The sequence below is a fragment of the Legionella cincinnatiensis genome, assembly GCF_900452415.1.
Classification (GTDB): Bacteria; Pseudomonadota; Gammaproteobacteria; order Legionellales; family Legionellaceae; genus Legionella; species Legionella cincinnatiensis.
Window position 1 is genome coordinate 1,267,603 of the sequence record NZ_UGNX01000001.1, and the last position, 57,671, is coordinate 1,325,273.

A 57,671-nucleotide genomic window follows, 5' to 3' on the forward strand; every position below is an offset into this window, starting at 1 on the left:
TTGCCCGTCAAATCAAAGAGTTAGTCTAGACTAACTTGATTAAAATGCCCCTTTATTTGGGGTAGAGCCATTTGATTGTAAGTCTACGTTTTTTTTCTTCGGTTGACCAAATAGCCCATTGATTATTAATGTAATTTTGAAAGAGAGTTTCTATAGTATCGCGATCTTCATATTCAGATAAAAGAATTATATTCTGTTGTTTTTGTGAATTCTCAGTGAGGTTCTGTTTCAGCTTTATTTGATATATCTAACCATACGATTAATCGATCATCTTCCGGTATTGGTGGTGATGTTTCGGTTAATCTTTCAATTCGTAACCATACTTCATCTTGATCGTCTTCACTCGTGTCAAGTTGCACTCCTGGTAAAGTAATTAGATCATGCTCAAAACGTTGAAATATTCCATGCTTGCTGACATCTTTGATTGGGTTAAGTTTTAAACGAGCAGATTGCTGGGCAAATTCAATAAGAGATAAAAAGCGTTCCTGTTCTATAGTTCTAGGAGTAGTTACTTGTTGAATAGACTCATCGACATCCGCATTGGAGTAATTTTGCATTAATGACCTCAAACCTTTAGCTCGTTTGTTTTATCTTGGATGTGGATTAAACAACATCAAACCCATAGAAATTTTTGTCTCACAATTCCATATTCGGTATTTTTAAGAGTTATGTGTATTTTGATCTAAATTTGATCGAATGCGCAATATTAAATCAATGATTCATTTAATACCATCTGTGCAAAAAGCATAAGTTGCTCTTTTGGATTGAAAATTATCCTATGTGTGAAAAAAATTATTCATTAATTCCATATTGGATGATTTTGCCAATTATTTGGTATCCCCATTGAGCTTGCACTCCATTTATATTTCGCCAATATTGGAAGAATCAGCTCCTCATAGGATTTTGCCCATTGTTGAGTTTTATCAGAATGATTTAATAAGTATTTAAGGATAAGTAGAATAAAAAAAGAACGATCACTTCTTGGAGTAATTGGCGGAAGCCATGCTTGATCAAGCCCATCTAGTTTTGGCCTAATTGCAAGCTCTTTATTCCAAAGTCTACTGTGATGTGCGCATATATTTCGGACGTAAGTTAGAAAATGCAGAAAATTAGCCAATGTTTTGGGATGCAAATTATAATGAGTTTCAGCAATTACTCGTTTATCTTCATTTTTTAAGCCTTTATATAAAAATGAAAGTGAGCCAAAAGACGTAACTTCAGTTGCCATCCAAACGGGAAGGGTAGGGAAGCCTTCATATTTATCCATAAAATGTTCTATAAAGGGCTCTTTGGAGCGAATGATTTCGCTTTGTATCTGTAAAAGCCAAGTTTTATGTTCAAACTTATTATGAAAATTTTCGCTCTTCTCAAGAGCAAATGCACCATAATGATGGGCCAGATGGTAGGTGATATGTGTTCTTATCGATATTTCGATGCGTTCTAAGGCATCCATAATAAGAAGTCTTAACTTTCTATCAAACTCGTATAGCTCGATAATGTTTTCAAAGAAAATATTATCTTGAAACTGATTAAGGAGTTTTCCTTGTTTATCTCTTTTCTTGAAAGGTATCCAATACGCACTCAAACGGTAGTAACTAATATTGGATAAAATTATTAAGGCTTCTTCTTCATTATTGACGATCAGTCCACGATCTTTTAATTGTATCAGTTGTTCCTGAAAACTAAGGGCGGGCTTGAGGTATTTTATTTTTGTTTTAGTGTTCATAGCGCACATATAAAAAAACCGCCAAGGTTACGCAAGAGCCGAAGCTCTCTAGGCGTGGCGGTTATGTTATCTAAATTATACATTCTTGATCGCAGTTTTGTAAAGCGACTGTGACTTCAGAATTATATCCAATACATTCTTGAATGCATATTGCCCATTTCTCAAGAGCTTCTTTTCTCTGAGGTAGCATCTCATTCTTATTATAAGTAGCCATAATGCGAGGCATTTTATGACCGAGACATTTTTCTATAACAACGGGGTCAATATTCAAACATTCTCCTAATTGAGTGGCGAAGGTACGCCTTAAATCATGTGCTGTCCACTCTGGGATGCCAACACGATCCTGGATACGTCTAATTGCTCGTGGTAAGGCACTTTCATCCAGTGGTTTTTCAGGATCTAGACCCATTAAAACAAAAGGGGAGTCACTGATGGATTTCAGTTCTGTAAGAATAGATTTTGTTAATTGATGTAAGTGAATTTTAACGGTGACAGCACCTTTATTATGTTCGGGAGGAACCGTCCAAATAGAATTGCTAAAATCAAAGTGATGCCACTGGGCAAGTCGGATTTCTGCAGTTCTAACACCAGTCAATATAATAATTTTGATGGCGCTTTTAGTTTGAATAGACATCTTATAGTCTTCACTATCTAAGAAATGCCAAATTTTTTGTATTTCATCGATGCTTAAGTAACGTTCTCGAGGTTTTTCAACGCCACCGATATCACGTGCACGGATATTGTTTGCAGGATTATGTTGTATTGCTCCACGGCTAACTGCGTAATTAAACGCTTGCTTTAATGTACTTAAAATACGATTGGCATGCACAGGCGCTCCACGCTGTACAATAGTGTCAAGTGCCATTGTAATATCCATGGTTTGAATTGGATTTACTTCCATTGTTCCAAGCAGGGGATGATGTTTGCAGAGAAGGAGTTTAAAGAAATTAAAGATAGTTATACTAAATTTCAAGTAAATTAAATAAAATTATCGAAGAAATACCATCACTACGTTAATAATTTTTCTATCGTTTTCATTGGTAAATAAAGCTTACTTCCATTTGATAACATAGGTAAAAAGCCATATTTTTTATAAAAGTTTATGGCACTATCATTAATAGCATCAACAGCTACTGCGATAGAAGCAACTTCATTAGTATTTTGATAGGCTTTTTTTAATGCATCAATAAGTAAAACTTCACCCAAAGTTTGTTTTTGATAATTTAAATCCACGGCTAAACGACCAATTAGTGTCGCTGGTAATAAAGGGTATTGAGGTAATTTAGATTTAAGTTTGTCAGGTAAATCTGCAAGTTCAATGGAGGTAGATGACAATGTGTAATAACCAGCAACCTGATTTGATTCTTTATCATTTAAGATATAAGTTACTGAGATATGCCTATGATAATCTTGTGTTGCTTGCTTATGTAAATAATTATCAAGCAAATCTATCCCACATGAAAATTTTTCCTTTTGATGTATTTTATCAAGCCTACTAATTGAATATTTTTTATTATTAAAAAATTTGAGCATTATTCCTCATCTACAATAAAGGAGTTATAACGTTTGACTGCTTTATTTAGCGCAACATTGGGCTCAGGTGGATTAAGTAGTGAATTAACAAAATTCTTTGACTCTCTCGCAGTTAATGTAATGATTTCATGTTCACGAATTATTTTTTTTGCTTCTTCTTGAAGTGAGTTTATAACAAAATCAGTTAATGAACGTCCAAGCAAATCAGCCGCATGTTGAATTAATTCTTTTTGTTCACGGCTAAGTCGAGCTTCAAGACGCTCTGCTTTTTCAGATGTATAAGTAGGCCGAGATGATAATTGCATAGCTAACTTTAGGTTAATATACTTAAAGTTATTATACGTCATGATGCCGTATAAATACAAGTATTAATAATGGCCTAATGGGTTATTTATTTATCAATCAATATTTGTTATTTAATTCTATTGTCCCTTAGTATAGATAATTTATTATAACTATCATGAAAAAATTATAATAAGTATATTTTAACATAAGATTATTTAGTTCCAAGTACGACAGTACCTTTATAATGGTTTCACAGGAATATTGCACCTTATATTATTTCAAGATGTCTATAATTAGCGAACTCCACGCCTTGATCGAAGGTTATAGACTTAAACATTTGTTGAGGTAAGTTGCAAACCTAGCCCTTATTTTCTCCATAACACCTTGAGCATTTTTTTTAGTTCACAGTCTAGGTGTGGTGTTTCGCTCTGCGTACTTTAGTGCCTGTTCGTAACATTGCCTTGCTTCCTTGCAGTGGGAGAGGATGAATTTTGAATCATGTTTTGGCAAGATTTGCTTTGCTTCAAGTAAAAGTAGAACGTATTGCTCTATGGAAAGACTGATCACAGGATGAGAATACATCTTGGCGACAACGGGATCCTTTGAAGATTTTCGGTCTGTATCAATCAGATCTTCAGGGCTAATATTTAAGCCCGATAAGGCAACAAAATTCTTGGCATCATCAAGATTATCAAAAAATACATGCACCTTTCGATTGGAGTCGTGACCATGAATGATAACGGATGGATTCTTATCCACATCCTTTGGTTTTACACTGGTTAGTTTGGTTGTCAAATCAGGAGATATGCTCTCATCTACACAAATAGCTTTTAACGAATCACAGATTTTGAATACAAGTTCCATGGTTTTGGGTAGTTTCAACAACTTAGAGTGACTCTGTGTTAAAAGATAATCATCAATCGCATCTAAAGCAGGTTGTATGACCGCCAAGTTTTGATCATTGATGTATGACGTCAAGACATCTTGTAATCCTTCCAACCTTAATGTATTAATTGTGAATTGATTTGCACTAAGTTGGATGAAATTAGACATGGGTAATGCTTTAAAATAATTCAATTTAAATTGAATTTCATTCAGCACTTGAGTTTTAATGGCATCCATTTCCTCATGAAGCTTTTGATAGATTTCAGGAGGTAGAGGCACGTTATGCACACGCAATACAAGATTCAATAAGTTAAACAGATGCGTTTTGTGGGGTAACTTATCCGAAGCGCTACTGTCAACAATTCCTTTAAGGCACACGACCACCTTGATATATTGCTCACATAGTAGGTTTCGAAATTGCGGTTTACTTAGAACATGGACAACTTTTTCTAATAAATCAGCAAATGAATCCTGAGCGCTATATTCTAAATCGGAGATAGGGAGGGACTCAATAAGGTCTAACAACGCTGCTTTGTCTTTATGTGGATAATCTACCATAGCTGCTAGCAAATTAAGCTTTGATTCACCTTCCATGCCAGCTGCAAATCGATCGTAGTAAAATTTAGGTTCAGTTGTGTTTGAGATCCTGGTACCTACGGTATGAGGAAATCCAAAACTGGCTCTATTTAAAAAAAAGTTATAAGCTGAGGATTTTGGTGATGGTTCGTCTGGTGCTGCAGAGCTTGGTGCAGGAAATCTACGGAAATAAAAAGGAGAATCTTTTAATTCATTCATGGCATATCTGTCCGGTTGAGACCGAAAAAAGTCGCGAAGGATTTGACCACCTTTAAAACTGATGAGCATGGCTTGCCTGAGTGGTTGATAAGCATGTTTTGCAATGTGAGAGACCAACTGCCTGTCAAAATAATGACTTTGATGAGAAGAACTTGAAATCATCTCATTGTATTTTGAAAAAACATGTGGATTATTGATGGCCCATACCATGCCTGCCTGGACCTTGTCTGCACCTAGCATGCCATACTTTTGCAGACTATGTGCGAAGACTAAATTGAGTAAGCCATCTTTAATTCTATTCTGATTTTTAACCAATATATCGGTCACTTTTTGACCGCCAATATCGACTAAGGTTGAATCAAGAATCAAGGTGACAGGCCTGTTATTTTTTCTTTTTGAAAAAAGTTCATCAATAAAACGATTCACATCAACAGAGTATATGTTTTCTTCACTTAGCGAAAGAGAAGCCCCTATGTTCATCACATACACATCTGCATCTGGATTATTAATACCTTGCATCCGATACGCACATTTTTCGGCTTTAAAAAATTCCAGTACTTTAGCAGCTTCATAATAGATGTTGTCCAAAAAAACCACTGCAGGGTTACTTAAGCCAGTAGAATTTTTTGCTGCTAATAAAGCCTCAAAGATGGCCCGCATGCCCGAATTATATAATCCAAATTGATAGTCCATATCTTTTTGCAAAAGTTCCGGAGAATGGCAGGTTTTCATGTTATCTCGCATAATCGATGCAAAATCATCCATACCATAAGGTTCCACAATGGCGAGGATAAAGATCATTTCTTCCATTAACCATTCAAACGTATTGACCCATCGGCGATGATCTTTGTAATACAACGTGGCAAACGTCATGTACTCGAAAATAAATGTATAACCGTGTTTCAATATTTCAAGCCTGTGGAGAGGCACAGGGTTATTTTTGATGTAATCCTTCAATGCCTCTAGCATGCTGGTGATGGCATTGACATGAACCGTTAAATATGGCAACTCGGGATTGTTTATCAAACCCAGCTGTTCGTATTTTTGATAAACTGCGGAATTTATCAGATCTTCCAATGAGTTGAACTCTGGTAGTTGCTCTTTCCTGTATAAACTATCTCCATGCCGATCGACAACCGGCTGTAGGCTGTAATAATCATCGGAGAGTTTATTGATCCGATGATACATTTTTTGCATAGTCGGTAGTAATCCAAGTGTTTGGATCGTTACAAGCATTTCTGAGGCTTCAACTTCAGTTTCAAAAACCAGGATAAAATGATCTCTGGCAGTAAACTCAGATCTCCCACCCTCTTCATGAATACTCACCCTTTTTACGTTGGAATTAAGTGCTAACTCAGGAAAGTCGATCAAATCAATATCAATGGGTACACATTTCTGAATAATTAATTCCTGACCATATCTGCTTTTATATTCCAGTTTAAATGTTTCTATATAATCTTCGAACAATCGACTTTTATTGGGCTCCAGATCGCTTCTAAAATATAAGTAACCTTCTTTATCAATATTAATACCATATTGATTTTCACGGTCCACATATAATTGAGCCATCATAGAGTGGTCCTTCCTCGCTATATTTTTACCCCAATTTCTATGATAGGTCATGAGAGATGCCATTAGATCCTGATCAGACATACACCCATCGATTTTGCAGATTTCATAAGACAACTCACTGAATCGTTGATCATGTAAGTTATACCTTTCTTCTATTGAACGCCACGCCTCCATCCCATCAGTATTATTTCTCCAGTATTTCTTAAGCCTCCTGTAGGAGGTGAGCTGTAATAGTTTATTTTGTATAAGTGCTGAAGATGAATTGTATGTCTTATAGAATTTATCTTGCTTACTCCAAAACTCCGGTTTATTTAGATCCTTTAAATTCATGTATTCAAGGGGCACTTCATTTTTTGTATCAGGGTCTTCTTTCGGATGTACTATGAGAGAAATACCTTTAATCATCGTTAGCCTGGGCGTATAAACGCGAATGTATTGATTCTTAATTTGATATTGAGGTAATTGTTCCAATTTTTCAGTGACAACTTGGTATAAATCAATGTTTTCACCCTCAACAGTGATGACCAAATCGCCTGCGCTGTTTCGATTCGCAGTGAAAGTCTCATATTCTTTTGGGTTTTGTGCAATATTTTCCCTCACAGGGTTTGTCTTCCCGGATAAGTCAACAACGATGATATGCATACTCTGATCTAATATTTAACTTTTAACTTTAATATTAGTATATGTGTATTTTTTGTGCTAATTGAGGGCGGTTTTTTGCCAGACCATCGGTCGGGGCCTGGCCTGAAATAGCTTCAGTTATTTTGATAGTAATAATTAATGCCATGTTCGATTTTTCGATCAGTAAAGATAAATAAAATTTAAGTAGTATGGGAAAGGAACTATGGTTTTTATTAATAAGTTCCTTCCTATCCCAAGAAACTGCTGATTAAAATAGCGGCCACAAGCAGGATGAATGAGACTACTCCTTTTTCTTTATGAGCCTGAAAATGAAGATTTATTCTCGTATTCACGAACTTCTTTTATATCTATTTTATTAGAATTATTTTTAAAAAAGTAATGATGAGTAAATAAAGAGGCTGTTTTGTTGTAGATATAATAACCACCAAACATTATTCCTGTTGTTGATACACTTCTAGTTGCGTCAATTAATGATCTTTTAGTTGCAATTTGAATTATATTACATCCGCTTTTTAAGAAAAATGATATCATAATATCCGTCCTGTTTAATAATTAATAAATCATACCAAATATAATGCATTAATTCTAAATGAAATTTTAGCGAATGCAACTATAACTCTGTTCATTAGAATATATTGATATTTAAATAGAAATTAAAGGGAATAATAGAATCATCAAATTTTCAAATAACATCCCTGTTTTTGTTGCGTTACATCCTTTTTGATGGATTGCTTTTTGATTGTTCAGTGTCAATTTCTTCAACTTTTGGCCAAACTTTTTTCAATGGTTCTGGGCCCATTAAATCATCCAAGCCGAAAATAATACCAAAGGTTAAAGCAGACATCGGGCTGCGGACTAAAACTTCTTTTAAAAAGTTAAATTTCACAAAGTGAGAAAATGCTTCTTTCATACCAACGGATTTGACATGAGATTTCACTTGGCCAAACATTGTGAAGGGTGATACAGTCAATAGACGACCATTTTCAACTTTGGATGCTAGAACTTTTCGATCAGCATAAGAGTTAGGAATCGTTGTGAATATTGTTGCGATTACACCTGCAGTAGAACCACCTGCCAACTTGTTATAAAAATCATTATTGAATTTATAAAAAGAGCTAATATAATCACCCACAAAGCCTAAGGCAGAAAAATTAACAAAGCCTGCAAAAGAACGAGATCCCCAGTTAACACCAGTTAATTTCCAGTAGTTTGCAAAAGACCATTTGAAATTTGCTTTAGTAATAATACCCGCATTTTCCAATTTTGATTTTCCACCTAAAGCATTGCTTATGAGTAGATCTGCTTGAGAAAAAAGGAATGTTCCCATCCAACGTTGACGACCAGGTATTTCCATTTCTTCTTCTTCAATTACTTCTTTATTTGCTTGTTTTGCTGTTACGGATACAGCCCCTCTTTTTTGACCCGCAATTGCGTAAGGTACGAAACCACGATACATACTGCGGAAAAGTCCTCCATTAAATCCACTTGGCGCATTTACCTGAAGTCGAGTAAGCATCGCTTGAAATGGTTGGGTGAGCGTTGAAACAGAAAAAGAAATTGCTGCTGTTTTAACGCCTAAGTTTGCCAAAACATAAGGGGTTAGAGAAAAAGATAATCCTTGATTACCTGAGTTATTTTCTGTTTTTGCTTGCATGGTAAATACCTCTACTAATTTTTTGTGGAATGGTAAATAAAATTTATTAAGGAAATATTAAGAAGGGGAAAAAAATAAATAGTGTTTCCCAAAAACAATACTTTTGGATTCTATTTAATTTTTTATTTCTTTATCCTAAATAGCTAGGGTCGTGTTTGATGATTCATTAGGTGCATCTTCAAGAGATAATCTGTGTTTTTCGGTGTATTCTTTTCTATTTTTTATGATCCGCTCTTCTCGTGTTTTACGTTGTCTTTGAAGTAGAGCATCCATGCGTTTTTGTTTTGCAGTTTCTAAAAATTCAAGCAAAGACAGTTCTTTTACGGTAAGTTTGATATCTGGATCCAGCGGTTCTATTTTTCGATATAAAGTATTACGAACTTTGGAAGTTTTATACCATATACCATAAAAAAGAGAATATTTTGTTTTATCTCTCCAGGGAGAGGTTAGAAAGCCTGCATAATAATCGATGGGTGAACTAAATAATATTAAATTATTATTGAATCGCTCGGCGATGAGTTTTTGATTTCCTTTATTGTTACAGAAATAAAGCTTAATATGTCCTATTTTATGATGTATATATGCAAAATCAGAATTAAAGCGATCAGCAATTTTTTCAATATCAAGCTTAGTTGTTTTGCTGGAAATACGAGAATGACTTGCTAAATGAAAGGGTTGGCTTAAACTGTCTATTCCGTGTGCAAGTATATAAAGAGTAATTGCTCCTACTTCATTTTTAATCGCATTATAATTAATTGGTTGACCATGTTGTATAATAAGTATATTTTCCTCACTAAGCCTTCTTTTCCAATGAACTGCAGCAATACATAAATCGTTTTCTTCATGGAACGGAATATATAAAATTTTCATGCAATCATTCTCTTTAAGGCTTTGAAATACGAACCATATTATACAGTTAGCGCGCCTGTTTTTCAAAAAATGGCTATTTTATATTCATTTGGTGTTTATCATTGCTATCGGAACTATTTAAGAAAAGGAAATTGAAGCATTTCAATAATAAATCGTTCACAACGGTATAATTGCTCAAGATTGACGAATTCATTTGCACGATGTGCTTGTTCTATGCTTCCTGGACCACAAACAATAGTAGGAATTTGAGCATGTTGAAATAGTCCTGCTTCGGTTGCGTAGGCTACTTTTGATTGCTTTTTATTGTGGCAAATAGATTGTGCTGCCTGAACAATTGCTTCGGAGGGTAGTGTCTCAAGACCCGGTGCGTTAGCGATGTTTTCTAAAATTATTTGGGCACTTGGTTGCTCTTGATGCATACTAGGAAGTAACTCTTTTTCGATGTAACTCACTATTTTTTTATGGATATTATCTGAATTATCTGTTGCTAAGTTTCTAATTTCAAAAATAAATTCACATAGGTTTGGGATGGTATTATAAGCATTTCCCCCGTGGATAAGATTAGTGGAAACTGTAGTATAAGGTACGTCATATGATTCGTCTTTATGTCCTTCAGATTGAAATTGGCTTGCCAGATCACGAAGAAAACGGATCAAAGATGCGGCATGTTCTATGGCATTACATCCTTGGGAAGTAAGTGAGGAATGAGCAGCAACCCCGTGAATTTTGCAGCGATAAGAGTGTATTCCTTTATGACCAATGACGGGTTGCATGGAAGTTGGTTCACCCACAATACATGCTTTGGGTTTATAATTAAGCACTTTTATTTTATCAATGAGGTGTGGTGCCCCACGACAACCAATTTCTTCATCATAAGAAAAAGCAAGATGTATAGGAAACTCAAGCTTTAATGCTTTTAATTGGGGAATGAGGCTCATAACTACAGCGATAAATCCTTTCATATCACACGCGCCTCTGCCATAAATACGTTCATCTTTAATGGTGGCTTGAAAGGGATCACTGTCCCAGATTTGTCCATCTACAGGAACAACATCCGTATGTCCTGATAAGATAATTCCGCCGTCAAAACGATCATTATGAGCAGGAATAGTCGCTAATAAATTTGCCTTCGGCTCTTTACTGTCCTGAATTATAATAGGTTTTATCTGATAATCATTCAAAGCATTAGCCAGAAACTCTATAAGCGATAAATTCGAGTTGCGAGAAGTAGTATCAAAAGCGATGAGTCTTGTCAGCCAATCTATTATATTCATATGTTTCTCATATTTTAGATGAATTATTTAACCTAAAAATAATTGTTCTATACTTGTCATAGGTTGCCAAATTATTTCAAGGAGTGAAGTTATTATGAAAAAAATACTATTCGCTATCTCATTTTTTATGACTCTTAGTACAGCCTCCTATGCGAATAAAATTGTTATTATAGGTAACCCAGTTATTCTGGAAAAACAAGGAAATTTTTATTATTTGCCAAATCGTTACACAATAACAACCTCTTATTACTATGTTATATTGGATGGAGTAAGGCAAGTTTGTTATATAGATAAGCAACCGGCTTTATCTGCTTTAAATACGAAACATATTGACGTAAATTACAAAGGTTCTACTATGACCTGGATTTGTTATCCTTATGATAACAACTATTTTGAAACTCCATAATGTCACCAATGAATAACTCTTTGAGTTTAAGTTAATTTTATTTGTTTTTTAGGTGAAAAAAATTCATTAACCACTGTTTGAAGTGCTTTTAAATGAATTGGCTTAGAGAGTACTTTATTGATACCTAAGCGGTAATATTCTTTTTCTGCTTCAGTTGATGTATTTGTGGTTAATCCAATAACCGGTATATGTTTTTTATGTAATTGATTTTCCAGTTCACGGATGCATAGAGCAAGATTCTTCCCTGAAAGATTTGATAAGTTCACGTCAGTAATGATTAGGTCGAAATCATTGGTTTCTATTAATTCCAGAGCATGTTCTCCATCAATTGCAGAATAAAACTCATAGCCTGCTTGTTCTACTACATTTTCTATCATATGCAAAGATAGAATACTATCCTCAACTAATAAAATAAGGGGTGAAGGAGAGATGTTGTCTTTCTGAGAGTCAGAGCTTGTAATGGCATTAGGTGCCGGCTTATCATTATAGCCAACTTTCAAAGTAAGCGTAAAATAAAAAGTTGAACCTTTGCCAAGTTCACTTTCCAGATTTATTTCCCCCCCTAACAGACTCAAGTATTTTTGGGCGATATGTAAACCTACACCATAACCACTATGAGTGCTCTTATAAGAAGGAACAGCACGAAAAAAACGATCAAAAATTTTACTTTGTAATTCAGGCGGTATGCCAATTCCTGTATCAATGACGCTAAATCGAAGCTGTGTGTAATTGTTTTCGAGTGAAAGTACTTCCACTTTTATGGTGACGATACCATGATCAGTAAATTTAATGGCATTGCCTACAAGATTTAATAATACTCTATGTATTTTTGTAGCATCAGTGATTACGGTGTTAGGCGTTGCTTTATCAATTTCAATATTTAATTTAATTTTTTTCATTTGCAAAGTTGGTTGTACAAGATGAGCTATATCTTGAATATTTTTGCGTAACTCGAATAAGTCTTCATGGATATCGTCTTCTCTTAGATTATCTGTAGCTACAATGTCCATGACGCCATTGAGTAACTCCAGTAATTGTTCACTACTTTCATGGATCCAACGCGCATATTGCTTTTTCTCTGGATTTTGTTCTTTTTCTTCTAAAAGCTTTGACATTCCTACAATCCCACTTAATGGGGTGTGAATATCATGGCTCATATTGGCGATAAATTCATTTTTTGCTTGGTTAGCAACTTCTGCATTTTCTTTGGCGCGACGCAGAGCGACCTCCATTTTTTTACGTTCAGTTATGTCCAGGGAAATCCCTAAAACACCAATGACCTCATTTTTTTGATTGCGTAAAGGGACTTTTTGTGAATAATAAATGCCCATTCCATTTGCCATTACTGCATATTCTTCGGCAGTATGAGGTATACCTGTTTCCATCACTAATTTATTAACTTTGTTTAATTCTTCCGCTTGATCTTTCCAAGGCATATCAAAGTTTGTTTTTCCCACAATGTCTTTTCTTGATTTTAATTGTGCATTTTTAGCTTGCAAATCATTACATCCTAAAAAAACATTATTTTTATCTAACCAATAAACATGTCCTGGCATTAAGGCAATGATATTATCGTAATAATCATGAATCGCTTGTAATTCATTTTTAAACTTTGAGCGTTCTTCCTCTAGACTTAGAGTGAGTTGATGAATTTCATTATTTTTTTCATCAATAATTTTTTGTAAGTCATTTATTTCTTTTGAATCCATTTTTCACCGTGCTCGATGTTAGGAGAGTGCATTTTAGAGTATTGCATTATAAGCAAATAGTGCATTATTAAGAATAAACAACATATTAATGAACACTCTACGTATTGAGTATAGTCAAAAGAAGTTAAAAATTCTTGGCCCCTAGAAATTTTGATATCAGTTATTATAAACTAATTTACGATAAAAGTGGTTATTTTTTTTGCAATTTGATTTATACTATGCAATAATCTTGGTAAAATTTTGTATCTGCTTCGAGTTTGGTGTTTAGTCAAACCGAGCAAATAGATAGTAAATTGATTCAATAATATAAATAATGAATTACGAGCGTAGCTAACCAAACGCGCAGAGGATTATATAATGCCAAAAGTTAGAGGCCCTAGAGACGGTAAATTGATTACTGCTAGTTTTGATGGAAAAGAGAAAAGTCTTTTTCCCTCCTTAAAGACTACAAAAGATTTAGTTTTGCTGAGTATTCAAGGAAATGAATATTGCACCGGTGAATATCTAGGAGCTATTGTACAACAAGCTGTTGCAACTCATCAAACGCCCATTGATCATTCTGGTGCGAAAGGAAAAACGACTTTCTTAATCGCTGATGAAATTTATTGGCATAATATCAAGCAGTTGGCCTCTACCGAATTAGAAGTCGAGAGGCTTAAGCAGGAAGCCATTAAGCTTGGCGATAATTATTTTCTAAGCAATCTAGAGTTTTTTTTAACTCCATTCAATATGACTATTGGGCAGTTCAATGAAAAATATCCCAATAAATCTGTTAATGAAATAATCACTATCATCAATCAATTAGCCGAGGAACAAGGAAAAAATTTCGAAATAGTTCGTTGGCAAACGTGGATTGCTCAAAATGAGAGTCAAGAAAAAATTAATAAAATGATGAGATTTTATGATTCAGTAGATGGGCTTAAAGTGTCTATTAATAAGGCTCAAGATGATTTTGTGAAGCGCCATGGTAAAGATGGTGGTGAGGAGTTATGGAGACTTCGTTCCCATGATTATCTTACTGAAGAAAGCCCGGCAGTGATGTGGCTGGCAGCTTCTTTAGGATACAATTTTATAGTTTATCCTGGTGAGATTTTACCTCCTTTTGAAGCAACAAAAGAATTCTTTGTTGTTTCAAAGCATGTGCCTCGAATTTCACAGGGAAAGAATATTATAGAAGAGTGCGAGCATAATGAATATAGCCTTCATACGGATGATCCTACTCGCTTAGTAAATTGGTTAGAAGTTAATTTTAAAAGAAGCCATCTCCCGAAACAACCTGTAACTTCTATAGAAAATCATACCCTTTCAGTAGAGAAGCCTTTAGTTTTTCCAGAAAAATCTTCGCCTTCTGTAGAGAAAAAAATGAACTTTTTCTCTCCTTCTCCAAGAAAAAAACCTAAAGTTAGTGTACTTGATAAACACAGGCAAGAAAATGTAAAAATGGATATGGTGGTTTCTAGTCAAAATGCAATCATGCTTGGCTCAGCACTTGAAGGAGTAAGTAAAGCGCTTATTAATACATATGGAAAAAATCCGGGGAAAAGTTCGTCCGTTTTGTCCGAGGCATTTGCTGGAATTACCCAAGGGGTATTAGCAAGCGAGCTTTCTTCGTCAGATAAGATTAATTTTTTAGTGAATGTTCTTAAGGGAGTTATGCAAGCAAATACAAATTCTTGTAATTCCTCTTCGGATGCTCTTTCTGATGGTATGCTTCTAGAGTATATGGAAAGGCCGATTTCTAGGTAAAAAGAATTCTAAGTTTAGCCCTAAAGAGTATGTTTTACTTGTGGATCGTCATTCGAGGACCTGAGAAAGCGCAATGTGGTGTTTCGAAGCTTAGAGTAGGGCATGGCGAAGAGGCTGCTGACTTACTACTATTGACTTAAGGATTATGTCATTTTCCCAAAAGCAGAAATCTAGTTGCTATAGGAGCATAGTATCTCCATCAACTGGCTTTTAGTGAAGGATCCCGCAGACATAAGTGCGGGATGCAGGAGGCAAATGAATTGTCAACAAACCCTTGGCTCTATAATAAATTCTGGATTGCAATGGCAGCAACACCCACAGCAACAGCCTGTACAGTATATCTGCTGGGTAAATTCTTTTTAAAAAAACCATAATAATCATTGTTGGATGAAGTTTCTAAATAAGGAGATGCTTCTCTCTCTTTAGGCAATGATTTAACGATATTTTTTTCTAATTCTTTATGAGGAAGTAATTCAAGCTTCGGTGCATGTTCTTTTTGGTGTTGTATTTCTTTCTTGAGGGCAATTTCACTTTTAAGTTTGGTTTGCTCATGCTCTAATTTTCGCAGCTGTTTTTGTAATTTGGCAAAGTATGATTTTGAGGTATTATTCTGTAGTTCCTGCTGCAAATCATTTTTGGTTTGCGTGAGGTGTTCATGTGCTGCTTTTAAATTTTTGATCGCTGATACTTCAATAAATAAAGAGGCGAACCAATAAAAAGCTTTAGTAAAAAACCACTTATTTTTCCATTCCTGGTTTAATTGAAAATAGTCTCGTTTTGCGTGTTTAAAAACAGATAATTTTTGATCAATTAAGTCCGCTTTAATTTTTAATTGATTCCATTTATGGTGTAACAATTCAAGTGATTTTTCGAGAGTAGTTATCTCATCTAGCGGTGGTAAATGGGCTTTTGTTTCAATCCTAGGCTGTTCAACCTCGCAATCAAAAGTTTTTATGAGTCTTGAAGTATACTCGTTTATTGATTCATCCTCTTTTTTTAAAAATAAGAGTTCATCAACAGTTAAATTTTGCTTCTGGCAATATTGGCGAATTTCTTGAAATAATGCTTGTGCTTGGATGGCGGTGGTAATTTTTTTTTGATTAATGCCATCAATTACTTTTTGTCGAAACCAATTGATAGTCCCTTGATAGCTTACATTCTGATAATTGAGCAAATGTTGATAATAAATAATGGCAAAAATAAAGCTTTGGGTATTGGCTATCTTGGGTAAATAAAATGTATGTTCGTGGTTATCAGTGGTATAGCAAACCTCATTTTGAAAAAGTTTTGCTTTTTCATGTAATCGTTCTGACACTTGTTGAATTTCCAAGAGCCCGAGCTTCTCTATGATTAAGCCAATTTCAATCAAATTTTTAGCGGTGACAATTTGTCTTGAGTATTCTATATCTTGAGTCGACATTTGAAGGCTATCAATACACTCTTTGAATTGTTGCCAATATGCTGTCATTGAAATCATGATAAATGATTCTCCAGAATGATGAATATATTTCTAATGTAAACTGCTCATTTAAAAAAAGCTATCGTTATTAGAAAAAATTATTTTTCGAAGAAAATGGCGGTAAATAATTTCAAGTGTATTTTTTATTTAGACTTTGTTGGATATTAGATTAATTGATCCCGTGTTTGCAAAAACTCTTGCAGCGATTTAGGTAATATTTTGCGTATTGCAACAGTCATCCTTTGTTCGTGTTTCTGCCAAAGAATGCCTAAGTAAATGATACCTAATCCAATAACAGTAAGAATTATGGGAAAAAAATAACTGTCTTTAAATATATCATAAGCCAGATGCCCTAAATAAAAGCAAACCCCAATTCCGCCAAAAACAGTAAATACTTTTCTACTAAGAATTATTCCGATTAAAATGAGTAAGAGATTAATACATAAGTATATAAATTTAGACAGTTCATGATCTGAATGTTGTGCGCTTAAGCCACCCCAAAATGTAAGTACACCAAATATATACAACCAAAAAGCATAATCTTCGGACTGTCTCGATTGAAAATCAACCCAAAATCCAATGACTAGCATTATTAATCCAAAATACATAGAAACTTTAGCACTGAGATCAACAGTGCTTTCTCCGCCAGTAAGCATGGCAGTAAGGTCCATCGACATATACCATAATGTAATTGCTATTGGCATGATCATGAAAGGATAGCGATAAATCCAAACCATAATAATGCCAACAGCGAGAGTACCTAGCTCCATAAATATCCAATGCCATTTTATATAGTAATTATATTCCCGGAAAACAGTATCATCAGGAGGCCACCATCCCATTCCCTTTTGTAATCCATAAATCGCTAAGGGAGTAAGGCATACAACAAATGTGGCACATATTTCAGCGGGAACAATAAATCCTTTTTTGTAAAAAATATCGGATAATGATAACCCTAATATGGCATAACAGACACAGAGAAATAAGATACCCCAACCCCCGAAAAGTTCCCAACCTAGAGTCATAAATAGGCTCATAGAACTAATTGCTATTAATCCTCCTAAATAATAGAGAACATTAGTTAATCCAAATCCTTTATTTTGACCTGGTTGCTTTCTGATGAATTCGATAAGTTCTTCTGATTGCTTTTGGGTAATGATCTTTGCTTCCACAGCTTTATTAATGATGTCTCGAGTAATATTCATTACTGCATCCTTGAAGCATACCTTTTATCAATTATAGCTTAGAAATTTAATTAAAAATTCTTAAAGCAGTTGCTCAAGAGACAAAGGAAATTTATCTCAACATATCTGGAGTAAATAATTTTCCATTCACAATAATTTTTTGGTTTTCTAATTTAAATTGAAGTATGTACTCTTTATCTTTAATTTTTAAAAAACCTTTCTCGACTAAATTTTGTAGTATTTGATTGGCTTGATTCTTGGCCTCTTCATCTAAATCGGTTGCAATTGATGTTGGATTCGTAGAAGATTGAGGCAATGTTGTTGGGTTTTGCGAAGTTTGTTCCGTTTGTTGGTTACCCTTTAGTTTACTTTTAATTGATGAAGTTATCAGCTCTTTTACTATCGTAATAGGGGCTTTAAAATAGCCTTGGCCTTGAACTTGTTGCATGGCTTTAGATAAGTCATTTATTTCTTCTGTTTGTGGAAGTGATATTTTAAAATGACCTACAATTTTTCCTTCAGGTAAATTGATAGTCATTTCAGAAAGTTCTAATACCGGACCTTTACTAAGAAGTTTCGGTAATTCAGTAGCTATGCTTGATGCCACAAGGTGAGGATCGCTGTTTTGCGTCATATTGAATATTTGTTTATTCAGCTTAGCCATAACTTCTGGGTCTAAATTTTTTAAACTCAATTTCACTATGGCCGGGCTATAATTTTGGTTGTTGGCCAATAATTTTTGTAATGAAAGTTTGTAATCAAAGTCTAGTGTTTCATTTGTGATATCAGAACTTAAAATGAAGTCAAATTCTTTTAAATCTAATATATTTTGGCTGTTTGAGGTTACGGAAATGGAGGAAATATTAAAATGGGACTGTCCAACCCATAACCACTCCTGGATACGTTTTGAATTAAATGTATGAGTTATTAGGCCTATTTTAAAGACAGTATTATTGGTGGAACCATCAATGCCATAGAATTTTAGAGAGCTATCTAAATTATCTATATTTGAAGAAAGACGAAGTAAAGCACTTAAGCCCATCCAATTAAATTGAAGCTCGTCATTATTGGGTACCGTCTTAGTATGCATGCCAAAAGATGGGAGGTTGTATTTTATAATGATCTGGTTTAAATAATTGATGAATGCTCTATAATGAGTTTCAGGTTGCGTTGTAATTGCACCCATTCCAAAATATATTCCATCATTTGTAAAAAAAACGGGACCATGTTTGATCGTAATCGGTAGCGTCATTTCCAAATCAAGAGGAGGTTCTGTTTGTGAGATACCCTTTTTATCCGTAATCGTTTGGGCGGGAATGTGCATTTTGAATACCCATAGGGCTTTAGATGAGAACCAACCATGTTGGAATTTATCAATTTGGACACTCATTATTGAATTCTGGGGCATTATATTGATGATGTTACTTAGCGTATTTTTCACCATCAGACCCATAAGGTCATAAGTAATAAGAATAAGTACTACTAGAGATACGAGAAATCCAAGCCATTTTTTCATTATGATTTAACTGTATTCCATTACCTTCGTCATTTAGTATTAGTCTAAAAAGCATATTTTGTAAAATGAGTTAGAGTTTATTTGCAGCAGACAATATCGTGCAACGAACATTCTTTAAATATACAAAATTTTAGAATACTATAGATAATGTCTTAGAGGCATGCCGTTATATTTTTTAATCAAAAACAAGGAGATAAGCTATTTTTCTGGAGGTGTGTAAGTATTAAGGACAAAAACGTTTTTTTCATTGGAATTATTCTGAAATATTGAAGCTAAATGAGTTAGAGCACAGGGTTGGTTTGGGAGAATGGAGTCAGAATAAAAAACAGCATCAGATATAGAAGAGTTTGATGCGGCATAGAAAATCTATTCTTTTAATCTTACATATCTTTATAAAAGGACATGGGTATGAAAAGACTATCAATAAATAAAATAATTACTGGGGTATTGTTATTCTTAATGATAACGATAGTACAGGCACAAAGCCCTTTATGGACATTTACACCCGACAATAATTTTCCACCCGTGGTGAAAGTAAGCAGTACGGGAAACGCAACTATTAAATACGTCATTCAAAATCGCTCCTCTAAACCACATAGTTTGGTTATTAAGCCTATTCCAGGAATAAGCCAAACCGCTCCTTGTGTCGTTAAAGGTAAGGGAGTGTGTAATTTAGAATTGACTGTGACCGGTAGTGCCTTACCAACAAATGGTGTTTTTGGTGGTCCCTCTCTGTGCCAGAAAAACGCTAATGGGACCCCCAACCCAAATCAATGCTACCAGCCTAGTCCTGGAAACCTGTTGCAAGTAACTACGGTCAGCGGTCCAACAGCAAGTATTACTGTTAATCCAAACCTGTTAAATCTTACTGCTGGCGGAAATTATGGCCAGGTTACCGTGCAAAATTTATCTGCTACAACTGCAGTTGAAGGTTTGAGGGCTGTAATACCGCAAGGCAGTCAGCTTACCGTAGATTCTACACATACTACATGCACCAATACACTACCAGCAAATCAATCGTGTATCTTTGCATTTCTTCCAGGTAATACAGTAGAAGACGTCAACATAGAAATAACAGGAAGCAATGTTACATCAGCAGTTCCAGTAGAAGTTAAAGTGTCGTCCGCAAGCCAAGTCACGATCACAGTTAATCCCAGTCAATTAACGCTTACTGTGAATGGTGCTTCTGGGCAGGTATCAGTACATAATACATCTGCTGCAACAGCGGTTGAAGGTTTAAATGCTGTAATCCCCTCAACAAGCCAAGTTACTATTGATCCTTCTCATACCACATGCACTAATACATTGGCAGCAAATCAAAATTGTATTTTTGGATTTTTACCAGGTAATGTAGCTGAAAATATCATTATAAATATTTCGGGAAGTAACACAACATCTAGTGTTCCTGTAAGTGTTAGTGTGACGAACAATACGATGAGTTCTCTTGCGTATGTAGGCGCCTTAGCACCTCCTTATGTAAATCTTTGTACTATTACTAATGGAAGTTTTAATACGGCATGCCAACAAACAGGAGATTATAATTTTACCCAGTCAATTATTCAAATAGTCATTAATTCTATTGGTAGTAAAGCTTATTTGGTTCAGTTTGATAGCCAGGGTAATCCACTTCCTGTTATTGTATGTAATATAACGCCACAAGGTAATTTGGCTGCATGCGTTAACGCAGATGATGCCACACATTCTTTATTGAGTTTAGCTCTGAGTACTAGTGGAAAGGCTTATTTTACAACAAACATTACGCCACCTGCTAATTCATCAAGTATTTATTCTTGTGATGTAGACAGCATGACTGGATTATTTACTAATTGTAATTCTATTTTTAGTTTTGATTCTAATGTTATTGCTCCTGGGATCACGCTCAGTACTGATAATCAAAAGGCTTATGTGAGCTATAATGGGTTCAATGCTGGCACTTTCCAAGATGGAGTTTATGAGTGTGATTTGACAAGTAATAGTTGCATACCCAGACCAATGACTCGGAATTTTACTAATTGGTTTTTCGGCAATATAGTCCTTAATCCTACTCATAATCTTCTTTATATGGTGGGTAATCAAGATAATGATCAAAGCAGAGGAGATATTTTTGTATGTGATCCAAGTACAGATCCTATGGAGTGCGGTCTTTCTTTCACTTCTCTTGGGAATGGAATAGTTTTCGGAAGCAATATTGCTTTTGGTGAGAAAATTGTTTTTGGTCACAGTCAACCTCAGTTGTATGTAACTACTCCAAATACGGTAACTAGTTGTGATCTGGATAATAATGGGGGACTTAACAACTGTACTCAGGGTAGTGCCACAATTACTGGGGCATCGGGTCTTGCTGTAAATCCAAATACCTAATTAGTTTATTGTGAGTATCGTTTATTCTTATAGGATTTATGATACTCACACTTAAGTAAGTGATACTTTCGTATCCCTTTAGTGAGTTTGTAAAGAGTCTAATGTTGTTCAAAATAATCGGGCGGCACACCATAAATAGAACAAGCCAAAGCTTTACTGGATTTATTTTCCCAATCAGGATTTTTAAGCACCTCCATTGCATTTTCATAACCTGTTTTCATCCGATAATTAATCGCTGAGCGAACAAAGTTATAATCTTTGAACGAATGAGCAAAAGGAGTACCGCGATAAATAATATGCACCACGCTGAAATGTTTGCTATGTCCCAATTCCAGTATTTTTTTAACTTCAGGATCTTTTTTTGCTTCTGGACTTAATTTTTCACCTAAAAACTGTATGGCTGCCTGTAAGTTTTGGCGGCTGGTGTAAACGTTTGTGAGCCGTCGAGAGTGGCTGGCGTAACGAATGTCTTTTTGTCTTTCCTCAAGTTCATCCATGGTTTGTGGTAATCGTCCGCGCAGACTGAAGCAATCAACTACAAAACATAATGTATCCAGTTCTGGTAAGGCATCCAGCACGGTTACAAGAGGCGTATTCGCATAAATACCCCCATCCCAATAATAATCATCACCAATTTTAATTGCTGGGAAGCCTGGGGGAAGAGCTCCGCTTGCCATAACATGCTCTGGTGTAATAGTCATCTTTTGATTATTAAAAAACTCCATTTCACCGGATGACAAATTGACTGCTCCTAGACATAGGGTAATTTTTTTATCATTAATGCGATCAAAATCAATTAAATTTTCTAACGTCTTTTTGAGGAGGGAGGTATCGTAATAACTGAGGTTATCAGGAGTATCATAAGTTAGGGGGGTTGGTGGAATAATACGGGGTTTAAAAAAACCATCCAAACCGTAGAGAACTGCATGCATAGCGCCCATTTGATTGTGCACATGATGTAAAAAATTTGGAATTTCCCTATCATAAAATATATCTGTCCATATTTTGGGCACAATAGTATCCCAAAACGAGGTTAATTTTTCTATTTGCTTATTTCTTGGGTTTCCAGCAATAATCGCACTATTAATGGAGCCTATCGAGACGCCTGCCAAAAAATCAGGATTGTATCCTTTTTTGTGAATAGCGCAAAATGCCCCGACTTGATAAGCCCCTAATGCACCACCTCCCTGAAATACACAGGCAATTCTTTCGTAGGTTTGTTTGGTATTTTTTAAAGCGGCTGTAGGCTTATTGATACGGCACAAAGGGCTTTTATGATGTTTTGAGGATGCTTCTTCTTTAATTTTTCTGCCCATGCTTATTATTCCCACTGTCCTTATTATTAACAATTATAATCGATAATTACAGAATTTTGGCAAGAAAAGAGTAAATTCCTTGGATAAATGATGTAACATCAAGAAAATGTTATTTAATGCCAGTTCAAAGAGTAAAATTTGGTCATTAAATATTTTCTTAAGATCGAAAAGCAGCTTTCAAAAATGTTCAACCAAAACTTTATCTTAAAACAGATCCATTCGTTTTTAAATACAATAGATTATAGCTGCTTATGATTACATAAAAACTGAATAAAAACCAAAGGTTGTTTTTTCCTTAGTTGAGAAGGTGCCTAGACTCATCGAGCGGTTATTTGCCGACGCTCTAATAAACTGAATAAACTGATATTTTTAAGGATTTCCCTTTTAAGGATACTTTATCAACTAACTGAATGGTATACAATTCTGGATGCTTCATCGCTTTGTAACATGCTTTACTGATCAAAAGCTCATGTCCATAAGCTTTGGTAAGATTTTGAATACGTGATGCGGTATTAACCATATCACTAATCACCGTACCTTCTAAACGACCTTCCGCGCCTATAATTCCTAATATAGCCTCCCCTGTATTAATCCCAATCCCAATTTTTACCTCTTCTTTTATTTTTAAGACCTCCTCTTGATTGAGTTTCGCAAGTTCTTCCAGAATCATTTTTGCAGCTTTTACTGCATCATCCGCATTAGTTGCTTCTTTAGGGAATAAGGCCATTATGGCATCACCTATATATTTATCAATGAAGCCATTATTTTCTGATATCACTGGAGCAATTCGTTTTAATATCATATTAATAAAATCAAAATTTTCCTGCGGTTTCAATACCTCAGAAATAGCCGTAAAATTGCGTATATCCACAAACAAAACGGAAATAGTTTTTCTTGTATAATTACCTAAGTCTATTTCAAGAATATTCTGTTTTTGCAGTAATTCTATGAGTTGACGAGGTACAAAGCGTTCAAATGAGCATGTGATCAAATCTTGTTTTCTAAAAAATAAATAGACTAAGACAGACATTCCCAACATAGCCGCAATGGACACACCCAAAAGAATAAGTTGACTGTTCAAAGCTGAACGATTGCTTTCATTATATACTTTACGGGGTTGCTCAATTTTAATGAGTCCAATAGGTTTATCAGTAAAATCCTTAATGAGCAGATAACTTAAATAAGTAGTGTTATTTAGTGGTTGGGTATAAATTAATTTATGTGAATTTAATTGATCAATTATTTTTTTATCCTCGGGATTTTTTTGCATGCGAGCTAAAGAAATTAAATAAATAGGGATGTTCAAATCACTACTTAAGTGGTTTAAATATTCAGATGTTAATATTCGTCCAAAAACCATATACCTAAGGGTTGATTTAGTATTATGAGAATCTTTAATGAAGCTTATACTGAAATAACCTATATTATTATTGGCCAGCGCCATGAATCCTGATGATTCATATTGTTTTTTTATAACAGAATAATATTTTCCTTTATTGGTCAATAAATCCAATCCATTGTTTTTGAAGAATGATATAATATGCGGTTCAATAGGGATGCTTTTCTTATGAGCTAAATCAAATCCACTAGACCAGACAACTTTTCTATTGTTATCAAAAATCAAAACGTAATTTACTTTATTTTTAATAAAAAAATCTTCTGGGAGATAGGGGTTTATAATATTTGAATTTTTATTTTGGATAAAGTCATGAACTTTATCCAAAGAATCATTATTTAAAATTGTAATTAATATATGAGCTATACGTCTTGCGTTATCCATAGCAATATTTTGCTCTAATTTTTGAAATCCCTTCACTAATAATGAGCCTGATACTATTAAAATTAAAGAAACAAGTAGTATCCATAGAGTAATAATGAGAAAAATAATTTTAGTTCGAGAATGTATCATTTTATTACTCAATTAGAGTTAATGATCTGACTGCGTGCTAACTATTTGTATAGATATTCTATTTCTTCAGTTTCGAATTAATTTAATTATAGTTCACCCCTTCATAGGTAAGACATTGTACTTATGGAAATACTGAGGCTATGAAAAAATTAGAGCAAATGGCTGTATTGCAAAAAAGAGGATTAGAAATGAGGGTAGATTATGAAAAATCGGGGTAAATTAATTATAAATGGGCATAGAGTATCTCCATAGCCAACCCATATTTGGTAGATTGGCTGCGGCTTTGTTTATGATGCGAGAACAAATGAACTTGATTGTTTCATTTTTTGCTTTGGACTCGCATTTTAATTTAAAATTGAAAAGTTCTTTTTATTAATCAAATAATTGCCAAATAGGTTCATCATTAACAGTGAAATATAAACTATAAAATCAGTAATAACATTTAGGGATGTTCTCGACTTGGGTTGACATGGTATTTTGTTGAAGTTTGTTTGTGAGTTGCTCCAATCCAGTAAGCGCAAATATTTTCACTGGCTCTAACGCAAGTGAGCACTCGGTAAATAAGGGATCAATGGCCGCTATATTTTTAACGTCTTCATTTATTTTTTTGATTAAATCCTCCAGGACGCTTTTTGTTTCGATTAAAGTATGATTAGAGTGTAGTATCGTTATCCGTTTGGATAACTTATTAATAACTTTTAATAACAAGCCACATACATCATTTACTTTATTTCCTACAGTTTTATCATCATTATTGATTATTGTTTTAAGTGCCTCAATAAATTGATTTGAATTTTTAATGGTTTTACCTTCAATAACTAATCCTGCTTTGGTAATACCTGTTGAAGGTATACCTCCTTTTTTTTGCAGTGACTTGTTAAGCTTAAAACAAACTTCATGAAGTCTATGAATAAATGTTTCTTCAAGAATATGAGTACAAATTGAGTGGAATAATATGGTGCTCTTATCGGCATCTTCCGCATATTTTTTCAGTTCTCCCTCTAATTGATGAATCTTTTGTGAATCCAAATCAGGGTGGTTGATTTTTTTCCATTCTTTAATTAACAAGGGCATTTTAAGGAGATGCTGCATGGGGTGAATTAATCCATCTAAGAGTGAATTATATTTTATTGTTTTTTTAAACTCATTAAGCGGTGGCTGAAATAACTTCATGGTTGATTCATAATAAACACCAACCATTTTACTAGGCTCAAGAAACAAGATACCGAACTCTGAGTTAACTCTCGTTAATAAATGCGTAATAAATTCATTGATTTTGTTTAACAATTCTTCTTCATCATCACAGTGACTGATGTATTCTTCGTTAAACTCTAGGGTAAGGGGTGTACATTCTGCAATTTTATTATATTGTTTCATTTGAAGCTCCACGAGCTTTTTAAATGGTTCGGTTAATCCATTGATGTACTGTTGTACGGTTGCATGATTAATCCAGATACTAATCGATTTGGAGGATTGAATTACTGCATTTGTTGTTTTGCTAAATTCAAGCATACCCCTAGCTAAATTAATGAGATTTTTATTCATTTTCTCTCCAAGTCAAACGTACTTAAACCAATTAAAGAATATACTTTATGTAATGTGCTTGCATTATATGCATATTGGATTTAATAAGACACTTGTTGTGGATGAAAAAATTATTTTCAAGTGTAAATATTTTCTAATTTTAATTAGGATATATTTACAATTCAGTTTCCACTGTCCCGTGGCTTGTCCGCGGGATCTAGAAAGATCTGTATTTGAGTAATAAACTTATATACTTATCAAGATTACTGGATCCCGCGAACAAGCCACGGGACGTAGGATCTGGAGAAACGAATTGTCAACAGCCCCTGGTACAGGATCTTATTTCGTTTTTTGAGTCCAGTAGAGAACAAGTGCACTGGTAATTGCTGGGATTATTGCTAAGAAAGCAAAACCAAATAAATAAGAGAAAAATAGTTCAATGAAAGGTGCTAAGAAAATAAGGAAGAACTCGGGGAATTTCCATATAATCAGCTGACGAATAAAAGCATCTAGTATAAATAATATTAATAATGAAAGGTTGCCTATCTGAAATCCCAAAATAAAGTAGGGATAAGGTAGCACTGCAAGTGTTTTGCTTTTGAATGCAAACAACAAAGCTGTGGCGATAAAGGTAGAAAGAAAAATTAAAACGCCACTTAGCATGGAGTATGGCAAAGCAATAAGTGTAGAAATTGCTTCTCTATAACCAAAGATAATGAGCCAAAGCACACTACCTAATAACCAAAAAATAAGCAGATATAGAGCAAATAATCTAAATTGTTTCATGTAATTATTTCATCCTAAGTATAATATTTTTTCAAATCCTCTTGAACCTTTTATACAGATAAGTTAATTATCAAGATGATATCTAAATATCCAGCAATTTCTCAATAAGTTCGGACAAGTATTCGCCTTTGTCCTGCAACTTGTCCGCGGAATGTAGGAGATCTCTTTTATCCGGACTTATTGAGAAGTGACACTATCTAATAAAATTTTATGGGCGATCCAAGGGATTACGACATGAAGAAATTAAAATCCACCTCACAAAGTTCACAAGAAACAAATCCTAAAGGGAATAGAGCCTTACCACTTCAATTAGTGCAGCATGTTGAGCCGGATCGCACTTTTTATTTAAGAAGTACTGTGGAAGGAATAGGAAATTTTTTTTCCACACGGGTGAAAGAATTGTATCATACTCTAGCTATGACGTTTTCTTTAGACTCTATGGATTGGAGTAGTTTTAAAAAATATATTTGGCCTACGATTTCTTCTGGGGCTGCATTGATTCTTGGTCATTATCTCACCCAATATATGAGTGAATATCAAATGGGGAGCCCAGAATATGATTTTATTTTTAAATTTCTTTTTGGTGCAGCCATATTAGGTTATTGCGCTTTGAATCGTATTACAGATAAAAAATTTACGTCTCAGGGAGAATTGTCTCTAGCTGTAGCTAGTGAAGTTATGGCAATAACTTATATGTATAGCTCTGTGTTTAAAGGAACTACTTTCTTATTAAATAATACAGTATCTGATGAATATTCATTAATAGCCTCGCTTGGAACGAGTGCATTGGTTGTTCCAAGTGGAATTTCTTATCTAGCACAAAAAGCACAAGAACTTCTTGTTCGATTTCAATACAATCGGGGAGCGCAACGTTCAGATACAGCACTTATTTCTGGAGGGCTTACTCCAATATCGAATTTGTATTTTCAAATCAATCATTTTATTGCCAATGAGCTTATGGTGAGTTCTCGTACCTTTCAATTAGGACTGATCTCTCACAATATTCGTCATGCCGATAAAATAATCCAGAAATTTCGTAACTTGCCTGCATTATTAGCTGATTTGGCGCCATCTACCTTAAAAAAAATGCGTGTGCAGCAAGAAAAGCTTGATCATGATTATGAGTATAATCATAAATTGCATCAAGTTTTAAGATTTACATCAAATGGACCAATGTTTGTGAGTGTTCCTAGATATCAATTACGTACGGGGGATTTGGTTTATTGTGACAGCAGCATTGATTTGGCTTGTGTGCCTGTATCTGGAGAGCTTCTTGCCTTAAAACGGGATGAGAAAGGAAATTTCACTCAGGTATTAGAGGAAAAAAATTTTAGTGTAAATCTTAAAGCACAAAATGGTGAAGATGTTTGGATTGAACATCAAACGAAACCTGATTTTACTTCAAACTATAAAAAAATAGATTTGTATGCAGTTAGAGAGGGTAAACAAGCAGGAGTGTTGGTTGGAGATAAATTAAATATCTATGGCAACGACAATATTTTTATTCAAATTAAACCTGAAAAGGAGCTTTTATTAAGTAGTAATTATGAGAAAAAAGCGGTGATCAATGAAATTATTGCGGAACGTAAGCAAAAAAGTGTCTTATATTCAATTTTAGGCTCCATCATCATGGCAGCTTTTTTACAAAGAGATATCACTTCAATGCCTGCGGAAACAATAAAACTGATGTTTACACTTTTTCAAACAATGATTCCTTTTTCTGAAGCTTTTTTAAGGGAAACAGTGAATAGCCGCTTGATGAAAACACTAAATAATAATTTAGGAGACCAACCTTTAGAGACTATAGATGCACTTCGTGTGGTGGATTTATGTAATGCATTGGGCGGATATTACCGTGACCGATTTCCAAATGGGGTTGTCGTCATTTCAGATAAAACAGGAACTCTTACTACAACTAGGATGGATGTATTGGGTTTGTGGACTACGGATATGGCACCCGATGTGCAACAGGTGTTGAAAGAGAAGGAGGGTTTGCTTTTACCACAAGAAATACAATTGCTTGAATCTCTTGAAGTATTTTGTGAGGCATTTACTAACAACACAAAAGAATTGGAGCCCGAAGAACATGCCATCTTGGATCTATTCAAATCTTTGCTGAACAATCAACAATGTTTGGATGTGACTACTTATGGTACTAATCATTTTAAAAAAGTACTTACAATTAAAGACAAGAAGAAAGAAATAGAGACATTTCATTTAGGTTTATACCGCACGTTTGGTGGACGCTTTACCTTGGTAAAGGAAGGCATGGATTATTTTCTAGTATTTTGTGGAGTTCCTAATCAAGATTCATTTAAGGAAACTCCTGTGTTGCAAGCCTATACAACGATGCAAAGCCGTACTGAGGTATTATCCCGTGATTGGTGCATTGCTAGAAGTAAACTCAGTGGAGATGAGTTTGCTGCTTTACAAGAATTAACGGATAAGGATGATAAAGAGCACATTGAACATTTTATTTTAAAAAGACCGGCATTACTTAAAAGTATGGTGTATTACGGTACTTTTATTATTGATAATCCCGTAAAAAAAGGCGCGGAAAAATTTATTGCCCAATGTCGAGAAGTATCTGTTCCTGTATTTGTAGCTACTGGTGATACTGCTAAGGCTGCAGAAAATATTGCCAAGGTATTATGCCCGAAAAATGCGAAGAACATTCTTACTATTCGTGCAAAGGAAGCAAAAGAAGAGACTCTTGAATTTTTAAACGAAGAAAATTATCCAGCAGATTCGACGGTCATCTTTTCAGGTATTAATGAAGCAATCCTGAAACGATTTCAGAAACTGATGGATAGAGAGCCCACGAAGCGACCTGTAATTATTTTTGCAGAAATGAGTACAGAGGGGAAAGGGATACTCGCTCGTTATCTTAAGGACCATCATTATTTTGTTGTTGCCAATGGCGATGGCACCAATGATGTGATGATGATGAAAAATTCAAATATGGTAATAGCTCATCATTCAGATGACGGTACTTTTGCTCCTGGAGTTGATTCTTTATCGAATATAAGTGAAGAACAGTTAAGAAGATTGTTTGGTTCACAGAAAACTTTTTATGAGCTTTTTGATATTAATCTTCCAAAAAGTTTGTTTGTACAACAATTTGCTCCTTTAGCAAATTCACAAGAAAAACCAACCATGGCTTTGGCGCTTAAAAGTGGGAAAATGACTTTTGATTTAGCTAAAACTGTTGGTGCAAATGTTACAGAAATGAATCAGCAGCATTGGTATAGTGTTGCTTTTGATTTACTGTGGTTGTGGATTTCATTTTATGAAATTAACGAAAGCGCTGATTTGCCTATGGATAATCGAAATATAAATGCTTCAAGTTTGATTTCCAATACCATGGCAATTGCTTTGACCATCGCTGTTTTTCAATCATTGGCAAATTATGCTTTTTTCAATGAGTCTACCAATTTCACCAGCATGTTCATTATGCTGAGTCTTTTGCCTCTAGTTCTAAAAAGTATTTTTTCAGGATTTAGAATGGTACAGGATAGTGTATATCCTCCGCTGAAACCACCAGAAGTTGAAGAAAAGGCCGAATCAAACTCTAATCGCTCGTCGGTTTTAAGTTATTTTGGTTCCTTTTTTTCGCGTAATAAGCCGGTAAAGCAATTGGAGGAGGTAAGTAGTGTTCCCAAGCTTGAGTAGAGTTTTTACATACAACCAATTAATTGATTAAGAATTATGAGGAGATTCATGTGTCTTTTCGCAATGCGTTGATGTTATACGATTTATAGCTAATTTCATATTTTTAGGCAAGGCTTATTACTATGACCCCAGCGAAAATTAAAAAACCGCCAATGATGACTGAGGAATTCACATGAGTTTCATTAAATAAAAACCAAGTAAAAATGATGGTAAATAATGGATAGATTAATTCCAATATACCTGCGATTGTGGCATTTTTCAGGTTAATTGATGTCGCAATGAAAAAACTTGCGAGAAGAAGAACAGCAATCTCTACGATTGTTAACCATAAAAGACCAGAATCAGCAGCTAAAACCTGAACATCTTTTTTCATTGTCGTAAAAAAAGAAATACCAGTAAATAATAAAGCTCCAATGATCATTTCCAATGCTAATAACGTAACGGGTGAGATACTGCGTAATACTTTTTCAGCTAATGCGTAATTGAATCCCCATAAAATGGCAGCAGAAATTGCAAAAGTAAACCACATCACTGTACTCCTTGGAAAAACAGACGAGCGCATGAGGTGAACATTATATCATCAAAAAGGTAATAAATCAATCTAAAAAGAGAGCGCGCCACTTATAGATAGTCCGTGCAGGGTATTCGCAATGTGTGTAGGGGCTATTGAGGCTTGGATCTTTCACTCGCAAAAGATAACGATATTGGAACCAGCAAGCGGTAGTATCTAAGCGAAACTTTCAATGAGTTTTAGGGTACACCGATTAAGATTGCATTTCATATTGCCTTTGAATTACATTGTCGACTTCCACAATTCCAAAACCAAGTTCTTCATGTGTTGCTGCCCATAAGGCAAATTTATTTTTTGCTATTGAAGTGGCTTTTGCATCTTTATCATTTAACCATAAAGCATGGGCTACTTTCTCAGGGGTTAGTGGTTTTCTTTGAGAGAATTTTATAGCTGATAAAAACTCAGGTTTTTCAGGCTCTAATAATTCATCAAGGTTAATCCTTTTTTGAAGATTTTGTTCTGCAATTTGTAATTGTTGATGATGTCCTAATTTGATTTTAGAAACGTTATCATGGTATTGAGTTATTTTTTCAGCATGTTCTTTTTCATTGATATAAATATCAACAGCAGATAAGACTCCACCAATAACTACTGCTGCTCCAACAAGAATTAATGTAAGTGTTACTGGGTGAAATAGCTCAAAGAATATAAATCCTAGTGCAGCGGCAGTGAATAAACCACTGAATGTGCCAAATCCAAGAGAGAAACTGTTCCGGCTAAGGAAACTATTGTTTTCAGGATTAGGGATTTGGGTGAGTTTTTCTTGTATTTTTTGGTTCGATTGTTTTTTATGTTCGTAATACTTTTGTATGGTGGGATCAGTGGCATAAAATTTTTTTATTTTTTTATCTAATTGAGCAATATCCAGTCCGCTGAGCCATGTTATTTTATTTTCATCTGTTCGAGTCCCATCAAATGTTAAGTTTGCTGTTTCTAATTTAATACGTTTGGCCAGTGCTTTGTAAGTGTTAGCCAACTCTATATTTCTATAAGATTCTTCTGCGAGCATTTCAAAACTGGCAACTCGCGCAGAGATCTTGTTTAAAATGAGTGTCAGTTCACTAATCGTTTTGGTTACATTTGAATTTTGGTGCAGTACAGCAGCAAGAGTTCCTAATTTTTTCTTTAAATGAAACTCATATATTCCATCTTGAAAAAAATCAACATCTTCCGTAGCAATATCAACGGGTAAGTCCGTGTTACTTCTTTGTTGTAACCATTCATGTAAGCAATTGAATTGAGCTTCTTTTCTATTGCGATCGTCAATATTGATGGATGATTTAATCCTGGATTTTAATCGCTTAATCTCCATTTCATTGAGCGAGCCATCTTGATTAAAAATGCGCTTGATTAATTTAACTATTTTATCATTGTGTATCGCAGTTTTTAACTCTGCTTCGATAGTTGTGGGATTGTCCATAGCGGTCATCACATGGGCTTTAGTACTCACATAATTAGAGGATGCCAATACAGTGATCTTTCTTTTTTTATAATGACCAGTGGTATTTTGGATTGTAGAGATGATCCAACCTTTATGGTTTCCATCCGCATCACCACTTGGAGAGGCAATTAATGAAAAGCCCGAAGATTCTCCATTATCAGTCCGATAAGCAAAGCAAACCCTTTTAGTGGAAGCCATTAATTGCGCTAGGGTGTCGCTCTTTTTTACAGCGAGTGGTGATATTACTTGTGTGGTATGAAGAATTTCACTCACGCATGCGCCTGTGTTATCTTCTTGAGTGAACGTTGGAAAAATTCCTGGTGTTATTCTAATTTCATCAGCAAGATTTCTCGTTAACCATTCTGCTTTTAATTGAGATGCTTTAAGGCCTGTAAAGTCTACATAACACGTTCTATCTGCATCCATGTCGAGTTGTTTTATCGTCGAAGCTATATATTCTTTCTGCTCTGTGGTTTGTTCCAAAACATCTTCGAGAGTTGATGTAGCTATTTTTTCGTAGTTTAGATAGAGTTGCTTGGGTAAAAAAAATACTTTAGGAATTAAATCATAAGTTAGATTAAATTTTTTAATATTTTTAGGCATAATACATCATTGCGCGAATCAATCTGGATAAATTTTACGCTATTTATGCTAAAAATGAAACAACTAGAGAATTTGATTTTTAAATAACTCTTTTTATGAGTATTTAGATTCTGGGGTAATCTGGTATAATTAAATTCTATTTGTCCTTATTTTGTTATTAAACAATACTGAACAGGATCATCGTTAATTGAATGTAATTCGTTGGACAGAAAGACAATGTCTTTTGCACTTGTTTCCCTTAATTATTAGTATCTCTTTTGCTATGGATGTTTTTGTCCCTGCAATTCCGGAAATGAGTTATTTTTTTAAAACAGACAGCGCTGTGATGCAGGCGAGTCTTTATGTATTTATGCTGACAGTCGCTTTGGGGCAATTGTTTGTAGGACCTTTAGCCGATCGTTTTGGACGTCGACGAATCGCTTTAGGTTCCGCGCTTCTTTTTTTGATCGGTTCTGTTCTCGCAGTGTTTGCTTTATCCATACACTTACTGATTATTGCCCGAATTATCCAAGCAGCGGGAGCCTGTGGTACCTATTTACTTTGCTTTATTATAGTAAGAGATAATTACTCAACCACTGTCTGTGCACGCCTCTTTAGCGTTTTGTGTGGAACCAATTCATTGATTGCAAGTTCGGCTCCAGTCATTGGTGGGCTGTTACTGGATCAGACTCATGATTGGCACAGTGAGTTTTATTTTTTAATCATACTTGGTCTTTTAATGAGTTTGGTTGCATTGCGTTACATTCCTGATTATGACTATTGTAAGCAAAATTTATCGAGCTTTTCTCTAGTCAGGAGTGTAAAAAATATATTTAAACATCCTGGCTTTCGGCTTTATACTTTTATTGCCTCAGTCAACTTGCTTGGTTTGTATTTGTTTTGCGCCCTTTCTTCGGGTATTCTCATGACCCAACTTCATCTTAGCGCAACCCAATATGGTTTATGGTTTGGCCTCAATGCAATGACCGTATTTTTCACAAACCTTATTGCTGCCCGACTCACTTATTCTTTTCCTTTAGAAAAGACAGTTTATTGTGGTCTCGTTTTGATGATTATTTCATGCTTTTTGATGATAGTTCTTAATTTTCATCAAGTCAGTACGATTCGTTTCATGATGCCCATGCTTTCTTTGACCTTGGGTATTGGTCTTAGTATGGGGGCTGCAACTGCTCTTGCGTTAAAGGATTACAAACAACAAGCGGGTATTGCTACTGCTTTGTTGGGGGCTTGTCAGTTTGGTCTTTCGGGGTTGGTTGGTATTCTGATTACTCAATGGACTCCTGATCCATTAATTCTTGCTATACCTATGCTGTCTTTAAGTATATTAGCGTTAATCAAAATGAAAAAAGAGGAAAGAGCTCCTGTTGATTGCGATCATCCATCAAATGCAAACCTTAGTGAACACATGGAGGTTAATAAGTAATTCACTAGGTATATGATATCTGAAGAAAATTTACTTTTTTACCTTAGATAGTACTATACTCAATTTAATAACAAGGGATCTGGTATTAAAATTGGAGTAGCCCTAAATGATGGATGAATCCTCACCAGAGAAAACAAATCAATTCAGCTTATCATTTGCGGCCCTGGGAGTTGTTTTTGGTGATATAGGGACAAGCCCTCTTTATGCCTTTAGCCAAGTAATCACGTATTTACCGATTAGCGATTATAATGTTTATGGGATTTTATCACTCATTTTTTGGTCTTTGCTCATCATAGTCAGTTTTAAATACCTTCTGATAGTTTTTCGTGCAGATAATGATGGCGAAGGCGGTATTATGGCTTTAGCCGGTATCTTAAGACAGAAAATAAAAAATACAGGGGCCTGGTTATTATTTATTACTCTTGTTGGAATAGGGCTTATTATTGGGGATGGAATATTAACTCCAGCAATCTCTATATTAAGTGCTGTAGAAGGACTTGAACCATTATCTCCCCATTTAGCCAAGTATATTCTACCAGTCACTTTAGTTATTTTAGTGTTGTTATTTAAGCTGCAACGACTAGGTACCGGGAAAATTGGCGTTTTTTTTGCCCCTATTATGCTTATTTGGTTTTTCACAATAGGAATTTTGGGTTTTTTACAAATTATTCAGAATCCTGCAGTACTTATGGCAGTTAATCCCTATTATGCGATTCGTTTTTTTATATTACATCAGCAGTTTGCTCTTTTTATATTGGGTGGAATATTTTTAGTGATGACTGGGGGTGAAGCATTATTCGCTGATTTAGGGCATTTTGGCAAAAAAGCCATTCGAATAGGATGGTTTACTATCGTGTTCCCTGGATTATTTTTATGTTATTTTGGTCAAGGTGCTCTTGTTTTAATGCATCCGGAAGAGATTAGCTATCCATTTTATAGTTTGTCACCCCATTGGTTTCTTCCTATTATGGTGGTTATGGCGACAGCTGCAACTATTGTTGCTTCACAGGCCATCATTTCTGCGGCATTTTCTATTTTAAAACAAACAGCATTACTTAACCTGATTCCAAGGCTTAAGATTATATATACTTCCAAAATTGAAAAAGGCCAGGTGTATTTGCCTTTCATCAATTTTATTTTAGCTATAGGTACATGTGCGCTTGTGGTAACTTTTAGATCATCATCAAGCCTTGCAGATGCTTACGGAATTGCTGTTAATTTAGATATGCTTCTCACTACTATTTTAGTAGGGATCATTGCGTATCGTTGTTGGCATTGGAATGTGCTCAAGTTAATCATTTTTCCTTTAATTTTGATTATTGAACTTGGATTTTTGGCGGGAAATAGCTCTAAGTTTTTGACTGGAGGTTGGATTCCTATTTTAATTGCACTTCTTGGTGTTATTGTGATGTATACCTGGCATTGTGGCTTCGAGAAACTCCGTGAATTACATCATAGAGATGCTTTAATGGATGCATTTATTATTGATGAATTAGATCAAAATAAAATTTCAAGACAATCTGGAACGGCGTTATATATTATTGATCCTTATGATTGTGAAGGTGAAAGTCTTCTACATCATCTACGACTCAACCGTATTTTTTCGGAGAATATGGTTTTTTTAAGTGTCAAAATTGAAAATAAGCCTTATATTCCTCTCGAAAATAAATTTGAACTCATTACAAAAGCAAAAGGATTTCATCTCATTTATATTCATTTTGGATTTACTGAAAATATTAATTTACCTAATACCTTAGACGCACTGTTTCAAAGAGTTCAATTACCCTTTGAAATCAGCAAAAATAAATTAATTTATTTTATAGAGATCGTTTTTGTTGAAATGACAAGGGAAAGACTAAAAGGTATGTGCTTATGGCAAAAGCATTTATTTTCTCTCATGATACGTAATGCTGTACCTGATATTCAGTTTTATCGTTTACCTTACAATAAAACGATTGCATTAGGCACATATTATCAATTTTAAGTCCAATAAAAATCGGACAATATTGGATTAGCTAGAGATTAAGGATTGTCACATGGAGGAATTTGATTTACATAACTGTTCCTTATTTAAAGGAGTAGATGAAAAATATGTTGATGAGTTTTTAGCAAGTTGTGAGCTTGTTGAACTTCATCAAGGTGAGTTTCTTTTTCATCAAAATGAAATTGGTGATGCAATGTACATTGTGGAACAGGGTGAATTAGAAGTTGTATTAGATCAAGGCGTAGCAGAATCGGATTCCCAGACACCGCAGATGATTGGCAGACGTGAAAGAGGAGCTTTGATCGGGGAGTTATGTGTATTTGGTCAACAAAAACGTTCTGCGTCAGTTCGAGCGTTGGTTGATTCTCGCCTCTTAAAAATTGAAGGTGAAGATTTCAGAATACGTATTTACTCAAAGGAACTGGATGCATTATTGATTTCTTATAATATCGCAAAAGTACTGGGTGAACGTTTAATTACAACAAATAATCTTTTAACTTTGTATCTTCCATTTAAAGCATAATTATAACGATGAATTTTGAGCACTATAAATAACTTGGAAAAAAGTATCTTCCATTCTTTTTTCTTGCTTGCCCTGAACTCAATGCGTTCTTAATTTTCTTTTTTCATTCATCTTTATTATTTCTGTGGTGATAAGTATCAAGACAGTGCCTATTGCTGCTCCCACAGCAGTTCCTATACCGAGTAACTTTAAGCTGCCAATGACTGCACCTACAGCCATCCCAATAGATAGTTCAATGCTAATTCCAAGTGCAGGAAGAAAAATATCCGCAATGTTGTCTTTAGAAAGTGATTGAATGTCATTCTTGTTTTTATAGATTTTAAAAATTGCTATGCTTCCTGTTAGCGCGCCTCCAAGGAACATTCCAATAATAAAACCAAAAGCGCCACCAACAATGAAGTTTACATCAATGCCAAAATGGAGATCTTTATATCCGGTAAATAATCCAAATAGAGGGGTAATAAAAGCCCCAGATAAAGCACCAATAGCACTACCTGTAATCCCTCCAGGAATTGAGCCTACGGCGGCTGCAACATATAAATTAGGATTTTTTAAAAGATTTAGAAGAAATAGAAAACCATTTTCAATACTCATGCTCATGATAGCCAGAAATCCCACACATTATAATGTTATTAATTTAACAATAATGGTATCTATTGACAATCTAATCTTTATCGAAATAGTTCTCTTGCTTTATTCAATACAAGTGGTGCTCTATACTAGACAGTATGTTCCTGGGGATTGATGCATGATCCATGACAAATTGATTTGATTTACTTTATATTTGTATTATACCTAGTGATAACAGGATATTTTTTTCACCGCGAAGTGAAATTAGAGTTTGTATTATTCTACGAGGGGTTGTCAAAATTTGAATAAAAATATCATCATTCAAATGCAAATTGTTGCAGTTTTGTTGGGTGCTCCTATTTTTGTATTTTTGGACAGCCCCTGGTTTGCTGATCATTTTTTTGTGGGACAAGATGTAAATAATGTAATTATGTTTCTTATGTATGGTTGGATATTTTATTTTGCTGGCCGCAGATTACATTGGCTGATGTTAATTATGATCGTTGCTAGCTTTTGCGCGGAAGTAATTGGATCAAAAATATTAACTCTATATCGGTATCATCTGGATAATATTCCTCCTTTTATTCCTCTAGGACATGCAGTGGTTTATGCCATAGTGTTTCAAATAACTCATCAACCATTTATATGGAAGTATCATGTGGATTTTGAAAATTTTTTGCGCAAATTTGCTTTTATTGTCTGTTTTATGTCCTTAATTTTATTAAATGATGTCGCCGGTTTTTTAGGTTATTTGTTTTTCCTTGTTATTCTGAGACAACGAAAAAAACCTTTATTTTATTTGACTATGTTTGCCATAACTTACTATTTAGAATTTCTAGGTACTGTTTTTTCAGCATGGTCTTATTATTTTGCTCTGGGCAATCATCCTAATTACATCCCAACATCAGTGACGCCTTGTGGTATTGCGGGTGTTTATATGCTTGTTGATATAACCAGTAATTCGGCCTATTTTTATGTTAAAAAGTTAAAAAAATACCTTAAAAAGGTGCGAACTTCTCTGCATACTATAACGCCGGAAAAAGAGAGCATCATCCAATCTCTACAATAAAGCGTAGCATTATCTTAAAGCTGGATTCTGCTCTATCGGTACCGCATAAGTCTAAAAAGGGCCATTTAGGATAGTTTGATTAACAAATGGAACTAATTTGCATATCTTATTTGTGCATAATATAATCATATTGATTCACATTGATTCTTTTGATGTGACACGTTATAAGGAGATTTACATGAAGATCAAATCACCTGCAGCTGGGTTAATAATCGCTACTGCTATGATTATAGCAGTTGGACCTACCCAAGCAGCATGTTATAAGAATCAACCGGGATGGCACATGGTTTCAAAAAAATGTGGCATTAAACCTGCCGCGAACTGGCAACAATATGAGAGCGGAGTCTACACCCAACCAACAACAGGCAAAAGTTTATTTCCCTCTTTCTAAATAGTAAGAGTAGCTCATTATTAATGAGTGTAATATGAGCTACTCTTAGTTTCTTTGAAGTTTTCGTTTTTAGGTGTTTTTGAGAGTGGCATGTCTATTTTGCTCTCGTCATTATATATCAGGACTAAAGCTAGCATATGAGACAACATTTCTGAAATTGCCTATTTTTGAAGTACATACTTTCCTGGAGCATCAGGCAGCAAGGGGTCAATATCTGGTGGAGGGATGAGTTTTTGTGAACTGTTATTTACCAACCAATCATGCCATGCTATCCACCAAGAGCCCTCTCTTTTTTCTGCTTTATTCAACCACTTTTTAGGGCCAATATAGGGCATGTCCTTTTTGTTTTCATGAATAAAATAAAAACGTCTAGGATGATTAGGTTCACTAACAATTCCTGCGTTGTGTCCCCCATTTGTTAGTACAAATGTAATATCTGTATGCATCATTAAATGTATTTTATATACAGATTCCCACGGAGCGATATGATCTTTTTCAGGACTTACTGCAAAAATAGGCAAATGAACATTACTCGGTGCTACTATTTCATCTTCTACACGAAAATGGCCCTCTGCAAATTCATTATGAAGGAATAGTTTATCGAGGTATTCTGTATGCATTTTATAGGGCATCCGGGTTGCATCAGCATTCCAGGCAAGTAGATCAATCATACCTCGTTTTGTCCCTGTCATATAATCATCAATCATTTTTGACCAAATGAGATCGTAGGTACGCAACATCTGAAAAGAACCTGCCATGTGTTTGGGATCCAGATAGCCTTTTTCCCACATCATATTTTTGAGAAAGTTTATCTCACTCTCGTTAATAAACAGCATGAGCTCGCCTGCTTTGGTAAAGTCTCCTTGTGCTGCTAGTAGAGAAAGACTTTTAAGGCGATTATCATGATTTCTTGCCATTGCCGCAGCAACAATCATTGCCAGTGTTCCACCAAGGCAATATCCCATCAAATGAATTTTTGTTTTAGGTAAAATATCATTTACAGCATCAATTGCCGCCATTGCACCTTGACGATAATACTCATCCATTCCTAAGTCTCGGTCATTTTCATCTGGATTACGCCATGAAATAATAAAAACGGTATGGCCTTGTTCAACAAGCCATTTAACTAATGAGTTTTTTGAAGATAAATCTAAAATGTAATATTTCATTATCCAGGCGGGTATTATTAGGATCGGTTCTTTAAAAACCATTTGAGTCTGTGGCTTATATTGAATTAATTCAATCAAGTGATTGGTGAATACCACTTTTCCTGGAGTAATGGCAACATTTTTCCCAGGTTTGAATTTTCCAGCACCAGGAGGAGGTAAACCAGCTAATCTTCTCAGTAAATGATCAAATGCAATTTGAGTACCCCGAATTAAATTTACACCACCTGAGCGAATTGTTTCATTAAAAAGATCCGGATTACTCATGACAAAATTTGAAGGTGATAATGCATCAAGTAATTGACGGATGCAAAAAGAAACGGTGCGCTCTGAGCGATTAGATAGTCCAGGTACTTTTGTAGTAGCATAACGCCACCAATCTTCAATATGAAGAAAAACCTCAGCATAGAAACGCCAAGGCAATAATTGCCAATTTTCCTTATGAAAGCGAACATCTTTTCCTTGTGCGGGTTGCTTGTCATAAATTAAATGAGTCAAAAATTCAGGGGTATGTATCATAGGATAAAAATCCAGTGCTAAGAGATGTCCTGGCGACTGGGCTAATTGTAAAAGCCAAGCACAATGAGCAGTTCCTATTACAGCTGGACTCATTCCCATGGTAATCTTGCCTAGATTTGCCTGATATAATTTATTAATGTAATAAAAGAAATCATCAATTTTATTCATATACTCAGAATAACTTTCGGTATTGACTGTAGGTGGTTGGAAAACAGGTTGCTTTTTTGTCGACGGATTTTTTTTTACAAGACTTTTTGTAGCCATTTGATTCCATCCTTTGAAGATCGATTATCGATTTAAAAAGTTCATTGATATAAATTATAGTGTTATTTTTAAAGTTATGTATGCCCCAGCTCTGGCGATGGTATTATTGGGTGAGAAGACAATCTTTTTTGAATAATCACTAGGATTGGTTTTCCAGGTTTATTGTGAAGCAGGAACAATGAGTGTTATAAAATCTTTTTGTTAAAATTGTAAAGCTTTATACTTAGCGCTACTGTTGCTATTATTTTGTTATAGGTATTCTCTCTATTTTATAGAGAAGATCTGAAAGGTGTTGATCCATGAAATTATCTAAAAAATTGTGTTTTATGTTGGCTTATTTACTGGTGCTACTGCCTTTTATTGGTTTTTATTACGGTGATTTTTATACATTTCTTCCTTTTTTTGTATTATTTACAGTGGTTCCAATTATTGATTACTGGTTTGTTGATCCAACCAATCCAAGCATTACTGAAGAACAACAATTGCAACAAGAACGTTATTTCAAGCTCCTTACATGGTTCTATGTTCCCTTGCAATGCTGTGTTTTGATTTTTTCAGTTTATCTTGTGGCGCATGATACTTTAAGTTTCATTGAGCTGATTGGATTTAGTGTGTCAATAGGTCTTTTGACTGGGGGAGTAGGAATTACTCTTGCCCATGAGCTGATGCATAAAAACTCCATAATTGATCAAACTTTAAGTAAAGTTTTATTAGTAACTGTGGGCTATGGCCATTTTTTTATTGAGCATGTGCGAGGACATCATGTTCATGTTGCTACATCTAAAGATCCAGCGACATCACGATTAGGAGAAAGTTTATATCAGTTTTTACCACGGACACTTGTTGGTTCTTTTCAATCTTCTTTATTAATTGAACGTAAGCGTTTAGAGCGTTTGGGATATTCAGGTTATCATTTAAAAAATCAATTTTGGTGGATAATTAGTACCCCAATTATTTTGGCGTTGATTATTTTTTGTTATGGTGGTTGGCGTGCTCTTTTTTTCTTCATTCTTCAAGCGTTGACTGCTATTTTACTGCTTGAGATCATTAACTATATTGAGCACTATGGGTTAGAGCGTAAGAAACTAGCAAATGGGTATTATGAGAAAGTTTCTCCTCAACATTCATGGAACGCGAATCATTGGCTCAGTAATATGCTTCTTTTTCATTTGCAAAGACATTCTGACCACCATACTCATGGTGCACGCCCGTATCAAATATTAAGGCATATTGATTCAAGTCCACAATTGCCTTCCGGATATTTAGGAATGATGATTCTAGCGCTTTTTCCACCATTATGGCGACGGGTTATGGATAAACGGGTGATTGCCAAGCGAGCCGAGATAAGCATAAATAATAATTAATTTTCTCTATTATAAGGCAGAGTGGGCGCTATTTTTTAGCAAGGTGAGACTCCATCTTTAGAGCGTTCACCGTCTTCATCTTCGGGGATTTTAGGTGCATGAACTCCCTCTTTATGAGTCACTTCTGTTTTCTCCAGGGAACTATTTTCAGGCGTTTTTATTTGAGGTGATTTCGAGGGGGAGGATGTTTTTTCTTGATTCAATTTTAAGGGATTAGGATCCCTATCTTCTTTGCTATCCTTAGGTATTTTAGATGCATTTTCGATTTCCTTTTGTAATGTATCTTGTACATTTTTACCTTCGGGAGTGAGTGATTGTGCAATAATATATTCAGAACTATGTCCTGCTGTGGTTTCAATATCTTGAGCTTGATGTAACGAATCTTGCGCTTTAGTCTGTGATTTTTGGGCTTGAGAATTTTTAATTCGGTTGACTACAAATGAGCTGACAAGTGTAGTGACGGTGATAGCACTTGCCGCCAACATCAATGTTGCTCCTATGGGAGCGGCGGGCGTTAACATTAAGATTGCACCAACTACGGCTAGAATACCTGCGCTCACATATATTCCTTTTCTTGCGAGCTCCCACCGACTGGTTCGCTTTTCTTGAAGCTCTAAAAGTTTAGAGCTCTTATTAGCAAAAACAGTGCTTTTATTTTCTAATTCTTTAATTACGGACTCTAAATGAGTCGATGATTGTTTGAGGGTTGCTTTTAGGCTTTCAATTTTTTTGGGGTCAATGGTTAAGGGCGGCTTATTGAGCTCATCCATAAGTTTCTTTTTGAGCTTTGCAACATTATTGACCTCCTTATCAAGGGCATTTTCTAAATCATTTAGTTCTTGCTCTAATTGATGTACTTCTTTTTCTAGCGCTTTTCGTTCACGCCATTCCTGAAAATAATTAAATGAGGTTCTACCTAAACCTATAGCAGTAATTGCTAATACAAAAACACCTACTCCTATAGGTCCACCTACTGCAGCAATTGCTAATGATCCAAGCACAATGGTGGCAATAGAAAGCCCCATAAGTATTGCTTCGTTAGGTTTGGGTTTTCGTCTTTCTAAAGCACATAAAAGAGGAATAGTGGTAAATCCAAGTATTCCGGTTACCAAGGCGCCAATTCCACCACCGTGGATCAATAACTTAGATGCCTCTTCAGGAATGTGAATAAGAGTATGGGCATTATCAGCAATTTCACCAAACAGTTTTGTAATTTCATTGCCTTGGCTTGTGAGATCCATAATTTGGGCAATTATTTCGGCTTTTTTAGCACGACCAATTGCTTCTTTTTCACCATGGCTAACATGTTTTTGAAGGCGAATTGTATCTAGCTCAGCAAAATAAGCTTGTAATAGACATTTAATCTTTTTTGCTTTTAAAGCATTTTCGATTAATTCTATAGTTTGCTGGTCAATGGTTAATTGTGTTTGCAAGTTTTTTGTAATTGGAGACATTCTTCACTTCTTGAATCACTGTTTATTACTCAAAGTTTAGAATAAAAATGTGCTCTTAGTGGATGAACGTCGAGGAATGGGTGATTTTTGCGGGTTTGGAGTTTTAGTAATTCGTTCTTATGTGTCTTCGAAAAAACGAAGATTGGTTAAAGCAATTTTTAAGAAAGCGTTATTTGTAGCACGGTGTTTATGCCACATTTAAGAGCTACCTCATTTTGTTTAAGAGGAGGTGGTTGCGCGCTTTATCCATAGGGCTATCCTGTATAAACCGTGTATACGGGATAGCCATGCATTCTATTCGTTCTTTTTAAACCTCTAGGGCTTAAAGTCAAGTGCTATTTTTTGGTTACTAGTATCAAATTTATCCAATACTTTTTTTACTGTACCAAAAGGGTTACTTTGAGCATAGGCATGTATCTCATTAAAACTAACTGGTTTACCCTTTAATAGATCAGAAACAAACCCACTTGTGCCAAAAAATTTGACTCTCGCACTGTCTTCTTGTGCTTGTGCAAGTTCTTTTTTGAATAACGCCATACTAAATTTGGGTTTTTTTCCTGGATTTTCTATCTTCTCTTGTTTTTGGCCTAGTAAAGTTGCATGTTCATTGGAAGTAATTAAATTTTGAGTAATGCTAAAATAGCTATTCTTATCTGCTCCATGTGCACTTCCAAATTGATGAGGAAGACTTTTAAAGCCATCCCATAATAATCCTTCTATGATAGTTTCTTCGGGTAGGTTTTCAATGAAACTAAAAATTGCAAATTTATGGTTTTCACTTACAGTGATAAGTCCGATAACCAATGGAGATGAGCGATAATCATCCTCTTTCTGCATTGCTAGTAAAAAGGTCTTTGATTCTAAATTATAATTTATTGATGGAAACGTATCTGTAAAATTTCTGAATTTTCTGATTGTAATATTAATACGGTCCTGCTCCTCATCATACGATAAGTTTTGAGCACTTGTGTAATAACCCTCTGGAAAGTCAACTTCAAAACTGACGGATGTATCACGTCCATGACAATGGGTTTTTGTCGCAACTCCTGTATGAAGAAAGTCAGGAGGAATATAAACATAGACTCTGCTCTGACCAAGTCTAAGATCTGTTGCCATCTCATTAGGGTTCAATGCAGAGTATCCTGCATCTTTATCCTTATTCGTTGAGTCTTTACCTTTGTTGGCTTTTTCAGCATTATTAAAGAATCGTTTGTAATCTTCCGGCCGTAATTTTTCATTACTAGCAATGAATTGATCATACAATGCTTTTTTATCAGGATCAGAGAGAACTGTATAGGCTTCGTTAACTTTTTTAAATGCTTCCGTCCATTTTTCTTTTTCTGTTTGATGCTTATCTGGATGGACTTCTCTTGATTTATTCTTATAGGCTTGCTTTAAATATTGGCTATCATTGGCCTTTGCTTTGTCATCAATACCAAGAATTTTATAATAATCTTTGTTTAAATACTCTTTTATCACTTCTTCATTTGCAGCCATTATTAAACTCCACTTATTGAAATATCCTTTTATTTTATAATTGGAGGATTAATAATTTATTAGGGTAATCGTGCACTTTGTGCATAGGCCCAACATTAATTGCATCGACAAAAAGTACTTACTCATGAGGTTTAGGCTTTTTTCGCAGTATTTTTAGCTCACTTTGTTTGGATTTATCATCTAAGATCCTTTGTTGAGCACGCCTTGATCGTCTTTTCTTTTGGCGCTTTAATTTTTCAATTTTTTGCTGTTTTTGGGTTTTTTCATGGCTCAAAATTGCATTTAATTTTTCACAAAGCCGCATTCTTGCAAAATATCGATTGTCTTCACGGCTTCTTGATTCCTGGCACTTTATTTCCACGCCAGAAGGTTCATGTTTTAAATAAACTGTGGAGGCAGTTTTATGCAGCTTCTGCCCCCCTTTACCACTGCCCAATATAAATTTTTCGATGAGATCTGCTTCGCTAATGCTTAATTTCATCATTAACTCTATTAACCTATCCCATTTCTCTTTATTAATCATACTTTGGACTATTTATGGATTTATTTATTCTCTTTTTAAGTCATCTGAGTTTGTTAAAAATTTATCTTCATGATCAATCACAAATGCGGTAAAAATTCGAATGATTCGATCATCAATTTTTTCAGGATAGTGCACAGAGACACTCCAATTGTTGTCATAGAAATTTCGATTGAATTCGGCAATTGGGTGAGGATTACTCGTGGATGGTAAAATGACAAATCGGTCAAAGCTGGAGTTAGCATAAGCGAAGCCAATTTCAGTGGCTTTTCCGGATTCATCATATTCATAAATAGTAAATTTTGCTGATTCGAGTGTCGCTAGATTTCCATCAATAAATCCAATTTGCACACCACGAGTGTCATAAATATCAATTTCTTTAGCCCAATGGTATAAAGAACCTAAGGAAATAATTCGTGTAATTCCAGTAGCTTGCCATCCATCTTTATTGGATAAATCATAGTTCGTACGGATACGAAAAGCACTCTTTTTTACTGAGCCAGGATAGGTTTCTCTTTGGGTGGATTTGATCTGATAAATTTCAGAAAGTTTATAAATATGTTTTGTAACGATGAAATCATAAGGATGATCTTCATGAACACCATAACTGTTAGCAGTTGCATAGGATAGCGCAAATAGGAAAAACAAACATGATGCCAATAATTTTCGCATTTATAGCTCCTTTAATTCAAATAATGTTTGGAGATGCTAATTTAATCACCCCAGGAAAATATATTATTAGAAGAACATATTTTTCATTTACTTCGTGAAAAGTGGACTGTATGGTAAATCAAATTGGTTAATTAATAAATTATTTTCAATGAGATGATTTCTGCTAATAAATTTCTCTTTGACTCATTCTAAATTGCATTAACACTGCCTTGACAATGTATTGAGTTAATCTTGTGATTGTTCTAAAATAAACCATTTTTTATAGGGCTAACATCAATATGTCTTTGGAATCTTCAGTTGAAAAGGGTATCGCGGATTTTAGTTTAATTATTGGCAAAGGTTTAATGTATGGCGGGGGTGCTGGCCTATTAATCATGGCTGTTGTAGGAACCATAGCTATTGATCTTGTATTACTGGCATATGCTGAAAAACATCATAATGATTTTATGACCGGATGGATTTTAGGCACTATGTTTTGGGGGCCAAGAGTGGATCCGCTACCACTTCTTATTGCTTCTCCTATAACCTCATTGATTGCTGTAGGTTTATCTTTGGCTTTAGGTGTACCTCAAGTTGGTGTTGCGTTGTTGACTGGATGGGCTTTAGCGGCTACTGTTTTTACTGTGGGATGTGCTTTAGTTTCTTTATCGGAATCCATTAATCTTGAACCTGAACATGATCAGATTCGTCGTCTTGCTTGTGTTTGATTTATAAAGCATTTCCTAATGAATCAAGAAAAAGAATATTGTAAGTTATAACAGCTATTTTACAGCCCACCGAAATAGCTCATAAGATGATTATTGTCCCTAAATTGGTATGGTCAAATCCATTATACCGTGTCACACTTAGAAATAATCGATCGAGGGTTTGGGATATTTACTTATGTATTTACTTTTTGATTTTGATGGAACGATAGTAAATAGTTATGATTGTGTTATTGAAACAACCAATTTATTAGCAGAACAATTTAATTTAAGAAAGATCGAGAAACATGAAATCGAACATTTGCGCGATCTTACATTTCTAGAAGTAAAAAGTTTTTTGGGTGTTCCCTTTTATAAAATACCTTCGCTAATACGAGAAATTAGAAGGCTTTTATTCGATCAAATGGTAAATATACAACCAGTTACTAATATTTCTACAGTATTAGAGACTTTTTATAATTCTGGATATTGTCTTGGTATCTTGACTTCCAATTCGATTGAAAATGTCCGTATTTGGTTAGAGATAAATCAAATTCACCACTTTTTTAGTTTTATTCATGACGAATCAAATCATTTTTCGAAACGTTCTTTGCTGAAAAAGACCTTAAAGAAATATAAAATTGATAAAAGTAACGTTTTTTATATAGGAGATGAAGCTCGAGATATTGAGGCTGCAAAAAGGAATAATATCCAGTCAATTGCAGTGACTTGGGGTTATAATTCAGAAAGAATTTTATTGCAGTATCAACCTACTTATCTGGTGAAACAACCTGAAGATCTATTAACTATATGCCTCCAAAATCTAAAGAGTTAGGATTAGCCATCTATGCTGCGCTTTTTAAGGGCTATTTTCATCCAACCAACCTAACTCAAATCTGACTTTTACTCAAGATTGTTAACTTGTGACTAAGAAACAAGCTTTCACTAGGGACAATACGTTAGGTAATAACATTTTTTAGCGGAAAAGGCATTTTCATGCCTTTTATGTTGAACTCGCGTTGTTTCCTAGTTTTTAATAACCGCTAATGACACGAGTTTGGTTGGCCGGTCTTATCACAGATGGGGGTATGATGCTCAACACAAAATTGATGTGTGGTTATTTGACAGGGAGGAGTAGGTTCACTTTGAAAAATAGTTGCCAAACATTCTCCTTGATTCTTAAAAATTAAAGCCGAGTCGCAATGCATTGTTTGTGATAAAGGAGTGCAAATGAGTTTATCGAAATCCAGGCAATATGGATTGTTGGCTTCCCAATCATTATAAGGAATGCACGCACAGTACCGGTAGATATCAGAAAAACAACCATTTTCATCAGGACCACAGAGAAAATAACGACTGTTGCAATAACAAGGGATGGTAATCATCAAATATAGGATTATGAAGAGATTCATTTTTTTCATTGTTTTATTCCTTTTAGTTGGACAGTTTGTTTCCGTTGCTAGGATTTTGATTTAACGACAACTTCCTTGGCGTTAATCGTTATCCTCATTTTATTCGAGATGCAGTACTATTTTTTATGGACCAAAAGCTAGAATAAGCTTGAGTTTATAGATGACTCTTGGTTTCTGCCGGAAAATAGGGTGAGGGCATCGCAATAAAACGTGGTATTTTTACATAAAATAAAAATAATTAAAATATTAAGAATATGTTGGCAATTCCGTTTCCGACGTCTCGCGGCTTGTCCGCGGGATCCAGAAAAATCTGTATTTGAGCAATAAACTTATATATTTATCAAGATTACTGGATCCCGCGGACAAGCCGTGGGACGTCGGATCTTGAAAGATAAATTGTCAACAGCCTATATATACATGCTAAAAAGGTATTTCATTGAAAACCCAATTGCCTCCATGCTTCATATAAAATAACAGCAACTGCATTCGAAAGATTTAAGCTGCGATTATTTTCACGCATCGGAATGGAGAGTGAAATGAATTGTTGTAACATTTCTTTGGGTAATCCATTGGATTCTGGTCCGAATAAAAACATGTCTTCAGAGGCATATTGCACCTTCGCATAACATTTTTCAGCTCGAGCACTGCAAGCATAAATTGTTTTTTGCTGATGTTGGAGAATAAATGTTTCCCAATTTTCATATTGTGAAATGCAGGCCCATTCATGATAGTCTAAGCCTGCGCGCCGCAATGCTTTTTCCTGTAATGAAAAACCTAGAGGGTGTATTAAATGTAATTTTGCCCCAGTATTGGCACATAAGCGAATGATGTTTCCCGTATTTGGAGGAATTTCTGGTTGGTAAAGAGCAATATGAAACATAGATCTTATCAAAATAAAAATAGTTAGAATTTTTTGCCAAAAAACGCGTTAAGTATACCGTTGAACCGCGATTTTCAACAAACTTAATCTGTTGGCTTTGGTTGCGATCATATAGACCCACTGGTATATTGCAAGATGATGTATAATTTTTCGAAGACCTGTAATGTGCACTACTCGCTCATGGATAAGTCAATTTATCAAAATCTGTTTTTTATTAAGATGATGACCCTATGATAATAATCACAATATTAAAACTTCGGTTTGCCATTGTGCGTGGTCTAGCAAAATTCAATCCGTTTTTTCTTTTACTTCTTCTGATAGGAGTTTTTCTACAAGGGTGTTTCTCATCGCGACCGAATCAACCATTGCCTCAAGTCCCTACAAAATGGCCTCAGCAACCCCCTCAAGTAAAAATGGATGATCGCATTGATCTGCCTGATATGACATGGTGGCGACAATTGCATAACCCTGAATTAGATCAAATGATTCAACAAGCACTGCGTAATAATAATAGTATTCACATCGCCGCGGCCAATCTTCAATATGCACAGGCACAATTAAAACAAGTCAAATTAAATTGGATCCCTGGAATGAGTATTCTGTCTGGTTATAGCCAAATGCCTAATTTAGGAGATCCGGGGGCATTCGTGGCTTTATTTCCACAGTATGTTCTCAATATTTTTCAGCAAATAAAACAACAAAAAAGTGCCAAATATCAGGTCGAAGCAAGTTCTCATGCCCAAGATGGCATACGGTTAGTCCTTATAGGTCAGGTATCAGCCAGTTATTTTACCCTTCTGGCCCAGCGTGAGGCACAACTAATATATCAACGTTTATTACATGATGAAAATAAATTGATTTCATTATATCAAAGTCAATACCGTGCTGGCCTCATTTCAAAAGATAAAATAGATACATTAAGCAGTCAAATAAAACAAACTCAATCACAATACGTTGTTACACAGCACAATATTATTGTAAGTCAAAACACCCTACATTTTTTATTAAATCAAAATCCAGGCGCTCTACCTTTTAAAGTCTCATTTAATCAATTGAAAGATTTAACAATAGTCCCTGGTAATTTACCGGCAACAGTTCTAAAAAATCGTCCTGATGTAGGTGAAGCAGAAGCAAAATTAAAGGCTGCAAATGTAGATATAGGAGTTGCATGGGCTAATTTATTACCTTCTGTCAGACTTGATTCACTCTTAGGTTTCAGTCAAATCTCAAACGGAGCTTTTGCCTTAAATGAAGCCTATATCAATACACCGGCGATTAATCCACCAATCTTTGGGCTCATTCAAGCAAGCCAAGCACGATCGCAAGCAATCTATTATGCGTATCTTGATACGGTAAAAAAGGCTTTGCAAGAAGTTGATAATGCTTTATCTGCTTATTCGGCATATAGCGAACAATTACTCAAAAATCAATCTGGATTTTTGGATGAAAAAAAACGTTGTGCTTTGGTTGATTCTCGTTACCGTCGTGGCATTGTCAGCTTATCGGAGGTAGTGTCTTGTCAGATTAAGTTGGATTACTTCAATTTGGTCATTAATCAAAATAAATTGGAAAAAATGCTAACTCTCGTTGTATTATTTCAAGATTTAGGTGGTGGCTATCATGGGGTTTGATTCGCAGAAATTACTCCGTTCGATGCGCTTATCTTTGGCCTATTTGATTATATTCTGGATAACTACTTATTTAGTTATTCCAGAGCCTGGCTGGTGTTATGTAACAGCATTATCCGTTCTATTTGAATACTCTACTGTAGGTGGAGTGCTTACCAAGAGTTTTTTACGTATAACGGCAACACTATCAGCGGTTATTTACAGTATTATCATTGTTTATTTTTTTGCAAATATTGCAATTCTAAATCTTATTGCCTTAATTGGGGGTATATTTATCTATGCATACTTTTTTATGGGCAGTAAATTTCAGTATGGAGGCTTTTTAGGAAATTTAACCCTAGTGATGATGCTTATTAATTACAACAACCTCGATGTAGTTGTATTGCGACCCTTTAATATCATTATTGGACTTATCATCGCTTTAAGTCTTATGCGGTATTTCTATCCGCAATATGCGCGCGATCTAGTCCTCAGAACTCTAGCAGATATGCTTCTTCAGCTTATAAATATCTTGAATGATTTTCTGAATAAATCTCAATCAGTACAAACACTTAAAGATAATTTTCTTGTGCATGAAAATAAGTTTCTTACTGATCTCACGAATTTTAATCGTTTTAATGATGAAGCCCGATTTGAAACTCGAAAAGCTCCTTCCTTTACCAGTAAGAATACGAGTGCTCTTCTCTATACAAAACGTATTTATCATTTAGTTAGTGTGCTTGTGTTCCATTTAGCAAACGATGAGTTACGATCTCATATTATTATCGATGATAATATTACTCAGGTACGCGATTACTTAAACGTTTTGCGAGTAAGGCTTCTTAATGTTGGGCCTCCTGTATCACCACAATCAGCATCCTTAGTACTTAATAAAATAAAAAAAGATTCGTTAAAAGAAGAGGATCCAGAGGTATTCCTGGACATTATGTTTGTCGAGCTGGGCAAGGAATTAGGACAATTAAACCAGATAATCGATGACGTTCTTTTAATTCGCTCGCATAAATATTGTTTAACATAAGGCTTACTCATGTTATCTAGGATTTCATTTAGGATATCTAAAATTAGAAATAATTTTCCAATTAAAACGGTTCTTTGTGTTTTCATCGTGGTGTTAATTTTTTATTTTGTTTATTATTTTCCTTTCACTAATAATGCTTTTGTGGCTGCTAACATTCGTCCCGTTGCCGCAAATGTATCAGGTTATGTCACTGATATTTATGTAAAAAATGAAGAGTATGTTAAGGTTGGACAGCCATTATTTACTGTATTTAAAAAACCTTATGAATTAGCCTATCAAAATTATAAGGCTAAGGTTGCTAGCGCAAAAGCACGATTAATTTCCTTACAAAAACAAGTTGAAATAACGCAACATAGTGTGCAAGCACAACGCGATGTTTATAAGAAAGTTGCATTTGAATACCAACATTATCAATTAGCGCTTAGAGACAGTGCTGTTCCTAAAGTTACCGTGCATAATTTGCTGCAAGAAAAAAATACAGCTTGGAGTACGCTAAAAGCATTAGAAAAAACGCTCGAAAAAGACAAACAAGATGTTATTGTTCAACGGATGAATATCAAGTCTTTAATCGCGCATATGCATAATGCTAAAGTAGATTTAGATGAAACAACAGTTTATGCAAAAAATAATGGTATTGTACAAAACATGTTTGTTGCATTGGGAGCACCTGTTGAAATACGAAAGCCACTATTTTCTTTCATTGATACGGATCATATGTTTATTCAGGCTAATTTTAATGAAACTGATTTACGAAATGTTAAAGCAGGCAATAAAGTTACAATTTATCCACGAATTTATTTTTGGAAAAAAACCTATCATGGAGTCATTATTTCTAAAAATTGGGCTGCGAGTCGTCAAGTAACCGATCCACGAAGTCAAGAGCAAATTGTTACCAATAGTGAAAATAATTGGTTTTTATTACCTCAACGTTTTCCAGTTCAAATTCTTATAACTGATTATGATCCGGAAAAATATCCGCTAAGTGTTGGCTCTAGTGCGTATGTTTATATTCATAGCTAAAGCGGTCGCGCATAGTGTCATCGTGTCAGTAGGATTTGTAAGCAAGTAAACCTATTTATGAGTTTCTGAGTTTTTCCCTTAGTATAAGTTTTAAAATTGTTATACTAGGACCTTCAGTGGGGTATATTTTATTGAATTAGGAGCACTTCATCATGGGATACATAGAAAATCGTACGTTCGATGAACTTAAAATAGGAGATTTTGCCAGCTTAAAACGAACACTCACTCAAAAGGATATCGAGTTATTTGCAATTATGTCTGGTGATGTTAATCCTGCTCATGTGGATGCTGAATATGCGAAAGATACTCAATTTCATAAAATTATTGCTCAAGGGATGTGGGGCGCATCACTAATCTCCACGGTGTTGGGAACCGAATTGCCAGGACCAGGAACGATTTATGTGGATCAAACACTTAAATTTACTGCACCGGTAGTCCCGGGAGACACTGTGACGGTTACTGTGACCGTATTGGAGAAAATAGCTGAAAAACATCGTATTAATTTGGACTGTAAATGTACCAATCAACAAGGAGAAATAGTCATAACAGGAGTTGCAACTGTAATTGCGCCAACTCAAAAAGTGAAAAGAGAGGGTGTTGAATTACCTAAAGTAGTTTTTCAAAAATCTAAGGACTCATGGTATAAGCAACTGATTAAAATGAAAAAAAATTATGAGCCTCTTAAAACAGTAGTGGTGCATCCAGTTGATGTGCTTTCACTTCGAGGCGCAATTGATGCTGCAGAAGAACATTTAATCATCCCGATACTTATCGGTCCAGTCGAAAAAATCCAAAGTGCGGCAAAAGAAGCTCATATTAATCTTTCTCCCTATGAAATAGTAGCCACGAAACATAGTCATGAGGCAGCGGAAGTTGCTGTTAAAATGATCAAGGAAGGTAAAGCAGAAGCGATTATGAAGGGAAAAATTCATACTGATGAGTTGATGAGTCCTATAGTAGATAAAGAAAAGGGCCTGCGTACAGGTCGACGAATGAGCCATGTTTTTTCTTTAGAAACACCGAACTATTTTAAACCATTGTTTCTTACTGATGCTGCTCTAAACATTCAACCCAATTTACAAACCAAAAAGGATATAGTGCAAAATGCAATTGATTTATTTTGCAGATTAGGCCTAGGTCAACCTAAGGTAGCAATTTTATCGGCGGTAGAGACTGTAAATGAGAAAATTCCATCCACTTTAGACGCCACTGCATTATGTAAAATGGCAGAGCGAGGCCAAATTACGGGTGGAATTGTGGATGGACCACTTGCATTTGATAATGCAATTTCCATTGAATCAGCTCGAGAAAAAGGAATTTATTCTCAGGTTGCAGGGGATGCGGATATTCTGGTTGTACCCGACCTAGAGGCGGGCAATATGCTGTACAAACAAATGACTTTTTTGTCGGGTATTGAGGCTGCGGGTATTGTAATTGGAGCACGAGTTCCTATTATTTTGACGAGTCGTAGCAGTGATGGGAGTTCTCGTAAAGCGTCTTGTGCTATGGCCTTAATCTATGCACGAAATCAGGATTACATCCATGAATAAACTGATCTTGGTGATTAATTCAGGCTCCTCAAGCATTAAATTTTCGCTTTTTACTTGCGATAATCAGCATTTGGAGTTGTATTATCATGGCCAAATTCAAGATCTTTATGAGTCACCTCAAATTAATATTTTTAATGCAAGCCAAGATCAAGTATTCAATCAAGAGATGACTTCACAGGGCCATGAAGCCGGCTTAAAGATATTTTTTAACTGGTTAAATGATTTATCTGATTCTATTACGCTTGAAGCAGTAGGACACCGAGTTGTGCATGGAGGGTCATTTTTTTCCTGTCCTGCGTTGATTACTGATGATGTAATGCAAAAAATTGCAAGTTTAATACCATTGGCTCCTTTACATCAGCCCCATAATTTGGAGGCGATTAAAATCATTAATCAGTTATACCCAGACTTAGCGCAGATTTCCTGTTTCGATACTACTTTTCATCGGACCCAAAAGAGATTAGCAACACTTTTTGCACTACCAAGATCATTAAGCGATGAAGGAATCTTACGGTATGGATTTCATGGGGTATCTTATGAATACATAGCCTCAGTAATCACCGAGTATATGGGTGAAATAGGAAATAAACGTGTCATTATGGCTCATTTAGGTAATGGAGCAAGCATGTGCGCTATGTATCAAAGAAAAAGTGTCGCTACGTCAATGGGGTTTACGGCATTGGATGGGTTAATGATGGGAACTCGATGTGGCCGTATTGATCCTGGAGTGCTTTTATATTTATTAGAGCAAAAAAAGTACTCGACGAAACAAGTAACCCATTTGCTCTACAATGAGTCAGGCTTATTAGGTGTATCAGGATTGAGTAATAATGTACGTGAATTATTAAAACATCTCGATGATGAACGAGTATTAGAGGCTATTGATTTATTTTGTTATCGTGCAGCTCTGGAAACAGGCTCATTATTAGTGGCTCTTGGTGGTTGTGATGCACTCGTATTTACAGCTGGGATTGGCGAGCATGCTCCATTGATACGAAAAAAAATCAGTGCTCATTTAAGCTGGTTAGGAATTAAAATTAATGACGCAGCGAACAACAATAATGCACCAATTATTAGTGAAAAAGACAGTACCGTTGTAGTTGGTGTGATACCCACAAATGAAGAGTTGATGATTGCTCAGCATGTAAAATCTCACTTGAAAATTTAAAAGAAAACTGCATCTTGTTCATTTTTGTGCTAAATTAGACCGTTGTAATTAATTATTGAGGTATTAGTATGTTTGTTACTCGGTATGATTTGTTATTTATCGGTGGTTTCTTCATGTTATTCCAACTGTCAGCACACAGTCATGGTTTAATAGAAAAACCAATGTCGCGAGAATATTTCTGTGGTAAAACAACCCAGCCACATCATATCGAACCTGGCAATAAACTCCCTTATGAAGAATGTCGCCCTATTTTGACAAAGGAAGATGGGAGCTACAATCATGATGTCTACCAATTTATGAGTGTATTAAGTCATACTCGCGGTTATTATCAAAATATTACTTTACCCCAACATGTTTGTGGCTTTGACAGTGAAACATTTAAAGGAAAAGCTTCCCCTTGGGATGCTGCGATTGATTGGCCAACCAATAAAGGAATTAATAATCCTCAAGAATTTGTGTGGGATGTTTCTTATGGTCCTCACTTTAGTGACACGGAGCATTTTCGCTATTGGATTACTAAATCTGATTACCAATTTAATAAAAATGAACCCCTCAAATGGAGTGATTTTGAAACAGAACCTTTCTGTGAGTATGCATGGGATGATAAAAATCCGTCTCAAGATAAGAATACCATTTGGGCAGATAAGGCAAATAATAAATTTCATATGACCTGCAATGTTCCAGAACGTACAGGCCATCATGTCATATACGCGGAATGGGGAAGAGATCAGAGCACTAATGAACGATTTCACTCGTGTATTGATGTTGCTAATTAATTGCTATTTGTAAATAAAAAAAGTAAATTTTTTTCTTGCACAACTTAAGTATAAAGCATGTCGATGTGTGCTAGGATTTGGCTAGGGGCTGTTGAACAGCTTCTAGTATAATCATTTGCAAAGGATGCTTCATGTTAGAAAAAAATTCATTATCTTTAATGCCTGAAATTCTTAATTGCCTGGAGATGGGGTTTGGCCATTTACCTCCTTATATGCAAGAGGCAGATATAGAATCGATACGGAGTGTTTTACTGACAGTGGCTGAAAAGATGCGTGATAACTTTCCTTATCCGCACCCGTTATATGCTGGTCAAATGCTTAAGCCGCCACATCCTATCGCGCGTTTAGCGTATACTCTTGCTTTGTGGATAAATCCTAATAATCATGCCATTGATGGGGGGAGAGCCAGTTCCTCCATGGAAAAGCAAGCTGTTGCTCATATTGCACAGATGTTTGGCTGGGAAACACATATAGGTCATCTCTGTAGTGGTGGAACAATGGCAAATTTAGAGGCTCTATGGGTTGCCAGTAAACTTAATCCAGGTAAAAAAATTCTCGCTTCATCACAAGCACATTATACACATCAGCGTCTTTGTTCTGTTTTAGGAATCCCTTTTGAGGCAGTAGCTGTTAATGATAAAGGACAAATGGACTTAGTAGATTTTGAAAATAAATTGAAAG

The 57,671-nt window shown here is 35.1% G+C and carries 46 protein-coding genes and 2 pseudogenes (1 of these 48 running past the window's edge); 19 read left to right on the forward strand and 29 right to left on the reverse strand.

Annotated elements, in window-relative coordinates; genetic code table 11:
• Window positions 1-212 precede the first annotated feature (212 nt).
• From DYH34_RS05640 to argE, 11 genes and pseudogenes are all read right to left on the reverse strand, one after another.
• Window positions 213-557 carry a hypothetical protein gene (locus tag DYH34_RS05640; protein WP_058464386.1) on the reverse strand — a complete coding sequence of 115 codons (345 nt, stop codon included), beginning with the start codon at window positions 555-557 and terminating at the stop codon, window positions 213-215.
• A gap of 242 nt (window positions 558-799) precedes the next feature.
• Window positions 800-1,726: an Abi family protein gene (locus tag DYH34_RS05645; protein ID WP_058464388.1), complete on the reverse strand. Its 927-nt coding sequence runs from the start codon at window positions 1,724-1,726 to the stop codon at window positions 800-802.
• Between the two features lie 70 nt (window positions 1,727-1,796).
• Window positions 1,797-2,642: pseudogene (locus DYH34_RS05650) on the reverse strand (tyrosine-type recombinase/integrase); the annotation flags it as partial.
• 92 nt (window positions 2,643-2,734) lie between these two features.
• Window positions 2,735-3,259, reverse strand: a complete 525-nt coding sequence (locus DYH34_RS05655; RefSeq protein WP_058464385.1) for a GNAT family N-acetyltransferase — start codon at window positions 3,257-3,259, stop codon at window positions 2,735-2,737.
• Window positions 3,259-3,564: a type II toxin-antitoxin system TacA family antitoxin gene (locus tag DYH34_RS05660; protein WP_058464384.1), complete on the reverse strand. Its 306-nt coding sequence runs from the start codon at window positions 3,562-3,564 to the stop codon at window positions 3,259-3,261. Before DYH34_RS05660 ends, DYH34_RS05655 begins: the two co-directional genes overlap by 1 nt.
• 257 nt (window positions 3,565-3,821) lie before the next feature.
• Window positions 3,822-3,940: pseudogene (locus DYH34_RS18690) on the reverse strand (IS30 family transposase); the annotation flags it as partial.
• Window positions 3,941-3,946: 6 nt separating this feature from the next.
• Window positions 3,947-7,201, reverse strand: coding sequence for a hypothetical protein (locus tag DYH34_RS05665; RefSeq protein ID WP_131775209.1), 3,255 nt, complete (start codon window positions 7,199-7,201; stop codon window positions 3,947-3,949).
• Between the two features lie 531 nt (window positions 7,202-7,732).
• Entirely contained in the window at window positions 7,733-7,969 is a 237-nt protein-coding gene (locus DYH34_RS05670) for a hypothetical protein (RefSeq protein WP_058464382.1), read from the reverse strand.
• Window positions 7,970-8,147: 178 nt separating this feature from the next.
• A complete protein-coding gene (locus tag DYH34_RS05675; protein WP_058464381.1) occupies window positions 8,148-9,092 on the reverse strand; it encodes a hypothetical protein in 945 nt (314 codons plus the stop codon).
• A gap of 135 nt (window positions 9,093-9,227) precedes the next feature.
• Window positions 9,228-9,962 carry a hypothetical protein gene (locus DYH34_RS05680; RefSeq protein ID WP_058464380.1) on the reverse strand — a complete coding sequence of 245 codons (735 nt, stop codon included), beginning with the start codon at window positions 9,960-9,962 and terminating at the stop codon, window positions 9,228-9,230.
• 113 nt (window positions 9,963-10,075) lie between these two features.
• On the reverse strand, window positions 10,076-11,236 hold the full coding sequence (gene argE / locus DYH34_RS05685; protein WP_058464379.1) for an acetylornithine deacetylase: 1,161 nt from the start codon (window positions 11,234-11,236) through the stop codon (window positions 10,076-10,078).
• A gap of 94 nt (window positions 11,237-11,330) precedes the next feature.
• Here argE and DYH34_RS05690 point away from each other — a divergent pair, with 94 nt between their 5' ends.
• Window positions 11,331-11,642, forward strand: a complete 312-nt coding sequence (locus DYH34_RS05690; protein ID WP_058464378.1) for a hypothetical protein — start codon at window positions 11,331-11,333, stop codon at window positions 11,640-11,642.
• Between the two features lie 26 nt (window positions 11,643-11,668).
• Here DYH34_RS05690 and DYH34_RS05695 read toward each other — a convergent pair whose 3' ends face one another.
• Window positions 11,669-13,351 carry an ATP-binding protein gene (locus DYH34_RS05695; protein WP_058464377.1) on the reverse strand — a complete coding sequence of 561 codons (1,683 nt, stop codon included), beginning with the start codon at window positions 13,349-13,351 and terminating at the stop codon, window positions 11,669-11,671.
• 357 nt (window positions 13,352-13,708) lie between these two features.
• Here DYH34_RS05695 and DYH34_RS05700 point away from each other — a divergent pair, with 357 nt between their 5' ends.
• Window positions 13,709-15,097: a hypothetical protein gene (locus DYH34_RS05700; protein WP_058464376.1), complete on the forward strand. Its 1,389-nt coding sequence runs from the start codon at window positions 13,709-13,711 to the stop codon at window positions 15,095-15,097.
• A gap of 280 nt (window positions 15,098-15,377) precedes the next feature.
• On the opposite strand, the gene DYH34_RS05705 is transcribed toward DYH34_RS05700, so the two are convergent.
• The 3 genes from DYH34_RS05705 to DYH34_RS05715 form a co-directional block, all read right to left on the reverse strand.
• Entirely contained in the window at window positions 15,378-16,574 is a 1,197-nt protein-coding gene (locus tag DYH34_RS05705) for a hypothetical protein (protein ID WP_058464375.1), read from the reverse strand.
• Window positions 16,575-16,720: 146 nt separating this feature from the next.
• Window positions 16,721-17,761: a hypothetical protein gene (locus tag DYH34_RS05710; protein WP_058464374.1), complete on the reverse strand. Its 1,041-nt coding sequence runs from the start codon at window positions 17,759-17,761 to the stop codon at window positions 16,721-16,723.
• A 91-nt stretch (window positions 17,762-17,852) separates the two neighbouring features.
• Entirely contained in the window at window positions 17,853-19,256 is a 1,404-nt protein-coding gene (locus tag DYH34_RS05715; RefSeq protein ID WP_058464373.1) for a YdgA family protein, read from the reverse strand.
• A 408-nt stretch (window positions 19,257-19,664) separates the two neighbouring features.
• On the opposite strand from DYH34_RS05715, the gene DYH34_RS05720 reads away from it, so the two are divergent.
• Window positions 19,665-21,617 (forward strand): hypothetical protein, encoded by a 1,953-nt coding sequence (locus DYH34_RS05720; RefSeq protein WP_058464372.1) that lies wholly within the window; start codon window positions 19,665-19,667, stop codon window positions 21,615-21,617.
• 98 nt (window positions 21,618-21,715) lie between these two features.
• Here the strand turns inward: DYH34_RS05720 and DYH34_RS05725 are convergent, their stop codons facing one another.
• The 4 genes from DYH34_RS05725 to DYH34_RS05745 form a co-directional block, all read right to left on the reverse strand.
• Window positions 21,716-22,933, reverse strand: coding sequence for a patatin-like phospholipase family protein (locus DYH34_RS05725; RefSeq protein WP_058464371.1), 1,218 nt, complete (start codon window positions 22,931-22,933; stop codon window positions 21,716-21,718).
• A 343-nt stretch (window positions 22,934-23,276) separates the two neighbouring features.
• A complete protein-coding gene (locus DYH34_RS05730) occupies window positions 23,277-24,842 on the reverse strand; it encodes an adenylate/guanylate cyclase domain-containing protein (protein ID WP_058464370.1) in 1,566 nt (521 codons plus the stop codon).
• 429 nt (window positions 24,843-25,271) lie between these two features.
• Window positions 25,272-26,387 carry a hypothetical protein gene (locus DYH34_RS05740; protein ID WP_238589466.1) on the reverse strand — a complete coding sequence of 372 codons (1,116 nt, stop codon included), beginning with the start codon at window positions 26,385-26,387 and terminating at the stop codon, window positions 25,272-25,274.
• Window positions 26,388-26,705: 318 nt separating this feature from the next.
• Window positions 26,706-27,152 (reverse strand): hypothetical protein, encoded by a 447-nt coding sequence (locus DYH34_RS05745; protein WP_058464369.1) that lies wholly within the window; start codon window positions 27,150-27,152, stop codon window positions 26,706-26,708.
• 234 nt (window positions 27,153-27,386) lie between these two features.
• On the opposite strand from DYH34_RS05745, the gene DYH34_RS05750 reads away from it, so the two are divergent.
• Window positions 27,387-30,824, forward strand: a complete 3,438-nt coding sequence (locus DYH34_RS05750) for an HAD family hydrolase (RefSeq protein WP_058464368.1) — start codon at window positions 27,387-27,389, stop codon at window positions 30,822-30,824.
• Window positions 30,825-30,927: 103 nt separating this feature from the next.
• On the opposite strand, the gene DYH34_RS05755 is transcribed toward DYH34_RS05750, so the two are convergent.
• Together DYH34_RS05755 and DYH34_RS05760 are read right to left on the reverse strand one after the other, a co-directional pair.
• Window positions 30,928-31,353, reverse strand: coding sequence for a DMT family transporter (locus DYH34_RS05755; RefSeq protein ID WP_058464367.1), 426 nt, complete (start codon window positions 31,351-31,353; stop codon window positions 30,928-30,930).
• A gap of 235 nt (window positions 31,354-31,588) precedes the next feature.
• The gene (locus DYH34_RS05760; RefSeq protein WP_058464366.1) at window positions 31,589-33,439 is read right to left on the reverse strand and encodes a hypothetical protein; all 1,851 of its coding nucleotides are present in this window, start codon (window positions 33,437-33,439) and stop codon (window positions 31,589-31,591) included.
• 187 nt (window positions 33,440-33,626) lie between these two features.
• Between DYH34_RS05760 and DYH34_RS05765 the strand changes: the two genes are divergently transcribed.
• The 3 genes from DYH34_RS05765 to DYH34_RS05775 all read left to right on the forward strand — a co-directional run bounded on the left by DYH34_RS05765 (window position 33,627) and on the right by DYH34_RS05775 (window position 37,369).
• Window positions 33,627-34,862, forward strand: a complete 1,236-nt coding sequence (locus DYH34_RS05765; RefSeq protein WP_058464365.1) for a multidrug effflux MFS transporter — start codon at window positions 33,627-33,629, stop codon at window positions 34,860-34,862.
• 106 nt (window positions 34,863-34,968) lie between these two features.
• Window positions 34,969-36,846, forward strand: a complete 1,878-nt coding sequence (locus DYH34_RS05770; RefSeq protein ID WP_058464364.1) for a potassium transporter Kup — start codon at window positions 34,969-34,971, stop codon at window positions 36,844-36,846.
• 52 nt (window positions 36,847-36,898) lie between these two features.
• A complete protein-coding gene (locus DYH34_RS05775; RefSeq protein ID WP_058464363.1) occupies window positions 36,899-37,369 on the forward strand; it encodes a cyclic nucleotide-binding domain-containing protein in 471 nt (156 codons plus the stop codon).
• Window positions 37,370-37,447: 78 nt separating this feature from the next.
• On the opposite strand, the gene DYH34_RS05780 is transcribed toward DYH34_RS05775, so the two are convergent.
• Window positions 37,448-37,969, reverse strand: coding sequence for a hypothetical protein (locus DYH34_RS05780; protein WP_115342565.1), 522 nt, complete (start codon window positions 37,967-37,969; stop codon window positions 37,448-37,450).
• Between the two features lie 271 nt (window positions 37,970-38,240).
• Here DYH34_RS05780 and DYH34_RS05785 point away from each other — a divergent pair, with 271 nt between their 5' ends.
• Both DYH34_RS05785 and DYH34_RS05790 read left to right on the forward strand, forming a co-directional pair.
• Window positions 38,241-39,008, forward strand: a complete 768-nt coding sequence (locus tag DYH34_RS05785; protein ID WP_058464361.1) for a hypothetical protein — start codon at window positions 38,241-38,243, stop codon at window positions 39,006-39,008.
• Window positions 39,009-39,186: 178 nt separating this feature from the next.
• Window positions 39,187-39,399 (forward strand): hypothetical protein, encoded by a 213-nt coding sequence (locus tag DYH34_RS05790; RefSeq protein ID WP_058464360.1) that lies wholly within the window; start codon window positions 39,187-39,189, stop codon window positions 39,397-39,399.
• 161 nt (window positions 39,400-39,560) lie between these two features.
• Here DYH34_RS05790 and DYH34_RS05795 read toward each other — a convergent pair whose 3' ends face one another.
• Window positions 39,561-41,348 carry a PHA/PHB synthase family protein gene (locus DYH34_RS05795; RefSeq protein WP_058464359.1) on the reverse strand — a complete coding sequence of 596 codons (1,788 nt, stop codon included), beginning with the start codon at window positions 41,346-41,348 and terminating at the stop codon, window positions 39,561-39,563.
• A 299-nt stretch (window positions 41,349-41,647) separates the two neighbouring features.
• On the opposite strand from DYH34_RS05795, the gene DYH34_RS05800 reads away from it, so the two are divergent.
• Window positions 41,648-42,712, forward strand: a complete 1,065-nt coding sequence (locus tag DYH34_RS05800; RefSeq protein WP_058464358.1) for an alkane 1-monooxygenase — start codon at window positions 41,648-41,650, stop codon at window positions 42,710-42,712.
• 35 nt (window positions 42,713-42,747) lie between these two features.
• Here DYH34_RS05800 and DYH34_RS05805 read toward each other — a convergent pair whose 3' ends face one another.
• From DYH34_RS05805 to DYH34_RS05820, 4 genes are all read right to left on the reverse strand, one after another.
• Window positions 42,748-44,166 (reverse strand): hypothetical protein, encoded by a 1,419-nt coding sequence (locus tag DYH34_RS05805; RefSeq protein WP_058464357.1) that lies wholly within the window; start codon window positions 44,164-44,166, stop codon window positions 42,748-42,750.
• 315 nt (window positions 44,167-44,481) lie between these two features.
• On the reverse strand, window positions 44,482-45,663 hold the full coding sequence (locus DYH34_RS05810; protein ID WP_058464356.1) for a J domain-containing protein: 1,182 nt from the start codon (window positions 45,661-45,663) through the stop codon (window positions 44,482-44,484).
• A gap of 118 nt (window positions 45,664-45,781) precedes the next feature.
• Entirely contained in the window at window positions 45,782-46,186 is a 405-nt protein-coding gene (locus DYH34_RS05815) for a peptide chain release factor family protein (RefSeq protein WP_058464355.1), read from the reverse strand.
• Window positions 46,187-46,210: 24 nt separating this feature from the next.
• Window positions 46,211-46,855 carry a hypothetical protein gene (locus DYH34_RS05820; RefSeq protein WP_058464354.1) on the reverse strand — a complete coding sequence of 215 codons (645 nt, stop codon included), beginning with the start codon at window positions 46,853-46,855 and terminating at the stop codon, window positions 46,211-46,213.
• A gap of 278 nt (window positions 46,856-47,133) precedes the next feature.
• On the opposite strand from DYH34_RS05820, the gene DYH34_RS05825 reads away from it, so the two are divergent.
• Window positions 47,134-47,562: a hypothetical protein gene (locus tag DYH34_RS05825; RefSeq protein WP_058464353.1), complete on the forward strand. Its 429-nt coding sequence runs from the start codon at window positions 47,134-47,136 to the stop codon at window positions 47,560-47,562.
• 175 nt (window positions 47,563-47,737) lie between these two features.
• Window positions 47,738-48,373, forward strand: coding sequence for an HAD hydrolase-like protein (locus DYH34_RS05830; protein ID WP_058464352.1), 636 nt, complete (start codon window positions 47,738-47,740; stop codon window positions 48,371-48,373).
• Window positions 48,374-48,581: 208 nt separating this feature from the next.
• Here DYH34_RS05830 and DYH34_RS05835 read toward each other — a convergent pair whose 3' ends face one another.
• Both DYH34_RS05835 and DYH34_RS05840 read right to left on the reverse strand, forming a co-directional pair.
• Complete coding sequence (locus DYH34_RS05835) at window positions 48,582-48,959, reverse strand: hypothetical protein (RefSeq protein WP_058464351.1); 378 nt, start codon at window positions 48,957-48,959, stop codon at window positions 48,582-48,584.
• Window positions 48,960-49,383: 424 nt separating this feature from the next.
• The gene (locus tag DYH34_RS05840; protein ID WP_058464764.1) at window positions 49,384-49,830 is read right to left on the reverse strand and encodes a tRNA (cytidine(34)-2'-O)-methyltransferase; all 447 of its coding nucleotides are present in this window, start codon (window positions 49,828-49,830) and stop codon (window positions 49,384-49,386) included.
• Between the two features lie 230 nt (window positions 49,831-50,060).
• Between DYH34_RS05840 and DYH34_RS05845 the strand changes: the two genes are divergently transcribed.
• The 7 genes from DYH34_RS05845 to DYH34_RS05875 form a co-directional block, all read left to right on the forward strand.
• Window positions 50,061-51,461 (forward strand): TolC family protein, encoded by a 1,401-nt coding sequence (locus tag DYH34_RS05845; protein WP_058464765.1) that lies wholly within the window; start codon window positions 50,061-50,063, stop codon window positions 51,459-51,461.
• The gene (locus tag DYH34_RS05850) at window positions 51,451-52,476 is read left to right on the forward strand and encodes an FUSC family protein (protein WP_058464766.1); all 1,026 of its coding nucleotides are present in this window, start codon (window positions 51,451-51,453) and stop codon (window positions 52,474-52,476) included. The genes DYH34_RS05845 and DYH34_RS05850 overlap by 11 nt, the downstream gene beginning before the upstream one ends.
• A gap of 9 nt (window positions 52,477-52,485) precedes the next feature.
• Entirely contained in the window at window positions 52,486-53,496 is a 1,011-nt protein-coding gene (locus DYH34_RS05855) for an HlyD family secretion protein (RefSeq protein WP_058464767.1), read from the forward strand.
• A gap of 152 nt (window positions 53,497-53,648) precedes the next feature.
• Window positions 53,649-55,046, forward strand: a complete 1,398-nt coding sequence (locus tag DYH34_RS05860) for a bifunctional enoyl-CoA hydratase/phosphate acetyltransferase (protein WP_058464768.1) — start codon at window positions 53,649-53,651, stop codon at window positions 55,044-55,046.
• Window positions 55,039-56,214, forward strand: a complete 1,176-nt coding sequence (locus DYH34_RS05865) for an acetate/propionate family kinase (RefSeq protein WP_058464769.1) — start codon at window positions 55,039-55,041, stop codon at window positions 56,212-56,214. The genes DYH34_RS05860 and DYH34_RS05865 overlap by 8 nt, the downstream gene beginning before the upstream one ends.
• A 68-nt stretch (window positions 56,215-56,282) precedes the next feature.
• Entirely contained in the window at window positions 56,283-56,990 is a 708-nt protein-coding gene (locus DYH34_RS05870) for a lytic polysaccharide monooxygenase auxiliary activity family 9 protein (protein ID WP_058464770.1), read from the forward strand.
• Window positions 56,991-57,121: 131 nt separating this feature from the next.
• Window positions 57,122-57,671, forward strand: the beginning of a protein-coding gene (locus tag DYH34_RS05875) for a pyridoxal phosphate-dependent decarboxylase family protein (RefSeq protein ID WP_058464771.1). Its footprint extends 803 nt past the window's final position; only the first 550 of its 1,353 coding nucleotides appear in the window; the start codon lies at window positions 57,122-57,124; its stop codon lies beyond the right edge, outside the window.

Bases quoted from the DNA above. Each gene is read 5' to 3' on its own strand.
- DYH34_RS05640 (WP_058464386.1), bottom strand. From the start codon at position 557: ATGCAAAATTACTCCAATGCGGATGTCGATGAGTCTATTCAACAAGTA.
- DYH34_RS05645 (WP_058464388.1), bottom strand. From the start codon at position 1,726: ATGAACACTAAAACAAAAATAAAATACCTCAAGCCCGCCCTTAGTTTT.
- DYH34_RS05655 (WP_058464385.1), bottom strand. From the start codon at position 3,259: ATGCTCAAATTTTTTAATAATAAAAAATATTCAATTAGTAGGCTTGAT.
- DYH34_RS05660 (WP_058464384.1), bottom strand. From the start codon at position 3,564: ATGCAATTATCATCTCGGCCTACTTATACATCTGAAAAAGCAGAGCGT.
- DYH34_RS05665 (WP_131775209.1), bottom strand. From the start codon at position 7,201: ATGATTAAAGGTATTTCTCTCATAGTACATCCGAAAGAAGACCCTGAT.
- DYH34_RS05670 (WP_058464382.1), bottom strand. From the start codon at position 7,969: ATGATATCATTTTTCTTAAAAAGCGGATGTAATATAATTCAAATTGCA.
- DYH34_RS05675 (WP_058464381.1), bottom strand. From the start codon at position 9,092: ATGCAAGCAAAAACAGAAAATAACTCAGGTAATCAAGGATTATCTTTT.
- DYH34_RS05680 (WP_058464380.1), bottom strand. From the start codon at position 9,962: ATGAAAATTTTATATATTCCGTTCCATGAAGAAAACGATTTATGTATT.
- argE (WP_058464379.1), bottom strand. From the start codon at position 11,236: ATGAATATAATAGATTGGCTGACAAGACTCATCGCTTTTGATACTACT.
- DYH34_RS05690 (WP_058464378.1), top strand. From the start codon at position 11,331: ATGAAAAAAATACTATTCGCTATCTCATTTTTTATGACTCTTAGTACA.
- DYH34_RS05695 (WP_058464377.1), bottom strand. From the start codon at position 13,351: ATGGATTCAAAAGAAATAAATGACTTACAAAAAATTATTGATGAAAAA.
- DYH34_RS05700 (WP_058464376.1), top strand. From the start codon at position 13,709: ATGCCAAAAGTTAGAGGCCCTAGAGACGGTAAATTGATTACTGCTAGT.
- DYH34_RS05705 (WP_058464375.1), bottom strand. From the start codon at position 16,574: ATGATTTCAATGACAGCATATTGGCAACAATTCAAAGAGTGTATTGAT.
- DYH34_RS05710 (WP_058464374.1), bottom strand. From the start codon at position 17,761: ATGAATATTACTCGAGACATCATTAATAAAGCTGTGGAAGCAAAGATC.
- DYH34_RS05715 (WP_058464373.1), bottom strand. From the start codon at position 19,256: ATGAAAAAATGGCTTGGATTTCTCGTATCTCTAGTAGTACTTATTCTT.
- DYH34_RS05720 (WP_058464372.1), top strand. From the start codon at position 19,665: ATGAAAAGACTATCAATAAATAAAATAATTACTGGGGTATTGTTATTC.
- DYH34_RS05725 (WP_058464371.1), bottom strand. From the start codon at position 22,933: ATGGGCAGAAAAATTAAAGAAGAAGCATCCTCAAAACATCATAAAAGC.
- DYH34_RS05730 (WP_058464370.1), bottom strand. From the start codon at position 24,842: ATGATACATTCTCGAACTAAAATTATTTTTCTCATTATTACTCTATGG.
- DYH34_RS05740 (WP_238589466.1), bottom strand. From the start codon at position 26,387: ATGAATAAAAATCTCATTAATTTAGCTAGGGGTATGCTTGAATTTAGC.
- DYH34_RS05745 (WP_058464369.1), bottom strand. From the start codon at position 27,152: ATGAAACAATTTAGATTATTTGCTCTATATCTGCTTATTTTTTGGTTA.
- DYH34_RS05750 (WP_058464368.1), top strand. From the start codon at position 27,387: ATGAAGAAATTAAAATCCACCTCACAAAGTTCACAAGAAACAAATCCT.
- DYH34_RS05755 (WP_058464367.1), bottom strand. From the start codon at position 31,353: ATGTGGTTTACTTTTGCAATTTCTGCTGCCATTTTATGGGGATTCAAT.
- DYH34_RS05760 (WP_058464366.1), bottom strand. From the start codon at position 33,439: ATGCCTAAAAATATTAAAAAATTTAATCTAACTTATGATTTAATTCCT.
- DYH34_RS05770 (WP_058464364.1), top strand. From the start codon at position 34,969: ATGATGGATGAATCCTCACCAGAGAAAACAAATCAATTCAGCTTATCA.
- DYH34_RS05775 (WP_058464363.1), top strand. From the start codon at position 36,899: ATGGAGGAATTTGATTTACATAACTGTTCCTTATTTAAAGGAGTAGAT.
- DYH34_RS05780 (WP_115342565.1), bottom strand. From the start codon at position 37,969: ATGAGCATGAGTATTGAAAATGGTTTTCTATTTCTTCTAAATCTTTTA.
- DYH34_RS05790 (WP_058464360.1), top strand. From the start codon at position 39,187: ATGAAGATCAAATCACCTGCAGCTGGGTTAATAATCGCTACTGCTATG.
- DYH34_RS05795 (WP_058464359.1), bottom strand. From the start codon at position 41,348: ATGGCTACAAAAAGTCTTGTAAAAAAAAATCCGTCGACAAAAAAGCAA.
- DYH34_RS05800 (WP_058464358.1), top strand. From the start codon at position 41,648: ATGAAATTATCTAAAAAATTGTGTTTTATGTTGGCTTATTTACTGGTG.
- DYH34_RS05805 (WP_058464357.1), bottom strand. From the start codon at position 44,166: ATGTCTCCAATTACAAAAAACTTGCAAACACAATTAACCATTGACCAG.
- DYH34_RS05810 (WP_058464356.1), bottom strand. From the start codon at position 45,663: ATGGCTGCAAATGAAGAAGTGATAAAAGAGTATTTAAACAAAGATTAT.
- DYH34_RS05815 (WP_058464355.1), bottom strand. From the start codon at position 46,186: ATGATTAATAAAGAGAAATGGGATAGGTTAATAGAGTTAATGATGAAA.
- DYH34_RS05820 (WP_058464354.1), bottom strand. From the start codon at position 46,855: ATGCGAAAATTATTGGCATCATGTTTGTTTTTCCTATTTGCGCTATCC.
- DYH34_RS05825 (WP_058464353.1), top strand. From the start codon at position 47,134: ATGTCTTTGGAATCTTCAGTTGAAAAGGGTATCGCGGATTTTAGTTTA.
- DYH34_RS05830 (WP_058464352.1), top strand. From the start codon at position 47,738: ATGTATTTACTTTTTGATTTTGATGGAACGATAGTAAATAGTTATGAT.
- DYH34_RS05835 (WP_058464351.1), bottom strand. From the start codon at position 48,959: ATGAAAAAAATGAATCTCTTCATAATCCTATATTTGATGATTACCATC.
- DYH34_RS05840 (WP_058464764.1), bottom strand. From the start codon at position 49,830: ATGTTTCATATTGCTCTTTACCAACCAGAAATTCCTCCAAATACGGGA.
- DYH34_RS05845 (WP_058464765.1), top strand. From the start codon at position 50,061: ATGATAATAATCACAATATTAAAACTTCGGTTTGCCATTGTGCGTGGT.
- DYH34_RS05850 (WP_058464766.1), top strand. From the start codon at position 51,451: ATGGGGTTTGATTCGCAGAAATTACTCCGTTCGATGCGCTTATCTTTG.
- DYH34_RS05855 (WP_058464767.1), top strand. From the start codon at position 52,486: ATGTTATCTAGGATTTCATTTAGGATATCTAAAATTAGAAATAATTTT.
- DYH34_RS05860 (WP_058464768.1), top strand. From the start codon at position 53,649: ATGGGATACATAGAAAATCGTACGTTCGATGAACTTAAAATAGGAGAT.
- DYH34_RS05865 (WP_058464769.1), top strand. From the start codon at position 55,039: ATGAATAAACTGATCTTGGTGATTAATTCAGGCTCCTCAAGCATTAAA.
- DYH34_RS05870 (WP_058464770.1), top strand. From the start codon at position 56,283: ATGTTTGTTACTCGGTATGATTTGTTATTTATCGGTGGTTTCTTCATG.